Genomic DNA, 56268 nt, shown 5'->3' with positions numbered 1-56268 from the left:
ATCGTCGACCACCGGCGTGGATACCAGGCCGTACTGCCGGAACAGGTAGGCGACCTCCTCCTGGTCCATGGTGAACGGGATCGGGCGGACGTCGGTCTCCATCACCTCGGCGATCGTGACCGCGCGCTTGGCCCGCAGCACGCGGGAGATCGGCACGGTGCCCTGGCACTTGTGCTTGGGGTCGACGACGAACAGGTCGTAGAAGTCGTCCGGAAGGTTCTGCGCGGAGCGCATGAAGTCGATCGTCTGGCCGACCGTCCAGCTGGCCGGCACGACCACCACCTCGCGCTGCATCAGGCGCCCGGCGGACGCCTCGGGGAAGGCCAGGCCCTCCTCCAGCACCAGCCGGTAGCCGACCGGCAGCTGGGTCAGGATGCGCTGCTGGAAGTCGTCGTCGAGGTCCTCGAAGATCTCGACCGCGTCGTCGGATTCCAGCTCCGACAGCGCGCTGGCGAGGCCCTTCGGCCCGATGTGCTCGATCACGTCCTGGCGCACCGCGGGCACCAGGTAGGACAGCGCCTCCGGGTCCAGCGCGCCGCCCAGGGTATCCAGCACGATCACCCGCTCGTCGGTCGTCAGCTCCTCGATCAGGTCGGCGAGGTCGGCGGCGTGGAGCGACTGCGCGATCTCCTCGAGCTGGGTGATGTCGCCCTGCTGGATCGCCTCGTGCGCCTGCTCGATCTGGGCGTCGCTCAGGCCGTACTCCTCCGCGCTGGCCGGGGCGGTCTCGGGCTGACCAGTGTCCTGCTCGGGCGGGGTGATCGACATGGAGGTCCTTGGCAGCAGGGGATGATGGGCAGGGGTCGCGGTGCAGGGGCGTCCGGCAGCGCAGCGCCTGGGATCGCGGTCGGGGCGCCGGCGCGGTTCAGCCGTCGGCGGTCGCCGCGGCCCGGCGGGCGGCGGCCTGGCGTTGGGCGTCGAGAACGGCGACGGCGGTCATGTTCACCACCCCGCGCGAGGTGACCGAGGGGGTGAGGATGTGCGCCGGCAGCGCGCTGCCCAGCAGCATCGGCCCGACCGGCAGCCCTTCGCCCAGGATCTTGAGCGCGTTCATGGTGATGTTGGCGGCGTCCAGGGTCGGCATCACCAGCAGGTTGGCGCTGCCCTTCAGCTTTGAATTGGGGAAGACGCGCTGCCGGATGTCCTCGTTCACGGCGGCGTCGGCGTGCATCTCGCCCTCGACCTCCAGGTCGGGGTGGTCGCGCTGCAGGGTCGCCACCGCCGCGCGCATCTTGCGCGCGCTCGCGCTGTCGGCGTTGCCGAAGTCGGAGTGGCTCAACAGCGCGATCTTGGGCTCGATCCCGAAGGCGCGCACGCCTTCCGCCGCCATCGTCGTCATCTCGACGATCTCCTCGGCGCTGGGATCGTCGGTGACGTAGGTGTCGGTCAGGAAGTAGCTGCCCTGCGGCAGGATCAAGAGCGACATCGCGGAATGGTCGTGCACGTTCGGCCGCTGACCGATCACATCGCGGATGTGCGCCAGGTGCCATTTGTAGACGCCCTCGACCCCGCACAGCATGGCGTCGGCATCGCCCAGGTAGACCGCGAGCGCCGCGATCACGGTCGGATTGGTGCGCACGATCGTGCGCGCGGCGGCCGGCTGCACGCCCTTGCGTTCCATCAGCCGGTGATAGGTCTGCCAGTAGGTGTTGTAGCGCGGGTCGGACTGCGGGTTGATCACGTCGACGTGCTGGCCGGTGACGAACCGCAGGCCGAGCCGCTCGACCCGGCTGTGGATGACGTCCGGCCGGCCGATCAGGATCGGCTGCGCCAGGCCTTCGTCGAGCGCCACCTGGGCGGCGCGCAGCACCCGCTCGTCCTCGCCGTCGGCGTAGATCACCCGCATCGGGCGCCGGCGGGCGCGCTCGAACACCGGCTTCATCACCAGCCCCGAGCGGAACACGAACTCCGAGAGCTGCTGCTTGTAGACGTCGAAGTCCTGGATCGGCCGCGCGGCCACCCCGCTGTCCATCGCCGATTTGGCGACCGCCGGCGCCAGTTCCAGCATCAGCCGCGGATCGAACGGGCGCGGGATCAGATAGTCCGGGCCAAAGCCGCTGGCATCGCCGCCGTAGGCCTTCTGCACCACTTCCGACGGCTCGGCCATCGCGAGGTCGGCCAGCGCTTTCACGCAGGCGGTCTTCATCTCCTCGTTGATCGTGCTGGCGCCGACGTCGAGCGCGCCGCGGAAGATGAACGGGAAGCACAGGACGTTGTTGACCTGGTTCGGATAGTCGCTGCGTCCGGTCGCGATGATCGCGTCCGGCGCCACCTCCCGGGCGTCCTCCGGCCAGATTTCCGGGGTCGGGTTGGCGAGCGCCATGATGATCGGCGGGTCGGTCATCGTGCGCACCATCTCCTGGCTCAGCACGCCCGGCGCGGACAGGCCGAGGAAGATGTCCGCCGCTTCGATCACGTCCGCCAGGGTGCGCGCGTCGGTGTCCTGGGCGTAGGCCGCTTTCCAGCGGTCCATCGCCTGCTCGCGGCCCCGGTAGACCACGCCGTGGATGTCGGTGACCCAGATGTTCTCGCGCTTCAGGCCCAGGGTCTGCAGCAGGTCGAGGCAGGCCAGCGCCGCCGCGCCGGCACCGGAGCAGACCAGCTTGACCTCCTCGAACTTCTGCGCGCGCAGGCGGAGCGCGTTGTAGATCGCCGCGGCGACGATGATCGCGGTGCCGTGCTGGTCGTCGTGGAACACCGGGATGTCCATGCGCTGGCGCAGCGCGGCCTCGACCTCGAAGCACTCCGGGGCCTTGATGTCTTCCAGGTTGATCCCGCCGAAGGTCGGCTCCAGCGCGGCGATCGCCTCGATCAGCTTGTCGGGATCGTCCTGCTTCAGCTCGATGTCGAACACGTCGATCCCGGCGAACTTCTTGAACAGGACGCCCTTGCCTTCCATCACCGGCTTGGAGGCGAGCGGGCCGATGTTGCCCAGTCCGAGCACGGCGGAGCCGTTGGTGACCACGCCCACCAGGTTGCCGCGCGCGGTCAGGCCGGCGGCTTCCTTCGGGTCGGCCACGATCGCGTCGCACGCCGCGGCGACGCCGGGGGAGTAGGCGAGCGCCAGGTCGCGCTGGTTGCCGAGCGGCTTGGTCGGCGTGACCTCGATCTTGCCGGGGGTCGGCTCGCGGTGGTAGTGCAGCGCGGCTTCGCCCAGGTCGCCGTGCTTGCCGGTACTTGTCCGGCCCTGCGGTTCGGCCGATTTGACGGGCTGGGCCGGTGGGCGCCCGGTCGCGGGGGTGCGGGGATCTTGGGCCATGGGCGTGTTCTGCCTCCCTCTCGCGGATCGACCGGTGCGCCCCGATGGCGCTAAGCTCGGCCGATGCCGGGCACGGGCATGAAAACGCCCGCGCGGCGCGCTGGAACCGCACGGGCGTCGAAGTGCGCGGCCGCGCACCCCGGCGTGGACGGCCGCAAAGCCGAAAAATCGCGCGCTGTCACGACCTTGGCGGGAGATAGCAGATTGCCCCTACGCGAGCAAGCCGAGGCCCCCGAAGCCCCGCAGCCCGCCGCGGCGCCGCAGCCGCAGTGGGCGGTCAGTGACCGGCTGGTCGCCTATCCGGACGCGCTCGCGTTGATGGAAGCGCGGGTCGCCGAGATCCGGGCGGGACGCGCGGCCGAGCTGATCTGGCTGCTGCAGCATCCGCCCCTCTACACCGCCGGGACCAGCGCCGACCCGGGCGACCTGGTCGACGCCGGCGGCTTCCCGGTCTATCAGACCGGGCGCGGCGGGCAGTACACCTACCACGGCCCCGGCCAGCGGGTGGCCTACACAATGCTCGATCTGAAGGCGCGCGATCTAGACGTGCGCCGGTTCGTCTGGTCGCTGGAGGAGTGGGTGATCCGGGCGCTCGCCCAGTTCAACGTGCGCGGCGAGCGGCGCGACGGGCGCGTGGGTATCTGGGTGCCATTGGACGGCGGGCGCGAGGCCAAGATCGCCGCGATCGGCGTGCGGGTGCGCCGCTGGGTGTCGTTCCACGGCATCGCGCTCAACGTCGACCCGGAGCTGAGCCATTTCGCCGGCATCGTCCCCTGCGGCATCCGCGAGCACGGGGTGACCTCGCTCGCCCAGCTCGGCTATCCGGTCGGCCTGGAGGATGTCGATGTCGCGCTGCAAGCCGCGTTCACCGAGGTGTTCGAATAGGGGAGTTAGGCACGCCGTGACGCCCAACTGATCCCCCTCCTCCCACGGGAGGAGAGGGGACCAGCCGGTGGTGGAGGGGACCAGTCGGTCGAGGAGTGTGACGAACCCCGCGCCCGTCACACGCTCGCCGCCTGGTGGAAGCCGGTCTCGACCGGCGCCTCGGCCTCGCTCACGTCGACCTTGCTGACGCGTGCGGCGGGCGGGCCCTCGTGGCAGCGCTCGACCATCTCGTCGACCTTGGCGTCGTCGCCGGCGAAGACGGCCTCGACCGTGCCGTCGTGGACGTTGCGGACCCAGCCGTGCAGGCCGCGCTGGCTCGCCGCGTCGACCGTCCAGCCGCGGAACCAGACCCCCTGAACCTGGCCGTGGATGCGCACGTGCACGCGCTTCATGTCGTTCGTTCCCCCTCTTCTGCCCGTTCGATCGGGTGCCCGGTCGATCGGGTGGTGGGCGCTCAGCGTTTGCTGCTTCCGGATATGTCGTCCGGGCCCAGGCCGTTCCAGGATTCCGGGTCCCACTCCGCGGTCTCGGCCCCGTCGTCGATATGATCCTTGGCGGTGTCCTCGGCGTCGGCGCGTTCGGACGAGTCGCCGGGATAGAGCGCCGCAATCGCGGTCGCGACCGCGCGCCGGGCGTCGCGTTCCCAAGCGCGGCGGTTGGTCCACTGGTCCTCGATCGTGATCGCGGGCTCCCGCGGATCCTCGTGGACCAGTGCGTTGCGGGTCAGGCGCAGCCAGGCGAGTTCCGCCTGCAGGTCCGGATCGGGCCGGCGGAAGCGGCCCTGGCTGTCCACGATCGTCGCCGCCAGGATCACGGTGGTCGCCCAGGCCCCGGCGCAGAAGGTCGCCTGCAGGTCGACCATCAGCGCGCACGCTTGCTCCGACAGCCGGCTCGCCGCGCCGCCCTGCGCGCGCTCAGCCTCCAGCGCCTCGAACCAGCGCCGGCGCTCCTCCCAGGTCGCGAGATCGGGATACTCGAGCTGTTCCATCGTGGCGACGACTGTGGCGCCCAAGCTCGGCGCTGTCACGCGTTGGGTTGGGCTTGTGCACCCTACGCGGCGCGGGGGTGAAACGACCGCCTCGGCGGGTCCCTCGCCCCTCAAGGGAGAGGGGAAGGAGGTGCGCCGTCACATTTGGAGAAAAACGCCGCCGCTAGACCCGGGCGAAGTCGCCCGCCAGCAGCACGGCGTCCTCGGCGTTGCGGGCGGTGCCGTCGGCGCCGATCCATTTGGCGAGCGACGGCGACACGTGGAACGGGTAGCCGCCGACCAGGACCTTGACCCCAGCCGTCTGCGGGTCGGCGCGCAACTCGGCGATCACGTCGGCCAGGCGCCAGGCGAGGTAGGGCGTGGTCACCGACAGCGCCAGCACGTCCGGCTGGACCCGGCGCACCGCCTGGTGGATCGCCGCCTTGGGCGTGTTGGCGCCGAGGTAGTGGCTGTTCCAGCCGCCCATTTGCAGCAGCGTGTTGACCACACGCAGGCCGGTGTCGTGCAGCTCGCCCTCGACACAGGCGGCCACCAGCGTGCCGGTCTCGCCGTTGGGTGCCAGCGAGCCGGTCAGCTCGGTCATCAGCTCCTGGCTGACCGAGGTTGCGAAGTGCTCCTGCCCGACGTCGATCCGGTTGACCTGCCAAAGCCGGCCAATTTCGACCTGAGCGGGTTCGATCACATGCAGCAAGATATCCGGGAGCCGGGTCCCGGCGGCGACCTTGTCGCGGATCAGCTTGCGGGCGGCCGCACCGTCGCCCGCGACCAGCGCGTTGGTATAGGCGCGCGCGGTCTCGACGTGCAGGCCAGGTTGGCTTAGCCGGCCCGCCGGCTCCTCGGTGCGGGTGTCGAGGCGCTGGATCGCATCCTCGATCAAGGTGATCGCGCTCGCATAGACGGCCGGGGACAGGTCTTCGTCCAGCACCTCCGCGATCAGCTCCAGCGTGCGCTTGAGATCGGCACGCTTCAGCCCGCGCGCCGTCATCATCGACTTCGCCCAGGCGATGTGGTCGTGGAACAGGATCGGGTCGGTCAGGGCGATCGCCTGCGAGAGGTGCTCCAGCAGCCAGCCGACATCGCGCTCGACGTAGTACTGCGTGGCCTCGCCGGCCTTGCGGGTGAGCGCGGGCGTCTCGGCGAGCAGCCGCTGGGCGACGCGCTCGGCGATCTTGGTGCGCCGAAGATGCAGCTGCCCGGCAACGCTCCAGGTCCAGCTCTGGACCAGTTGGGCGGGATCACCGTGGGTGGCGGGCATGAAACAAACCTTTCGCCCGGAAATGTCCGAGTGTCTCAGAATACGCGCTGGAACGTAGCTGTAAAGCCCAACATTTTGAATGCCACAATTTCGCCTGTGCCACCTGCCATGCGTCTATTGCGACCCCGACGTTGGTGCCGGACCCCGAGGCTATTATCTTATCCGTCGATCAAGTTCAACCAATCGATCGATGGAACCGGTCAATGCCGCAGGATATCGATACCGCGCTGCTGCGGACTTTCCTGGCGCTGGCGGAGACGCGCAACTTCTCCCGCACCGGTGAGCGGGTCGGGCGCTCGCAATCCGCCGTCAGCGCGCAAGTGCAGAAGCTCGAGGAGCTGCTGGGCCAGCGGCTGTTCGACCGCGACAAGCGCAACGTCCACCTGACCCATGCCGGCGAGCAGCTGCGGGGCTATGCCCGGCAGATGCTGCAGATGACCGACGCGATGCTGGAGCGCTTCACCAGCCCCGACGTGTCCGGCTCGGTCCGGTTCGCCTCGCCGGAGGACTTCGCCACCAACTACCTGCCGAGCGTGCTGGGCGCATTCTCGGAGGCGCACCCGGGCGTGCTGCTGAACGTCAGCTGCGATCTGACCCTGCGCCTGATCGCGGGGCTGGAGGCGGACGACTACGACCTGATCGTGATCAAGCAGAACCCGGACGCGCTGACCCCGGGCAGCCGCCCGCTGTGGCGCGAGCACCTGGTCTGGGTCGCCGGGCCCAGGTTCGAGGACGTGCAGCCGGTCGGCGGTCAGCTGTTCGCCGGGCCGCCGGACGCGCCGCGGCCAGGGCAGGGCAGCGCCCGGGCGACGCTGCCGTCGCCGCTGCCGCTGGTGTTGTCGCCGCCGCCCTGTGTCTACCGCTCGCGCGCCATGACCGCGCTGGACGACGCGGGCATCCCCTGGAAGGTCAGCTACACCAGCCCCTCGTTCGCCGGCACGGTGGCAGCGGTGCGCGCGGGCCTTGGGGTGACCGCGCTGCCGCGCGCGATGGTGCCGGACGGCCTGGTGCAGCTGGGCCCCGCGCAAGGCTGGCCGGCGCTGCTGGACGCCGAGATGTGCCTGCTGGCCGGGGAGCGCCCAAGCCCGGCGACCGCGGCCCTGGCGGAGTTCATCGAACAGCACGCGGGCCCGCACGCCGCGGCCACTTATCTGTAGGAACGATCAGACTGTCCGGAACAATTCGTTTCACTAATGTTTTGGCATCTGCGAAATGATCGCCCGCTTGATGGTCTCGCGCAATTCGTTCAGGGGTCTTCGGTTCGCATGCCCGTTTTCGTCACCGCGCTGGTGTGGATCGCCTGCGCGTTCGCGCTGGCCGGGGTCACACTGGGCCTTCGCGGCGCGCCATTGGAGCTCGCCGGTCTGCGCATCGACGCGCTGAGCCTGACGCTGGCGGTCGCCGCGACGCTGGTGAGCGGCATCGTGCACCTGTTCGCCCTGCGCTACATGGCGGGCGAGCGCGGCCAGGCCCGCTTCTTCGGCCGGCTCGGCCTGCTCACCCTGGTCGTGCTGCTGTTGCTGGCCGCCGACCACGTCGTCCTGTTCGCCGCCGCCTGGATCGCCATGGGCCTGCTGCTGGCAAGCCTGATCGGCCACATCCGCGACTGGCCGCAGGCGCGTGCCGCCGCCGGGCGGGCGCGGGCGCTGTTCCTGCTGGGCGGGGCAGCGCTCAGCCTCGGCCTGGTCGTGCTGGCGCGCGCCGCGGGCACCGGCTCGATCCACGGCATCCTGGGGAACGCGGGCGCGATCCCGGCCGGCACGCTCTGGTTCGCGGTCGCGTGCTTCGCGTTGGCGGCGATGATCCAGTGCGGGTTGGTGCCGTTCCACAGCTGGCTGATGGCGTCGATGACCGCGCCAACGCCGGTGTCGGCGTTCATGCACGCCGGCTTGGTCAACGCGGGCGGCATCCTGCTGGCGCGCTTTGCCCCGGTGTTCGACGCGCTGCCGACGGCGATGACGCTGGTGTTCGCGATTGGGGCGGTGAGCGTCCTGCTCGCCGCCCTGGCGCAGCTGGTGCAGAGCGATGTCAAGCGCGGCCTGGCGGCCTCTACGGTCGCGCAGATGGGCTTCATGCTGGTGCAGTGCGGCCTCGGCTTCTTCGCCGCCGCGATGGCGCACCTTGCCCTGCACGGCCTGTACAAGGCGAGCCTGTTCTTGGGAGCCGGCAGCGCGGTCGTGACCCCGCTGAAGTGCCGGGCGCCGCGGGTGTCGACCGGCGCGGCCGGCGTCGCCGCGGTCGCGGCCGGCGGGGCCGGCGGCGGGGCGTTCGCCCTGGTCAGCGGCAAGCTGGATTACGGCCTGTTCACGACCGGCGCGGTGCTGGTGATCTTCGCCGGCGTCGCGGCGGCACAGGCCGCGCTCGCTTTCGCCCGGACGGCGAGCGCGCCGGCGCTCGCGGCGACGCCGCCCGTGCTGGCCGGTGTCGGCGCCCTCTACGGCCTGCTGGTCGTGGGCGCGGAGGCGCTGCTGGCCCCGGTGCCGGGCCTGAGCCAGCCGCAGCCGCTGACCGCGGTGCACCTGCTGGCGCTGCTCGCGATCCTGGGGGCCTGGGGCGCCGTCGCGGCCGGCCTGCATACCCGAAGTCGTTGGCTGTACGCCCGCCTGCTGACCTGGTCGCAGCCCCCGGCGGCGACCGTGAGCGACCGCAAGAGCCTCAACGCCGGGAGCGTGACCCATGCCTGACCGCGCCAGGCTTTCCGCGCTGATCGCCAACGCGAGCGAAACCCTCGCCCCCTACTGGCCGCTGCGCTCGTTCATCGCCGTCAATCCGCTGCAGGGCCTGGAACACCTGCCGTTCGAGCAGGCGGTCGCGGAGGGCGCGGCCCGGTTCGGCGGGCGCGGCTATCCAAGCGACCGGCTCGCTGCCCAGGCCCTCGCCCAGGGCCGGATCGACCGCGCCGTCCTGGCGGAGGTGGCGCGCGGCCTGGGTCGCCCGGACCTGGCCGAAGGCCCGCCGCCCGCCGCGGCCCCGCAAACGCCCGCGCAGCCGGCTGCCCAGGCCGCCAGGCCGTCGCCGGTCGACCGGGAGCTGATCAAGGCGCTCGCGGCCTTCCTGGACGACGGGCAGGCGGTTTGGCCGATGCCCGACCGGCACCTGGGCTTCTTCGCGGCATGGCGGCGGATCGCCCGGCACGACCCGGCGCTGCCGGGCCGGGCGTTCATCCAGACGCTGCCCGCCGATCCGGTGATGGCGCTGCTGCAATTGCTGGACGGCGTGCCCGCCGCGCAGATCGAGGACCGGCTGGCCGCCCATCTGCTGGCGCTGCCGGGCTGGTCCAGCTACGTCAAATGGCGGGCCGACAATCCGGTGCCGGAGGCGCCGATCATGCTGGCCGACCTGCTGGCGGTGCGCCTGACCCTGGCCCACCTGTTCGCGGCGGCGCCGCCCAAGCTGCCGGCGGCGGCGGCGAACGCCGTGCCGGACGGCCGGGTTTGGCTGGAGGCTTGGGAGGAGACCTACCGCCGCGACCTGACCGCCATACTGGCCGCGCGGGCGGAGCGCGCGGGCGATACCGACCGCGCGGCCGCGCCGGCGCCGGAGGCGCAGCTGGTGTTCTGCATCGACGTCCGCTCGGAAGTGCTGCGCCGGCATCTGGAGGCCCAGGGGCCATACGAAACGCTGGGGTTCGCGGGTTTCTTCGGCGCGCCGGTCGCGTTCGCCCCGTTCGACGAGGCGGCGCCGCACGCCTCCTGCCCGGTGCTGCTGACCCCGCGGCACACGATCCCGGAGGTGCCGGCGGTCGACGCCGGCGAGCTGGCGGAACGGGCGCGCGCGGGCATGGTGTTCAAGCGCGGCCTCAAGCAGACCGCCCAGGCGCTGAAGGCGAGCGTCGCCGGGGCGTTCGCGTTCGTCGAGGCGACCGGGGCGGTCTACGGCGCGGCGATGGCCGGCCGGACGATCGCGCCGCGCGGCTTTCAGGCGCTCGCCGACGCCGTTTCCCGGGCGATCCAGCCGCCCGCCCCGACCGAGACCAAGGTCGACCTCAGCCCGTGCGGCGACGGCCACACCGCCGAAGATGCGGAGTACGCGACCGGTCTCAGCCCGTCGGAACAGGCCTTCTTCGCCGAGACGGCGCTGACCGTGATGGGCCTGACGGACGGTTTCGCCCCGCTCGTGGTGCTGTGCGGCCACGGCGGGGAGACCCGGAACAACCCGTTCGCCGCCGGGCTCGACTGCGGGGCGTGCGGCGGCCACGCCGGGGGGCCGAACGCCCGGATCATGGCGGCGATCCTGAACAAGCCCGAGATCCGCGAAAAGCTTGCCAACCGCGGCATCCGGATTCCGGAGCCCACGCTGTTCCTCGCCGCCGAGCACAACACCACGACCGACGCGGTCGCGCTGTTCGACACCGCCGCGGCCCAGGCGCGGCACGCCGACAAGCTGGCCCGGCTGCTGAGCGCTCTGGCGGCGGCGGGCCGCGGGGCGGCGCACGAGCGGGCGCGCCACCTGCCGGGCGACGCGCCGTCGAGCCGGGCAGCGGACTGGGCGCAGGTGCGCCCCGAATGGGCCCTGGCCCGCAACGCCGGCTTCATCGTCGGCCACCGCGACCTGACCCGCGCGCTCAACCTGGACGGGCGGTGCTTCCTGCACTCCTACGACTGGCGGAACGACGGCGAGGGCAAGGCGCTGGAGGTGATCCTGACCGCGCCGATGGTGGTCGCGCAGTGGATCAACAGCCAGTACTACTTCTCCACCCTCGATCCCGTGGCCTACGGCGCCGGGTCCAAGGTCACGCACAATGTCGTCGGCGGGGTCGGCGTGATGCAGGGCAACGCGTCCGATCTGATGACCGGGCTGCCGCTGCAGTCGACCTGGCAGGACGCCGAGACCCCGCAGCACGAGCCGCTGCGGCTGCTGACGGCCGTGCACGCCCCGGTCGAGCGGATCGAGGCGGTGATCCAGCGCAACGACGTCCTGAAGACGCTGTTCGGCAACGGCTGGGTCGCGCTGCTCGCGCTCGATCCGGAACGCGGCAGCAGCCTGCGCCGCACGCGGGCGGGCGACTGGATCCCGGCCGACCCGCCGCGTTCCGCCGCCGGCGACGGCGACAACCCGGCCGAGCCGGCGGTCCTGGAGACGACCTGAGCGCACGCGCGTACACTTTCGGCCGTGGCCCCGGCCGCCGGAATATCACGTCTGGGAGAGACCATCATGAACGAGATCCAGCACGACGACGCCGACCTGGTGTTCCACACCCTCAAGAAGATCGAGATCGTGGTGAAGGGCCAGCAGGAGAAGTTCGTCTGCGACCTGCTGCAGTCCTGCGGGGTGACCGGCTACACCCTGATCCGCGACGTCGCCGGCATGGGCCACCACGGCTTCCACGAGGGCCGGCTGCTGTTCAACGACCAGGCCAGCCTGGTGATGACGATGGCGGTGGCGCCCGAGGCGACGATCCGCGCGGTGGCCTCCGGGCTGAAGCCGCTGTTGGAAAAGCACTCCGGGGTGATGTTCGTCACCGACACTCAGGTGCTTCGCCTGGAGCACTTCCTGCGCAAGGAAGAGGCGGAGGCAGGCGCGTAGGGGCGCCAGGCCCGGGCCGTTATCGTTCCCTCTCCTCCACTGGGAGGGCCAGGGAGAGGAGGTTGCCCGCGTCGTAAGCATCCGTGGTCCCTCCTCCCCTAGCCCCTCCTCCCACTGAAGGAGGGGGAACAGAGATCATGGGCGAAGGGGCACGTAAAACCCTTCCCTAGAGCAAAATCGATAAAGGTCGAGTCGACCTTCACCGTGAATTTTGCTCTAACGGCTTGAAGGAAGAGCAAGATGCTGAAAGGTGGCTTCACCTTTCAGCATCTTGCTCTAGGTCCCGGAACAGTCGGTCCAGCGTGTCGTAGAGCCGCTGCAGGTCGCGCTCGGTGGACAGGCGGTGGTCGGCGTCCTTGACCAGGGTCGCCTCGACGTCGTCGCTGGCGAGCGCGTGCTGCAGCTTGACCGCCCAGTCGGCCGGCACCTCCGCGTCCGCCGTGCCCTGCAGCAGGCGGACCGGGCAGGCGATCTGGATCGGTCTGCCCAGCAGCTTGTGCTTGCGGCCCTCCTGGAACAACTGGTGGCTGAGCGGCACCGGGTCGCCGTAGTCCGAAGGCATCTGCCAGACGCCGTTGTCCTCGACCTCGCGCTGCTGCTGGGCGGTCAGGCGCTGCCACAGCAGCGCGTCGGTGAAGTCCGGTGCGGCGGCGATCCCGACCAGGCCGGCGACCCGCTCCGGCCGGGCGAGGGCGGCCAGCAGCATGATCCAGCCGCCCATCGAGGAGCCGACCAGCACCTGCGGCCCCTCGGTCAGCTGGTCGAGGACGCTGAGCGCGTCGTCGCGCCATTGCCCGATCGTGCCGTCGGCGAACCGTCCGGACGATTGGCCGTGCCCCTGGTAATCGAAGCGCAGGAAGGCGCGGCCGTGCTGCCGGGCGTAGGCTTCCAGCGCCAGCGCCTTGGTGCCGTCCATGTCGGAGGCGAAGCCGCCCAGGAACATGAGCCCGGGCGACGCGCCCGGCGTGCGGTGGTAGGCGATGCGCGCGCCGTCCGCGCGCGTCAGGACCTGCGCGGCCGGGGAGTCGCTGTCGTTCATGCCTGTCCTCATGGGGCCGGTGCCCGTGCCGGAGGTTGCGGCCAGAAAGCGTTTCGACATGGCGGACGGATCGGCTATCACGGCGCACGCGCGCGACCGCCGCTTCGAGCCTTCCGACCCTAGGCCGGCCCGATTCTAGACCAGCCGGGCGCGCGGAGCAGGGAGCCGACCCGAAGCTTTGATGCAGCCTAGCAATCCCCCATCGAGCGCGGAAGATGTCGCCCACGGCCGGCCGCCCACGATCCTGCAGGTGCTGCCGGCGCTGGAGACCGGCGGGGTCGAGCAAGGCACGGTCGACGTCGCGGTCGCGACCGCGCAGGCCGGCTGGCGCGCGCTGGTGGCGAGCGCGGGCGGCTCCAAGGTGTACGCCATCGAGCGCGCCGGCGGCACCCACGTCACCCTGCCGCTGGAGACCAAGAACCCGCTGAAGATCTGGCGCAACGCCAAACGCCTGGCGGCGGTGATCGCGCACGAACAGGTCGATATCGTCCACGCCCGCTCCCGCGCGCCGGCGTGGAGCGCCTATCTCGCGGCGCGACGTACGGGCGTACGCTTCCTGACCACCTTCCACGGCACGTACAACTTCACGGGCGGGCTCAAGCGCCGCTACAACGCCGTGATGGCGAAGGGGGAGCGGGTGATCGCGATCAGCCGGTTCATCGCCGAGCATCTGACGCGCCACTACGGCGTGCCCGACAGCCGGATCCGGGTGGTCCAGCGCGGCATCGACCTGCGCCATTTCGACCCCGACGGCGTGGCCGCGGAACGGATGATCCGGCTGGCGCACGACTGGCAGCTGCCGGACGGCGTGCCGGTGGTGATGCTGCCCGGCCGCCTGACCCGCTGGAAGGGGCAGCTGGTGCTGATCGACGCGCTGGCGCGGATCGTCGAGCGCGACTTCATCTGCCTGCTGGTCGGCTCCGACCAGGGCCGCACCGGCTATCGCGAGGAACTGACCGCACGGGTGCGCGACCGCGGCCTGGACTCGCGGGTGTTCATCCGCGACGACTGCGCCGACATGCCGGCCTGCTACATGCTGGCCGACGTGGTCGTCTCGGCATCGACCGATCCCGAGGCGTTCGGCCGGATCGCGGCGGAAGCCCAGGCGATGGGGCGGCCGTTGGTCGCAAGCGCCCACGGCGGCGTCCCCGAACAGGTGATCGACGGCGAGACCGCGTTCCTGGTCGCCCCCGGCGACGACGCTGCGCTCGCCGAGGGTGTGGCGCGGGCGCTCGATCTGGACGCCGGCGGCCGGGCGGCGCTGGCCCGCGCGGCGCGGACGCAGGCGCAGCGGTTCTCCAAGGAGCGCATGTGCGCCGACACGCTGGCGGTCTACGAGGAACTGCTCTAGCGGATCAGCAACGGCACCTCGGCCGGGTCCCAGGTCCAGCCGTCCGGCGTCCGGCGCATCTCCGGGAAGTGGCCGGGCACCACGCGGTCGGGCTCGAGATCGAGTAGCCGGGCGATCGAGGCGCTGCCGCGTGCGGCCGTGTCGAACGCGAGGTCGCAGCGCCGCTCCAGTGCTTCCCTGGCGGTCTTGATCGCATCGCTCGCCAGCACCACCCGGCCGTGCGGCGTCGCCTCCAGCACCAGCGCGATCAGCCCCGGCGTGTGGCCCGGCGCCGCCAGCCAGCGCACGCCCGGCCACAGCTCGCCCTCGCGCGCCAGGGTGTACGTCTCCAGTTCCGCCAGCTGGCCCAGCAGATGTCCGGGCACGTACAGGTCGTCCGGGTGCGGGTCGCGGGCGTACGCCTGTTCCGCCGCCGACAGGTACACCTGGGCGTCCGGGAACATTTCCAGGTTGTTGGCGTGGTCGAAGTGCAGGTGCGACAGCACCACGGCGCGAATCTCGCGCGGCGCCAGCCCGTGGCGGGCGAGGCCGTTCAAGAGCCGGCGCTTGGTCGCGTGATGGCCGGTGTCGAACAGCACCGGGCCGGCGTCGGTGTGCAGCAGCACCACGCTGGACAGGCCCAGGAAGCCGTCGGCCAGCGCCAGGCTGTTGCCCTGGACCAGGATGTCATAGCGCAGGGGCATCGCCGTTTCGCCCTCCAAAGCCGCGGAAATCTGGGGTGGCGACGCGGCTGGATAACTGCGTTAGGGTTGCCCGCGACGCGCCCCGGCCGGGCTCAGGCTCGCCCGGGCGCGTCCCAAAAGCAACGGGCGCGCCCCGGGATCGTGCGTACGCCGGGCAGCGAGCAACGCGCCGTCCTTTCCAACACCGCCTGACGTGTGAACCGCAGGCAAAATAACAGGGAGGAGCGACACTATGAGTCGTATCCGCGATCTGAGCCTGGCGGCGGTGGCCGCCGCGGGTCTGTCGGTCGGCGCCCAGGGCGCCGGCGCGGCCGAGTGGAACATGCCCACGCCCTATCCGGCGGGCAACTTCCACACCCAGAACATCCAGCAGTTCGCCGACGACGTGAAGCAGATGACCGACGGCGAGCTGACGATCACGGTCCATCCGGCCGGCTCGCTGTTCAAGCACCCGGAGATCAAGAACGCGGTGCGGAGCCGGCAGGTGCAGATCGGCGAGTTCCTGTTGAGCCGGCTGGCCAACGAGGATGCCGTCTTCCAGGTCGATTCGGTGCCGTTCCTGGCGAGCGATTACACCCAGGCGCGCCAGCTCTGGCAGGCGTCCAAGCCGGTGATCGAGCAGAAGCTCGCCAAGCAGAACCTGCAGGTGCTGTTCACCGTGCCGTGGCCGCCGCAGGGCCTCTACACCAAGGCCAAGATCGAGGACATGTCCGACCTCAAGGGCATCTCGTTCCGGGCCTACAACAGCGCGACCGAACGCCTGGCCCAGCTGGCCGGCATGGTGCCGACCCAGGTCGAGGTGCCGAACGTGGCGCAGGCGTTCGCCACCGGGCGCGTCGACGCGATGATGACCTCGCCCTCGACCGGCGTGAACACCAAGGCCTGGGACTTCACCAACCACTTCTACCATCTGCAGGCCTGGCTGCCGAAGAACATCGTGGTGGTGAACGAGCGCGCGCTGCAGAGCCTGGACGCGGAAACGCGGCAGGCCGTGCTGGACGCCGCGGACAAGGCGATGGACCGCGGCTGGCAGATGTCCAAGGAGGAAACCAACACCCAGTTGGACGCGCTCGCGGAAAACGGCATGACCGTTCACCGCGAGCCGCCGAAGGCCCTGACCCAGGGCTTCAAGCAGATCGGCCAGACGATGGCCAAGGAGTGGCGCCAGGACGCCGGCAAGGACGGCGCCCGGATCCTGGAGCGCTACCGCAAGATGAACTAATGTTGGCGGCCTGATAGCCGGCGCAATCGCGGCCCCGTACACCTTGCGGTACGGGGCCGTTTTTGTGTCCGCTGCCTGCAGGTTCCGTGTTAGCGTTGAGGGCGTAATACGTAATACCCGTTGTATGTCGGAGCCGGGAGGCGGCATGTCGCACGCGCCACACAATATTTCACGGGTCACCAGTAAAGGTCAGGCGACGATCCCAAGCGCGGTCCGCAAGCGGCTCGGGCTGAAGCCGGGCGACCGTGTCGTTTACGAAATTGAGGGTGACAGCGTGGTCATACGCAAAGCCGCACCAGAGGAGAATGCGTTCTACCGGCTGCAGGATACGGCATTCAGTGAGTGGTCGAGCCCGGCCGACGAAGCGGCCTATGGCGGCCTATAGGCCCGGCGACATCGTCGTGGTGCCGTTCCCGTTCGCCGATTACCCCGACACGGTGAAGCGCCGGCCGGCCGTGGTTATTTCCCGAACCAGTTTGGCGGACAAGACTGGCCTGTATTGGATCGTGATGATTACAAGCGCCGAGAACGCGGGATGGCCGGACGATGTCCACGTGCCCGATGACCCCTCGACTGGTCTGCCTGCGCCATCGGTGGTGCGACCGGCGAAGCTCGCGACAGTTGAGCGACCTAGGCTCGTTCGACGGCTTGGCGTGTTGCCCGCGCACACATGGAGCGAAGTGGCCGCCTACGTACGAGATAACCTGGCGTCGAATTGAACATTCGCCACCCGCCCGGCTTTACCCCAGGCCGTAGCCGATGAACGGCGGGTTTTCGAAGCCGGGCTTGCCGTAGGCGAGGCGGGTGCCGTTGGCGTCTGTTACCCGGCCGCCGGCGGCGGCGAGGACGGCGTGGCCGGCGGCGGTGTCCCATTCCATGGTCCGGCCGAAACGCGGGTAGAGGTCGGCCTGGCCGCTGGCGACCAGGCAGAACTTGATCGAACTGCCGGCGTCGCGCTGTTCGGCGATCGTGTAGCCGCCCAGGAAGCGTTTCATCGCTTGCGGATCGCCGTGGCGGCGGCTGGCGACCACGGTCGCGCCGGCCTTGGGGATGTGCCGGCAGGCGATCGGCTTGCCCGGCTGGTTGACCTCCGCGAAGGTCGCCTTCGACGTGCCGTCGTTCTGGATCGCGCCGGCCCAGGTCATGCCGAGCGCCGGCGCGTGGACCACTCCGGCGACCGGCTGGCCGTGCTCGATCAGCGCGATGTTGACCGTGAACTCGCCGTTGCCGGAGATGAACTCCTTGGTGCCGTCGAGCGGGTCGACCAGCCAGAACCGCTCGGCCACCTCTGGCACGTCGCCCTGGTCGACGCCCTCCTCCGAGACGATCGGGATGTCCGGGACCCGCTCCGCCAGCGCCTGACGGATCACCCGGTCGGCGGCGAGGTCGGCCTGGGTCAGGGGGCTGTCGTCGTCCTTGGCGGTGACCTCCAGACCGCCGTCCTGCTGGTAGAACATCAGGGTCGCCTGGCCGGCGCGCTCGGCGATGCCGCGCAGCACCACCAAGAGGTCGTCCAGGTTGCCGCCGCCGTTGCCGCCGGTCTCGCGGTCCAGGGTCATCTCGGGCGTCGCCTTCTCGCTTGCAGGCGCCCGGGCCGCGGTTACTCCGCCGCCGCCTTGGGCGCGTTCGCCTGCAGGATCTGCCAGATCCGCTCGGTCGTCGCGGGCATGTCGACGTGCAGCACCCCATAGGGCTCGAGCGCGTCGACCAGGGCGTTGATCACCGCCGGCGGGGCGCCGATCGCCCCGGCCTCGCCCGCGCCCTTGATGCCGAACGGGTTGGTCTTGCAGGGCACGTTGATGAATTCGATCTCGATGTCGGGCAGGTCGTCGGCCCGCGGCATCGTGTAGTCCTGATAGGTCGCCGTGACAAGCTGACCGGACCCGGCCTCGTAGACCGTCTGCTCCAGCAGCGCCTGGCCGATCCCCTGGGCGACGCCGCCGTGGATCTGACCCATCACCAGCATCGGGTTGAGCACCATGCCGAAGTCGTCGACCACGACGTAGCGGGCGATCTCCAGTTCCGCCGTGTCGCGGTCGACCTCGATCTCGCAGACGTGGACGCCGTTCGGGAAGGTTTCCGCGTCCGGCGAATCGTAATGCCCGGTCTCCGCCAGCGGTCCCTTCAGGTCGGCCGGCAGGTCGTCGCGCTCGACGGCCGCGCGCGCCACTTCGGCGAGCGTGGTCCGCCGGTCGGTGCCGGCGATCGTGAAGGTGCCTTCCCCGAACTCCAGGTCGTCGGGGGACACCTCCAGGGTGTGGCCGGCGATCTTCTTGGCGCGCTCGATCACCTGGTCGGCGGCCTGGTCGGTCGCGCCGCCGCCGACCAGGAGCGAGCGCGAGCCCATGGTGCCGCCGCCGGTCGCCGCGACATCGGTGTCGCCCTGGTGAAAGCGAATCTGCTCCGGATCCAGGCCCAGCTTATCGGCCAGCAGCTGGGCATAGGCGGTGTGGTGGCCCTGGCCGTTGGTCTGCGTGCCGACCACCAGGCTGGCGCCGCCGTCGGGATCGATCGTCAGGCGCGCGTCCTCGCTGCCGACCGAGCCGCAGGCCTCGACGTAGGTCGCCAGCCCGAAGCCCAGCAGCTTGCCCCGGCGCGCGGCGGCCTGCTTGCGCTCCCCGAGGTGCGCGTAGTCGGCCTGCTCCAGCGCCCGGTCCATCAGCCGCGCGAACTCGCCGCTGTCGTAGGTCGCGCCGGCGGGCGTGGTCCAGGGCATCTGATCCGGCTGGATGAAGTTCTTCCGCCGCAGCTCCGCCGGGTCCAGACCCAGCTCGCGCGCGGCCGCGTCGACCGTGCGCTCGACGAAGTAGGCCGCTTCCGGCCGGCCGGCGCCGCGGTAGGCGTCGACCGGCACGGTGTTGGTGAACACGCACTTCACGTTCGCCGACATCGCCGGGATGCGGTACAGGCCGCACAGCATCTTGCCCAGCGACTGCGTCGGCACGTAGGTCGAGGCGTTCGACAGGTAGCCGCCGACGTTGGCGAGCGAGGTCAGGCGGATCGCCGTCATCCGGTGCTCGGCGTCGAGCGCGAGTTCCATCGTCGCGGTGTGGTCGCGCCCCTGCGCGTCGGACTGGAAGGATTCGCGCCGCTCGCCGATCCACTTGACCGGCCGCCCGAGCGCTTGGGCCGCGTGCAGCACCAGCACCTGTTCGCCGTACAGGAAGATCTTGGTGCCGAACCCGCCGCCGACGTCGGGCGTCACCACGCGCAGGCGTTCGGGATCGATGTTCAGCACCTTCTCCGCGATCTGCTTGCGCAGGCCGTGCGAGCCCTGCGAGGAGGTGTAGAGCTCGAACCGGTCGGCCTGGGGATCGAAGTTGCCGATCGCCCCGCGCGGCTCCATCGAATTCGCCACGACCCGGTTGTTCACCATGTCGACGCGGGTGACGTGCGCGGCCTCGCGGAACGCCTTCTCGACCGCGTCGTCGTCGCCGGTGCCCCAGTCCAGCGCGACGTTGCCGGGCGCGATCTCGTGCAGCGTGGGGGCATCCGGCGCGAGCGCGTCGGCCGCGTCGACCACGTGGGCCCGCGGGGCGTAGTCGACCTCGACCAGCTCGCTCGCGTCCTTCGCCTGCTGCGGGGTTTCCGCGATCACCGCGGCGACCGGATCGCCGACGTGCCGGACCCGGCCGCGCGCCAGCACCGGGTGGCCCGGCATGCGCGGCGGCCTGCCGTCGACGCCCGGGATCGGCGCCATGCAGGGGATGTCCTGGATGCCGGTGGCGTCCAGGTCTTGAATCGTGTAGACGGCGTGCACGCCAGGCGCTTGGCGCGCGTCCTCGGCATCGATCGCCTTGATCTCGGCGTGCGCGTGCGGGCTGCGCACCAGCGCCATGTAGAGCTGGCCGTCCAGCTGGATGTCGTCGGTGTAGCGGCCCTGGCCGGTCAACAGCCGGGCGTCCTCGACGCGGCGAACGGCTTGACCCACTCCGAACTGACCCATGGTCGACGGCTCCCTCGTGTGCGTGCTCGGGTGCGTGAGCTGGATGCGGCGCACGGTTTGTGCGCTGCGGCAGGTGCCCGAAAGGTGGGGCGGGCCGGAGCCTCAGCCAAGCCCGCCGGGCGGCGAAACCGCCGGCGCTGTCCTGGCGCCGGCCGTGTGCTAGGCTTCCCGTGCGATTCAGCGTGTGCGAGGCGAAGGCAGAGATGTGCGGCCGCTATTCGATCACCAGCCCGACCGAGGCGATCCAGCGCGTCTTCCAGGTGCCGGAGCGACCCAACCTGCCGGCGCGCTACAACGTGGCGCCGACCCAGGACGTGCCCGTGGTACGCGTGCGCGGCGACGCGGAAGGGCCGGAAGCCGACGGCGGCCGGCACCTCGTGCAGCTGCGCTGGGGCTTGGTGCCGTTCTGGGCCGAGGATCCCGGGATCGGGGCGAAGATGATCAACGCCCGGGCGGAGAGCGCGGCCGACAAGCCGGCGTTCCGCGCCGCCTTCCGGAGGCGGCGGTGCCTGGTGGTCGCGGACGGCTTCTACGAGTGGAAGGCGCCGGCGGAGGAGGGGCGGCGCAAGCAGCCCTACCGGATCGAGCTGGCCGACCGCCGGCCATTCGGTTTCGCGGGCTTGTGGGAGCGCTGGACCGATCCGAAGGACCAGAGCGTGCTCGAGACCTGCACGATCCTGACCACGCAGGCGAACGCCGATCTGAAGCACATCCACCCGCGGATGCCGGTGATGCTGTCGCCGGACGCGTTCGACGCCTGGCTCGACCCGGCCGCGGATGTCGAGACGGCGCAGGGCCTGCTGACGCCCTATCCCGACGGCGCGCTCACCGCCTATCCGGTTTCAACCCGGGTCAACGCGGTCAAGCACGACGACCCGTCGATCCTGGAACCGCTGCAGGCGGCGGAACCTTCGGAGGGTGACGGCGGGGCGTCTGGCGGCGGGACGCAAGGCGGCGGGGCGTCCGGCGGCGGCGACCGCCAGCAAAGCCTGTTCTGAGCGCGCCGGTCAGCGCCCGGAAAGCAAGACGCCCCGCCCCCGGGGGTGACGGGGACGGGGCGCGCCTGCAGCCCGGGATCGGGGGATGGGCTGCCGGCCGGGGGTCGGAAGCCGGATCGGGGGGAACCGCTTCCGGGAAGAACTATCGCCCAGCGCCCAAAGCCCGGCAAAGGGACCATGCGGGTACATCGTCCGCGCAAAAGGACACACGAAGGTCTTAGGGCGCCGGCTGGTAGACGCGCGACTTTCCCGTAGCTTGGCGAGACTGGCCCGTGCAATCGCGAGGTCCGCCTGGGCGCGTGCGCGGCGGGCCCGCGCGCCGGCCAGCTGTGCCTCGACCTGGGCGAGGTCGGTCGCACTCCCGGAGCCCGCGGCCCGGCGCGCGCGGATTGGGTCACGCAGGACTTGGAGGCGCGCGACATGGCGGTCGATCTGGGCTAAATGCCGGTCGGCCGCCGCGGGACGACACGCACCCGACTGCTCCGCGCGCGGTTGCCTTGCCGGGTCCTGCGGGTCCCGCGGGATCGGCTCCAGCCCGCCGGTCGGCGTGCAGGCAGCCAACGCGCCGTTCATCCCGAGGATCAGCAAGGCCGATCTCAAACGCATGGTCAGAGGTGGTCCAGGTTATCCGCCCACGCCAACGCCAACGCCGGCACGGCCTCGGAAGAAGGCGATGTAAACGAACGTCGATTGAAGCAAGACGGGGATCGAATGGTGGGCGTGCCTGGGTTTGAACCAGGGACCTCCTCGGTGTGAACGAGGCGCTCTCCCGCTGAGCTACACGCCCATCGCGCCAGCGCGCGTCGAACGGATACCGGACGCGCGTGGCTGAAGGCTGCGACGGCAGGCGTTAGGTCACCGCCAACCGACGCGCGTCTGCTGATAGGGCAGGGGCGGCCGGGGTGTCAAGCGCGCAGCGGCGCCGGCGGACTTGTTGCGACGGGCGGCCTTTTTTCGGCCCGAAGCGGGCGTATCTTATGGAAGCGGTCGGCCGTGCGCCGGGGCGCATGCGCCGGCCGTATCACCGAGCTCCGACAGGCCGGCGCAACAAGCGGAAAGGGACGTCGATGAGCACAGGGGTGGAGGCGATCCGGCAGGCAGCTGGCGGACGGCGGGCTAGCGAACGGCGGGCTCGCGGACGGCGGGTTGGCGGCCGGCGCGCCGGCGGCCGGGTGGCCGGCGTGCTGCTGGCGGGCGGTCTGACGCTCGGCTGGGCGGCCTCGGGCCAGGCGGCGCCGGCCGAGACGACCGTGGCGCCGCCGCTCGGGCTCGCCTACAAGCTCTACGTCGGCGGGCTGAATGCGCTGACGTTCGAAACCCGCGTGGCGCTCGGCCCGGACAGCTACGACATCCGCCTGCAGGCGCGCACCTCGGGGTGGATCGGCAGCCTGTGGCCGTTCGTGCTGGAAGGCCGCGCCGACGGGGCCCGCACCGCCGCCGGCATGCTGCGGCCCGAGCGGTTCGCCACCGCCAACTTGTGGGGCGACAATGGCAAGCGCTGGGTGCGCATGGACTACCCCGCGCACGACGGGCCACCCACCGTGACGGCCGAGCCGGCGCCGTCGAACGACGACCGCTCGGTCGTGCCGGCGGAAGCCCGCACCGGCACGCGCGACCCGATCAGCGCGATCTACGGTCTGATCCTGGGCCAGGGCGAGGTCTGTTCCGGCACCCATCAGATCTTCGACGGCCGCCGGCGCTACGACGTCGCCGCCGAGAACCTGGGCGCGGCGCAGGTGCCGGAGTCGTCCTACGCCGTCTACAGCGGCCAGGCGACCAAGTGCCGGATCACGATCGAGAAGGTGACCGGCTTCTGGGAGAAGTACGAGTCCAAGCGCCGCTATCCGGACACGGTGGACGTGTGGCTCGCGCGCGTCGGCGAGGATCTGCCGCCGCTGCCGGTCCGGATCGAGACGGACACGCTGGTGGGCGCGCTGCGCGTGCACCTGACGGAGGTGACGCGCGGGCCAGAGGCCGCGCTGCCCGACGCCGGCCTGTTCCCGCTTAAGCGCGCGTCCGTGGAGTAGGCGGTTGGTTCCCTCTCCTCCAACCGTGGTTCGCTCTACCGGAGACTTTTGCACGCGGGCATGCGCAGGCGTGTGGCGTGCTTCGACACGCCAGCCTGCGGCTGGCTACTCAGCATGATGAAGACAGATGTAAATCTCTGACAAACCCACAGCTTCATCCTGAGTAGGAGGCCGTAGGCGTCCGTGTCGAAGGACCTCACACGGTGGTCAGGCGAGCTTTGCAACGGTTTCCTTGAAAGGAGAGGGTTAGGGAGAGGAGGTTAGCGGGACATCTGAGAGGGTGCGGCGACCTCCTCCCCTTGCCCCTCCTCCCAGTGGAGGAGGGGATCAGTTGGGCGGGGAGAAGAGGCGGCGGCTGTTATCCCACGAACGCCTTTTCGATCGCGTAGCCGCCGGCTTCGCCGCGGTCGCCGGGGTCGAAGCCGCGGGACTTCAGCTCGTCGACCAGCGTCTCCAGCATGTCCGGGCCGCCGCAGACCATGGCGCGGTCCTGCTCCGGGTCCAGCTTGTCCAGACCCAACTCGCCCCACAGGCTGCCGTCTTCCAGGTGGCCGGTGACGCGACCGGTGCGGTAATAGTCCTCGCGGGTCACGGTCGGGTAGTAGAGCAACTGCGCGGCCGCTTCCTCGCCGACCAGCGGGTGCTCGTGGATGCCCGCGCGCAGGTACTGGTCGTAGACCAGCTCGGCCTGCAGGCGGCAGGTGTGGTTGAGCACGATCCGCTCATAGCGGTTATAGATCTCCGGCTCCTGGATCAGGCTCATGAACGGCGCGATCCCGGTGCCGGTGGAGAACAGGTAGAGGTTGCGCCCCGGCGCCACCGCGTCGATCGTCAGGGTCCCGGTCGGCTTCTTGCCGACCAGCAGCTCCTGGCCCGCCTCGACGTATTGCAGGCGCGAGGTGAACGCGCCGTCCTGCACCTTGATCGACAGGAAGCTCAGTTCCTCGTCGTAGGTGGCGTTGGTCATCGAGTAGGCGCGCTGGATCACCTCCTGCCCGGTATCCAGGCCGAGCATGGTGAACTCGCCCGCCTCGAAGCGGAAGGTGCCCGGACGCGTGGTACGCAGGGTGAACAGCCGGTCGGTGTAGTGCTGCACGTCGGTCACTTCGACCGGAAACAGCTTCTCGCGGATCTTGTCGCGTGCGGTACTCATGCTCGTCTCGTTCTCCCTTCCGCCGCGGGGCGGGATGCCGGCCCGGTGCGCACTATCCTCTCGAAGCCAGAGCTGGCCGTCCCCGGGGTCGCATCGCCAACTCGCCGCGCGTGCACGCTGGCTGCCTCGCCGCCGGCGCCGTCCGCCCCAAGCGCTGTCTGCCCCACGCGAAAGCTAGCCAGGGGCGGCGGCGCGGACCAGGGCTTTACGTGCGGCCCTGCTATGCCGCGCCGCGATATCCCCGTCAAGCTTTGCGGAAAATTAATATTTCTACACTTGAGAGTGTTGTTTTCGCCGCGGGTTGGCGATTTTGCCCAGAAAGCGGCTCACGACCTTGTCTTCGGGCACCAGGCCCTGCGGGCGGAACAGCACGATCCCGGCGAGCAGGATCGCCACCAGCATCCAGCGCAGGTAGCTGCTGCGGTCGGGCAGGCTGGGATGAATCGCCGCAAGTGTGGGCTCCAGCAGGCCGGTCAGGAACGCCGTGCCGGACCAGACGCCCCAGATGATGAACGCGCCCAGCATCGCGCCCTTGTTGTTGCCGCTGCCGCCCAGCATCAGCATCACCCAGATGATGAAGGTGGAGAACAGCGGCTTGAAGTGGCTGTAGTCGATCGTGACGGTGTAATGGGCATAGAGCGCGCCGCCCAGGCCCATCACCACCGAACCGACGACGAACGACTGGATGCGCAGGCTCGTCAGGTTCTTGCCGTTCATCGCGGCGGACGCCTCTTCGTCGCGCACCGCCCGCAGCGTCCGGCCCCAGGGCGAGCGCAGGGCCGTTTCCAGGGCGACGTAGATCAGCGCCAAGGCCAGCGTGACGATGACGACGTAGATGAAGGTGTAGTCGCGCGCCTCCAGCGGCCCGAACAGCCAGGCCAGCCAGCCGGGCGCGCAGCCCTGGTCCTGGACCAGGCAGTCCAGTGGCCGCGGGATGCCGCGCAGCGGCTGCGGGCCGTTGGCGAGCCAGCGCTCGTTCTGGAAGATCAGGCGGATGATCTCCGCGATCCCGATGGTGGAGATCGCCAGGAAGTCCATCCGCAGCCGGAGCACCGGGATCGCGATCAGGAAGGCGATGATCCCGGAGACCACGCCGCCCGCCAGCACGCCGACCAGGAACGGCGCCTCCAGCCCGAAGGCTTGCTTCGTGTAGTTGGCCATCACCCCCGTTGGCTCGGCGGTGGTGAACAGCGCGGTGGTGAACGCGCCGATGGCGAAGAATCCGGCGATGCCGAAGTTGAGGTGGCCGTTGAAGCCCCACTGCGTATTCAGGCCCAGCGCCAGGATGGCGTAGATACTGGCCATGGTGGTGAAGCTGACCAGGTAGCTCATGCCGCCGGACGGCATCGCCGCGACGATCGCGATCCCCAGCACGACGCCGGCAGCGATCGCGGCCGGCAGGCGCAACGCGGCCTTCAGCGGGATCAGCTTGAGGCCCAGCAGGGTCAGCGGCACCGCGATGAAGATGCCTTTCGAGAGGGTTGCGGCGTCCATGGCTTAGCTCCTCTCGCCAAACAGGCCTTGCGGGCGGATCAGCAGTGTCAGCACCAGCAGCACGAACGCCACGCCCGGTCCGTAGGCCGGGCTGATCGCCGCGCTGGAGACCTGCTGCGCCACGCCGATGATCACCGCCCCCGCGAGCGCGCCGCGCGGGTTGCCGATCGAGCCCATGATCACCGCGGCGAACATCGGCAGCAGCAGCCAGAAGCCCATTTCCGGGCGCAGCTGCGACGCCAGGCCGTACATCACCCCGCCGGCCGCCGCGAGCGCGCCCGACAGCATCCAGGTGTAGGCGATCACCTTCTCGGTGTTGATGCCGCGCACCTGCGCCAGTTCCGGGTTGTTGGCGGTGGCGCGCATCGCCTTGCCCATCTTGGTCTTTTCCAGCAGCAGGTAGACCAGCGTGACCAGCACGACGGCGAGCAGCAGGATGAAGATCTGATCCGCCTGCACCCGAAGGCCCAGCGGCAGGTCGAGCGCGGGGTTCGCCCGGCCCTGGTAATAGAACCGGAAGTCGGACCCCCAGATCAGGTAGATCACCGAGCGCAGGAAGAACGCCATGGCGAGCGAGGCCATCGCGAACAGCACCAGGGAACTGCGCTGGACGCGCAGGCGTCGGTACATCACCCGGTCGACGCCGATCGCGACCAGGCCGACCAGCGGCATCGCGATCACCAGGCCCGCGACCAATTCCCAGCCGAACGAGAACGGGCCGATCGGCTCGCTCTTGGGCAGATAGGCGACGGTGGAAAAGGCGATGTAGGCGCCCAGCGTGGCCAGCGCGCCGTGCGAGAAGTTGGGGAACTTGAGCACGCCGTAGACCAGCGTCAGCCCGATCCCGCCCAGGCCGATCACGCCGCCCAGCATGACCCCCCAGACGAACAGCGACAGGATACGCCCGGCCGACGCGTCCTGCACCAGTCCGGCGGCGATCAGGAGCACGAAGAACAGGGCGATCACCGAGGCCAGGGCCGAGCGCGTCTGCAGCGCGGCCTTCAGCCGTTCGCCCGGGCGCGGCCCAAACGCGGCCCGGACGCCTTCGCCAGCTTGGGTCATTGGAACTCTAGCCTCCCAGATACAGGCGGGCGACGTCGGGGTCGTTCAGCAGTTCCGTGCCGGTGCCCTCGACCCGGTTCTCGCCGCTCGCCATGACGTAGCCGCGGTGAGCCATCTGCAGCGACTGCTTGGCGTTCTGCTCGACCATCATCACCGCGATGTTGAAGCTGCGGTTGACGTGCACGATCCGCTCGAAGATGTGGTCGACCATCTTGGGCGCGAGCCCGGCCGACGGCTCGTCTAGCAGGATCAGCTTGGGGTCCAGCATGAGCGCGCTGCCCATGGCGACCATCTGCCGCTCGCCGCCGGACATCTTGCCGGCCTTCTGGCGGCGGCGTTCGTAGAGCCGCGGAAACAGGTCGAAGATCTGCTGCTTGCGGTCGCCCACCTGGTCGTCGGAGCGCACGAACGCGCCCATGTCCAGGTTCTCGTCCACCGTCAGTTCGGTGAACACGTTGGCGACCTGCGGCACGTAGCACATGCCGGTTTCGACGATCTGGTAGGGCTCGTGGCGGGAGATATCCACGCCGTCGAACTCGATGCGCCCGGACCAGGGGTGCAGCAGGCCGAACACCGCCTTCATGACGGTCGACTTGCCGGCCCCGTTGGGCCCGATGATCGAGACGACTTCGCCGCGCTTCACCTCGATCGAGACGTCCGTGAGCACCTGCATGTCGCCGTAGCCGCAGGTGACCTTCTCAACCTTCAGCAGCGGCATACTGACCACCCAGATAAGCTTCCAGAACCTTCGGATCGTTGCGCACCTCGTCGGGCGCGCCCTGCATCAGCTTGGTGCCCTCGCTCATCACGATGACCGGGTCGCAGACGTTCATGACCAGGTCCATGTCGTGCTCGATCAGCAGGAAGGTGATGCCGCGCTCGCGCTGCAGGTACTGGATGTTGTCGGTCAGACGCTGCATCAGCGTCCGGTTCACGCCGGCGCCCGGCTCGTCCAGCAGGACAAGTTCCGGCTCGGCCATCAGGATGCGGCCCAGTTCGAGCAGCTTCTTCTGGCCGCCGGACAGGCGGCCGGCGAGCTCGCCGCGCAGGTGGCCGAGGTCGATGAAGTCCAGCACCTCGTCCGCCTGGGCGCGAATCCGCTCCTCTTCCGCGCGGACGGCGCTGGGACGCAGCCAGACGTTCCAGAACCGTTCGCCGATCTGGTGCGACGGCACCAGCATCAGGTTCTCGAGCACGGTCATGCTCTGGTGCTCGCGCGGGATCTGGAAGGTCCGGCACAGCCTGTGCTCGAAGATCCTGTGGGCGGGCAGGCCGGTGATGTCGTGGCCGCGGAAGGTGACCCGGCCGCTGTCCGGCTGGATCGCGCCGGTGATCAGGTTGAACAGCGAGGTCTTGCCGGCGCCGTTCGGCCCGATCAGGCCGGTGATCGTACCGCGCCGGACCTGCAGGCTGGCGTGGTCGACCGCGCGCAGGCCGCCGAAGCTCTTGGTCAGGCCCTGCACATCCAACAGGACCTCGCCCGCTCCGGCGCCGGCGCCTTGGACTGGCGTCTCAGACACCTTGTGCGCTCCCTGGTCAAAGGCGCACGGGCGGCATGCTGCTCGGAATCGGGAACGGCTGCCCGTCACGTGGGACCGCTTCCCGCGCCCGTGGCTGTTCGGTTGGCCCGTGTTCGCGCGGCCCCGTCGGAGCCGCCGGGCCTGGTTTGGTGTGTCGCGCCCGCTGGTGGGACGGCTGCTTTTATGCCAGCCGATACCCGGTTAACGAAACGGGGCCGCGATTGTTTTCTGGGGGTCCAGGGCTTTTCCGGCTTCCGGGCACCGATCCAGCCGCGTATCCCCCGGCTGCCGGGCGGCGCGCGACGTGCACCCGTCGCCACAGCCGGCCCGATGCTTTAGGCTCAACGCGACCACGACCGGGCGGAATTGAACGGCGGACCGGCCCCAGCGGATGACCCAGGCTTTCCAGTACGACATCGAGCAGTCGGGCGCGGACACGCTGCGCCTGCACCTGCGCGGGCGCTGGCGGATCGACGCCGGGCTGCCGGACGCGGCCGCGGCGGAACGCGCGCTGGGCCAGGGCGGCGTGCGCCGGGTCGAGGTCGCCGACGCCGGCATGGACACCTGGGACAGCGCGCTGATCACTTTCCTGCTGCGCCTGCACGCCGCCGGACGGGAGCGGCAGGTCGAGCTGGACCTGAGCGGCCTGCCGGAGGGCGCGCGTCGGCTGCTGTCGCTGTCGCAGGCCGTGCCGGCGCGCACCGACAGCGCCCAGGCCAAACCTCGGGAGGCGCTGCTGAACCGGCTCGGCCACGCCGGCGTGCGCGAGGCCCGGGCGGTTGGCGAGACGCTGAACTTCATCGGCGAGGCGACCCTATCGTTCGTGCGCCTGCTGCGCGCCCGGCCGGCGTTCCGGCGCGGCGATTTCTTCCTGCTGATCCAGCAGACCGGGGCCGAGGCGCTGCCGATCGTTTCCATTATCTCGCTGCTGGTGGGCCTGATCCTGGCGTTCGTCGGCGCCGTCCAGCTGCGCTGGTTCGGCGCGGAAATCTACGTCGCCGACCTGGTCGGCATCGCGATGACCCGCGAGATGGCGCCGATCATGACCGGCATCGTGCTGGCCGGGCGGACCGGCGCGTCGTTCGCCGCCAACATCGGGACGATGCAGGGCAACGAGGAGATCGACGCGCTGTCGACCCTGGGCATCTCGCCGATGGACTTCCTGGTGCTGCCGCGCCTGCTGGCGATGCTGTTGATGATGCCGCTCCTGGTGCTCTACGCCGATTTCGTGGGCATCTTCGGCGGCTGGCTGGTCGGGGTCGGGATGCTGGATCTGACCAGCGCCGCCTACGTCTCGCAGACGCTGGCCAAGGTGACCGCCGACCACTTCCTGATCGGCCTGACCAAAAGCCTGTTCTTCGGCCTGATCGTGGCCACAGCGGGCTGCATGCGCGGCCTGCAGGCGGGCCGCAGCGCCGCCGCCGTGGGCAACGCCGCGACCAGCGCCGTGGTGACCGGCATCGTCTACATCATCGTGGTCGACGCCATCTTCGCCGTGATCTGCAACATCGTGGGGATCTGACCGGTTGATGACGCCCGATACCGCCCAGCCCCGGGACGCCGCCCGCGCCGGCACCGGGACCCAGCCGCCGGCGTGCATCGGGGTGCGCGGCCTGACGATGGCGTTCGGCGGCTTTACCGTGCAGCGCGACCTGACGTTCGAGATCTCGCATGGCGAAATCTTCGTGATCATGGGCGGCAGCGGCTGCGGCAAGTCGACGCTGCTACGCCACATGATCGGGCTCTTGCCGCCGGCCGAAGGCGACATCCTGTACGACGGGGTTAGTTTCTGGGCCAAGGGCGACGCCGCCTCCCGCCGGGAGATCAGCCAGCGCTTCGGCGTGCTGTTCCAGTCGGGGGCGCTGTTTTCCTCGATGACCCTGGCGGAGAACGTCGCCCTGCCGCTGCAGCACCACGCCGGGCTGCAGCCAAGGGAGGTCGACGAGATCGTGCGCTTCAAGCTGGCGCTGGTCGGGCTGGGCGGTTTCGAGGACTACCTGCCGGCGGAGATCTCGGGCGGCATGCGCAAGCGCGCCGGGCTGGCGCGCGCGATCGCCATGGACCCCGACCTGCTGTTCCTGGACGAGCCGTCGGCCGGCCTGGACCCGCCGACCGCGCGCCGGCTCGACGATCTGATCCTGGAACTGCGCGCGAGCATGCGCGCGACCGTGGTGGTGGTGACCCACGAACTGGACAGCATCTTCACGATCGCCGACGACAGCGTCTATCTGGACGCCGAAAGCCGGACCATGATCGCCCACGGATCGCCGCGGGACTTGGTTCACAACGCCGAAAACGCCAAGGTGCGAACCTTCCTGCAGCGCGGCGAGGCCCGACCCGGCGTCGCCGCCGACACCGGCTGAGCCGCCGGCGCGCCGGCCGTCAGGCAACACCGCAGAGCGACCCGAGCCCGATGCGATACCGGCCCAACCCCAAGCTGATCGGCGCGTTCGTCCTGGGCGCGATCTTCCTGGCCGTGGTCGCGGTCGCGGTGCTGGGCGGCAACCGCCTGTTCCAGACCACCCGCACCGCCGTCGCCTACTTCGATCAGTCGGTCGCCGGCCTGTCGACCGGTGCGCCCGTGACCTTTCGCGGTGTTCGCGTGGGTCAGGTCAAGGATATCAATCTGCGCGTCGAGACCGACGAGCTGAGCGCCCGAATCCCGGTGATCATGGAGTTCCAGCTCGACCGGATCGAGTGGGCCGGCGAAAAGGGCTTCACCCAGGAGCAGTTGAACCGCCTGATCGAGCGCGGCCTGCGGGCGAAACTGGTGTCGCAGTCGTTCGTCACCGGCCAGCTCGCGGTCGAGCTCGGGTTCGAACCGGATGTGCCGGTGCGGATGGTGGGCGCGCGCGAGGATATCCCGGAGATTCCGACCGCGCCCGGCGGTCTCGCGCAGCTGAAGAGCTCGCTGGAGAGCCTGCCGCTGAAGGAAATCCTGACCCGGACCATGTCGACGATGGACCGGATCAACAACCTGCTCGCCCAGCCGGCGGTGCAGCAGTTGGCGCCACAGGCGCTGAGCGTTCTGCAGGAATACCGCGGCCTTGCGGAGGACCTGCGCGGCGAGGTCGGGCCGCTGGCCGAGCAGGTTAGCCAGAGCGCGAGAACCGCCAACCAGACCTTAGCCCAGACCAACCAGGCGGTGCAGAGGATCGAGCGGGAGCTGACCCGAACCCTGCGATCCGTCCGCCAGGTCACCGAAACCGTGGACGCGCGGCTCGGCCCGCTCGCCGATAAGATCGAACGCACCATCGACGCGGCCACCAGCGCGATGCGGCAGACCGAACAGACCATGGCGACCGCGAACGCCGTGATCGAGCCGGGCTCTGCAACCCAGCGCGATCTGCGCCGGGCGCTCGACGAGTTCGCGCGGGCGGCGCGCTCGGTCCGCGAACTGGCCGAGCTGCTGGAGCGCAATCCGAACGCGCTGATCACCGGGAAGGGGCGCTGATGACCGTGAAGTCTGCCGTGCGGACCGTGGCCGCGATCGGTATCGCCGTCGTAACGCTGGGCGCGTGCGGTCTGCCCGGCGAGTCCGCGCCGACCTTCTATTACCTGCTGGACCCGATCGACCCGGCCGCCGAGCGGCAGGCGGGCGGCGCGGTCAGCCTGGCGTTGGAGCCGGTCGAGATTCCCGCCTATCTGGACCGCCAGGCGCTGGTCACCCGCAGCGACGACAACGAACTGGAGGTGGCGAGTTTCCACCAGTGGGCGGAGCCGCTGTACGCCAACGTGACCCGCGTGCTGGCGGAGAACCTGCGGCTGCTGCTGGATCAGACCGACGTCGTCCGGCTGCCGAGTCGGAACAGCGGGTTCAACGCAGAGCTACAGGTCGAGCTGATGCGCTTCGAGCGGGCCGCGGACGGACCGGTGACCCTGGTGGCCCGCTGGCGGGTGCTGGACGGTCGGGGGCAGCGGGAACTGGCGAGCCGGCGGGCGGTGGTGCAGGAGCCGCTCGACGGCGCCGGGCCGGAGGCCACCGTGGCGGCGATGGACCGGGCGCTCGCCGAGCTGTCGCGGCGGATCGCCGAGCATCTGCGCGAGGCCGGCGCGGCGATCTGACGCCGGCCGGCGTCAGGTCTGAGGCCGCAGATTAAGGTTAATCGCCAAGACGATGCTTTTCCCGAATCTTAACAACTGGCACGCCACGCTCACGTAGGTAACCGCCGCCGAGTCGGTCGGGCGACGGGACGACGGGAAGGATGCCGGTTGTGGTCGGGCGCTACCGCACGTCGAACGCGTTTCGTGCCGGGGCACGCGCGCCCCTGGCGGGGCTGGCGGCCGTGCTGTGCATTGCGGGCGTTGGGGTCGCGATGCCGGTCGGGGCCGCGGACCTTCGCCTAGCGGATGATCACCTGTCGATGCGGGTTGCCCCTCGGGTCGCCCGGCAGGCGCCGTTCGGCGGTTCGAGCCCGGCGGAAGTCGGGCTGGAGAGCATGCTGCGCGCGCAGGCCGCGACCCCGGGCCCGGACATGGCGGTCGAGGTCGGCCACTACGGCGCGGCGCGCCACGGCGACCGGCCGGAACAGTTCGACCAGCGGCTCGGCGTGCGCGGCCAGCTGTCGAACGTCTTGACGCTGCCGTCCGGCCGGCTCGCGGCCGACCTTTCCGGCGGCTACCAGGTGGGCGACATGGCCGCCTTCGACACCGGCACGCTGCAGACGACTTTCACGCTGCGCGCCAGTCCGCTCGACCGGCTGTCGACGCGGACCGAGATTGGCTGGTGGGGGCAACGTCCGGCCGAAGATGGTACCTGGGTGCAGGGCGGTCACGGCCGGCTGGGTCTGAGCTACGCGCTCCCGGACTTCGGCACGATCGGCGCGTTCGAGCGGCTCGGCGTCAGCGGCCCGCGCGGCCAGCGGCGGCACTACGAAACCGGCGTTCAGCTGGACTTCGGCGCGCACAGCCTCAGCGTCAGCCAGCGGCTGGAGACACTCGGCCGGGTGTCGGTCGGACCGCCCGCGACCGCCGCCGCCTACGGCTGGCAGGTCGGCCCGCTCGGCCTGGCGATGGGCGCCGATTACACCGCCGCAAGCGAGACCGCCCCGGCAGCCGGCTTCGCGGGCCTGGCGGTCACCCTCGGTCTTGCCGGGCCTGGCCCGGGTGCCTTGCTCGACGCGCTGCGGTGAGGGCGGAACGACAGCCTGACCGGTAATCGGCAGAGGGTTACGCCGCCGCCGCGGCCGGCCGGGCGGCCTGGACGGTCTCGAAGATCCGCTGCGGGGTCGCCGGCATGTCGATGTGGGTGACCCCATAGGGCTGCAGCGCATCGACCAGGGCGTTGATCACCGCCGGCGGGGCGCCGATCGCGCCGGCCTCGCCGGCGCCCTTGATGCCCATCGGGTTGGTTCTGCAGGGGATGTCCTCGACGAAACTGACGTCGAAGGCGGGCAGGTCGTCCGCCCGCGGCATGGTGTAGTCCTGGAAGCTGGCGGTGATCAGCTGACCCGACTGGGCGTCGTAGGCGGTGTTCTCCAACAGTGCCTGGCCGATCCCCTGCGCCGTGCCGCCGTGCACCTGCCCGCGCAGCATCAGCGGGTTCACGATCGTCCCGGCATCGTCGACGATGGTGTAGGCGACGATCTCGACCTCAAAGGTCTGCTCGTCGATTTCGACCTCGCAGACGTGGCATCCGTTGGGGTAGGTCAGCGGCGGCGCCTGATAGCGCGCGGTTTCCGCGACGCCGCCGGCGAGCTGCTCCGGCAGGTCGGGGCGCTGGGCGGCCTCGGCGACCGCCTGCAGGCCGATCCGCCGGTCGGTCCCGGCGATCGTGAAGGTGCCGGCCTCGAACTCGACGTCGCCGGGGGCGCATTCCATCAGCCAGGCGGCCAGCTGCTTGGCCTTCTCGACCGCCTTGTCGGCGGCTGCCGTGGTCGCCCCGCCGCCCATCAGCAGCGAGCGTGAGCCGCCGGTGCCGCGGCCGAATTGGAGTTCCGCCGTGTCGCCCTGCCGGACCCGGATCTGCTCGGGCGTCAGGCCCAGCCGGTCGGCGATCAGCTGGGCGTAGGCGGTGGCGTGTCCCTGGCCGTTGGTCTGGGTGCCCACCCACAGGGTGACGCCGCCGTCGGGATCCAGGCGCAGCCTGGCTTCCTCCTCGCCGATCCCAGCGCAGCATTCGATGTAGCTGGCGTGACCCAGGCCGCGCAGCTTGCCGCGCTCGCGCGCGTCCGCCTTGCGCGCCGCGAGGCCGCGCGCGTCCGCGCGGTCCAGGGCGATTTGCTGGATGCGCGCGAAGTCGCCGCTGTCGTAGGTCATGCCGGTGGCCGTAGTGTGCGGCAACGCCTCGGGCTTGATGAAGTTGCGCGCCCGCAGTTCCGCCGGGCACAGGCCCAGCTCGCGGGCGGCCACGTCGATCGTGCGCTCGATCAGATAGGCCGCCTCCGGCCGGCCGGCGCCGCGGTAGGCGTCGACCGGCACGGTGTTGGTGAAGACCGCCTGGGTGCGCCCGAACAGCGCCGGGATGTTATAGACGCCAGGATACATGCGCGCGCCGGCGCTGGTCGCGACGTACGGCCCGAAGTTGGACAGGTAAGCGCCCAGGTTGGCGATCGTGTCGATCCGCACGCCGACGATCCGCGCGTCCGCGTCGAAGCCGATCCTGACCTCGCTGACGTGGTCGCGGCCGTGCACGTCGGACAGGAAGCTCTCGGTCCGCTGGCCCGACCAGCGTACCGGCCGGCCCAGCTGCTTGGCGGCGTGCAGGGCGACCACCTGTTCGCCGTAGAGGAAGATCTTCATGCCGAACCCGCCGCCGACGTCGGGCGTGGTGACGCGCACACGCTCGGGATCGACCTTCAGGACGTGCTGCGCCAGCTGGTTGCGCAGCCCGTGCACGCCCTGGCTGCCGGTGGTGAGCACGTAGGTGCCGGTCTCGGCGTCGTACTCGCCGAGCGCCGCGCGCGGCTCCAGCGAGGCGACCACGACGCGGTTGTTGACCAGCTTCAGGTGGGTGACGTGGTGCGCCCCGGCCAAGGCGGCGTCGGCCGCGGCTTGGTCGCCGATCCCGAAGTCGAGGCACAGGTTGTTCGGGGCCTGCTCCCAGATCCGCGGCGCGCCGTCGGCCAGCGTCGCCTCCAAGCCGGTCACGTGGTCCAGCTCGCGGTAATCGACCTCGACCAGGTCGGCGGCGTCGGCGGCCTGCTGCGCGGTCTCCGCGACCACGACCGCGACCGGATCGCCGACGTGGCGCACCCGGCCGCGCGCCAGCACCGGGTGACCGGGCATCACCGGCGGGTTGCCGTCGCGGCCCGGGATCGGGGTCATACAGGGAATGTCGGCGATACCGGCGGCGTCCAGGTCGGCGATCGTGTAGACGGCGTGCACGCCATCGGCGGCGCGCGCGTCGGCGGTGTCGATCCGCGCGATCTCGGCATGGGCGTGCGGGCTGCGCACCACCGCCATCTGCAGGGCGTCGGGGCGTTTCAGGTCGTCGGTGTAGCTGCCGTGACCGGTCAGCAGGCGGTGATCCTCGATCCGCGTGATTCCCTGGCCGACGCCGAACTGACCCATCGCTTCCCGCTCCCTGTCGTCGGTTGATCGCGCGCTTGCGAATGGCCCGCAACCTAGCTGACCGCGCACGCTCGGGCGAGCGGCGGGATAGCTCGGCATTGCGGCTGGCAGGCCCGCTTGAACGCGACCGCACCGCCCCCCAAGTATAGCAATGCGGGGGCGCCGCCAAGGCGGGCCCTTGCGCCACCGGTCGCCGAGCATAGTCGGGGCCGTCGATGGCGGACAATGTGGAAAAGCCTTGCTCCCCGGCGAGGAGGCCTGCGCCAGATGTCGCGTGTATCCGTCTTCAACTCCCCGCTTCTGCTGGGCTTCGACCACTTCGAGCGGGCGTTGGACCGCGTGTCGAAGACGGCAAGCGATGGGTACCCCCCGTACAACGTGGAACAGGTCGACGAGGACCACCTGCGGATCACGCTGGCGGTCGCCGGATTCCGCCCGGACGACCTGGAGGTCCGGGTGGAGGACACGCAGCTGACCATCCATGGCCGGCAGACCGACGACGAGAGCGATCGGGTCTATCTGCACCGCGGCATCGCCTCGCGCCAGTTCAAGCGCTCGTTCGTGCTCTCCGAGGGGATCGAAGTTCAAGGCGCGAGCCTGGACAACGGCCTGCTGCACATCGATCTGGCCCGAGTGCGGCCGGAACCCCAGGTCCGCACGGTCGAGATCAAGACCGGTCAGCAGTCGCGCGAGGAACTGGCACCCCGCCGGAGTGACACCGGCCGGGCGAACGGCGGCGGCCGGTGCGGAGCCGACACCGGCGCCGAGGGCCGTCAGCGCGGCCGCCGTACCTCGCAAGATCAGGGCTGATCCACGCCAACCAGGTCACCCTCATCGGGATATCGACAGGGTGGCCCTTCACTCCGTCCCTCGCGATCGCCACATCAGAACAGGTGGGAAACGCGAGACAGCTGCCTTCGAAAGGAGCGATCCCAGATGCACAAGCACACACACCAGGAACAGGTCAGCCAGCAGGATCTGGCGTCGTGGGGCCTGAACCACATGGCGTACGTCAAGCCGACCACCCACGAAGGCGAAGGGGTCTATGCGATCCACGCCGCCGACGGCACACAGATGGCTCTCGTGAACGACCGCGACGTGGCATTCGCGGCGGTACGCCAGCACGACCTGGAACCCGTCAGCGTGCACTAAGCGACGGCGGTCTGGGGCGATTGCGTCCTGGGCCCGCGAGCCGTCGTCTGTCCTGCTGGGAAAATCCATAATCGATGCGCGCCGGCGTTCGAAAAGGACGCCGGCGCGCATCGTATGTGCCGGCGGACGAACCGCGTTGTGCGAGGGCTCAGGCGGCGCGGCTGGCCGCGGATTCCGTCAGAATCGCGTAGACCGCGTCCGCGCTGTCGCTGCCGCGCAGCTTTTCGCAGACGTTGCGGTCGCGCAGCAGGCGGGAGATTCGGGCGAGCGCCTTCAGGTGGTCGGCGCCCGCGCTTTCCGGCGCCAGTAGGACGCAGATCAGATCGACCGGCTGTTCGTCGATCGCCTCGAAGTCGATCGGCGTCTCCAGGCGTGCGAACATCGCCCGCAGGTCGGTCAGTTCGGACAGCTTGCCGTGCGGGATCGCGATCCCGTTGCCCACCCCCGTGGTGCCCAGGCGCTCGCGCTCCACCAACACGTCGAAGATGCGCCGCTCGGGCACGCCGATCAGATCGGACGCGCGCCGCGACAGCTCCTGCAGGGCCTGTTTCTTGCTGGTGACCCGAAGGTTTGGGACCACCGCATGCGGCCGGATCAGATCCGTGACTTCCATCCTCGGATCACCCTGAAAGACGGCTGTGGGAGGGGCGGCGGGACCCGCGGATCACCCGCGGCTGTCCTGCGTGTTCGGTGTCGTGGGCGCGTTCGGTGTCGTGGGCGCGTTCGGCCCGGCCGGCTGGTCGGCGACAGCGGCATCCGTATTGCCTTCCGGATCGACCCAACCGACGTTGCCGTCGCCGCGGCGGTAAATCATGTTTAGACCGCCGTGCGCGGCGTTGCGAAACATCATCGCCGGTACATCCGCCAGATCCAGACGCATAACGGCCTCGCTTACCGTCAGGCTCGGGATGTCGTAACTCATTTCGGCGACCACCGCCGGCTGCGTATCTTCACCGTCGCCGGCGGTCTCAAGCTCGTCGGCGTCCGGCGCCTGGTCATCCACGTCGCCCGGCGCCTCGCCGCTCGACAGCACGTAATGCCGGCCTTCCACCACGTCCAGGGGGGACTGCTGGTGTTTTTTCTCGTCGCGCAGCCGGCGCTTGTAGCGGCGCAGCCGCTTGGCGAGCCGCTCCGCCGCGGCATCGAACGCGGCATACACGCGGTCGGCTTCGGCCTCGGCGGCCAGGTGGATGCCGCGGCCGACGTGCACGTTCACCTGCGCATGGTACAGGTGGCTGGTCTGCGACATCGTCACCCGCGCATCGATCGCATCGCCAAAGTACTTTGCGAAGATGGTCGTCAGGCTGTCCTCGATATGGCTGCGCAGGGCGTCGCCGATGTCGAGATGCCTGCCGTTCACCGACAGTTGCATGACCTTATTTCCTGGATCCGTCCGTACCCTGGCGCAGGCCGTCCCCCGTGGGCCCGCCGGCCGGAGGACGCGAACCTATGGAGGGGCGAACGCGGTGTCAACTCGCACGCCAACCCGTGCTCCCCTCAGGCTACGCCCTCCATGTGCGGGTTCAAGTGCATTCTCCCGCGGGCCGCCGCGACCCCCGTCTTGGGACCCCCGTCTTGCGACCACGTCTTCTGGGGATTAACGCGCTGGCCGGCTTGCGGTTCTACGACATCCGCGCGTCCGTCGGCGTCAGGCGATCGCCGCCTTCTCCCGGCGGCGCTGGGTGGAGGAGGGGATGCGCAGGGCATCCCGGTACTTCGCGACCGTGCGCCGCGCGATGTCGACCCCCTCGCCGCGCAGGATGGCGACGATCCGGTCGTCCGACAGGACCGCGTCCGGCGTCTCCTGGTCGATCAGCGTCTTGATCCGCTGGCGCACCGCCTCGGCCGAGTGGCTGCCGCCGTCGGCACCCTGGATCGTGGCGGTAAAGAAATACTTGAGTTCGTAGGTGCCGCGCGGGGTCGCGATGTACTTGTTCGCGGTCACCCGGCTGACGGTGGATTCGTGCATTTCGATCGTCTCGGCGACCTCGCGCAGGGTCAGCGGCCGCAGGTGCTCCACCCCGTGCTGGAAGAATCCCGCCTGGTGGGTGACGATCGCCTCCGCGACCTTGAGGATCGTGTTGGCCCGCTGCTCCAGGGCGCGCACCAGCCAATTCGCCGACTGCAGGCGGTCGTTCAGGAAGCTGCGCGCCGCCTTGTCGCGCCCGGCGGCGGCCCCGACCTCGCGGGCATAGCGCTGGTTGACCAGCACGCGCGGCAGCGTGTCCGGGTTGAGCTCCAGGTGCCAGCCGCCGTTGCGGCCCGCGCGCATCAGAATGTCCGGAACCAGCGGCTGCACCGGCGTGCCCTCGAACGCCAGCGCCGGGCGCGGGTCGAGGGCGCGCAGCTCGGCCAGCATGTCGCTGAGGTCCTCGCTATCGACGTTGCACCGCCGCTTCAGCCGTGCCCAATCCCGCTGTCCGACCAGTTCCAGGTTGGCGACCAGCGTGTGCATCGCGGGATCCAGCCGGTCCCGTTCGCGCAGCTGGATCGCCAGGCACTCCGCCAGGTCGCGCGCGAATACCCCGGCCGGGTCGAAGCCGTGCAGCCGGGTCAGCACCGGTTCGATCCGCCCGGCCTCGACGCCCAGCATGTCCGCCAATTCGTCAAGCGAGACGGCGAGGTAGCCGGCGGCATCCAGGCTGTCGACCAGCGCCTCCGCGATCGCGCGGTCGGTCGCGTCCGCGATGCTCAGGTGCACCTGCTCCAGCAGGTGGTCGCGCAGACTGACCGTGGTCGCGGCGCGCTGGTCGATGCCCGACAGGCTGTCGTCCATGCCGCCGCCGGCGCCGCCCGCAGCCCCGGGGACGGCGGCCCAGTCGGTGCCCATGTCGTCGGCAAAGCTGTCCGGGGCGGCGTCCCAGTCGCGCTCGCCGCTGCGGTCGTCCAGATCGTCCTCGTCGCCGCGGCGACTTTCCGCCTGGCTGGCGTCGGCATCCGGGCGGTCGCGCTCGTCGCGCTCGAGCAGCGGGTTCTGCTCCAGCTCCTGGTCGATGTAGGTCGCCAGTTCGAGGTTGTTCAGCTGCAGCAGCTTGATGGCCTGCTGCAGCTGCGGCGTCATCACCAGGGACTGGCTGGTGCGGAGCTCTAAACGCTGGGACAGCGCCATCGTCGATTAACCGTCCACCGTTCCTGCAAGGGCTGCCGCATAAGGCTGCATCAACGTTAACGAACTTACCTCAAGAACCTTGCGCGCGATTTAAGACGATCCCGAAAGGCGCGCCTAGGGCAAGATGCCGGAAGGTGGTAATACCTTCCCGGGCAATCCGGTTCGCTCGGACGGCGCGGCATTCGCGACCCGGGCCGACCCTTCCCCGGAGCCGTCCTGCGCCGCATTGGCGCGGCGCACCCCGCGGCCCTTTGGTCTTTCCCGGGGACCGGTTTATAGCGAAAACGTCTCGCCAAGGTAAACGCGGCGGACCTCTTCGTGCGCGACGATCTCCGCCGGCTTGCCCTCCATCAGCACCGCGCCCTCGTGGATGATGTAGGCGCGGTCGACGATCTCCAGCGTTTCGCGGACGTTGTGGTCGGTGATCAGCACGCCGATGCCGCGGTGCTTCAGATGCCCCACCAGATCGCGGATGTCGCCCACCGCGATCGGGTCGATGCCGGCCAACGGCTCGTCGAGCAGGATGAACGACGGATTGGAGGCGAGCGCGCGGGCGATCTCGACGCGCCGGCGTTCGCCGCCGGACAGGGCGGGCGCCGGCGTGCGGCGCAGGTGGGAGATGCCGAATTCGCCCAGCAGGTCTTCGAGCCGCGCCTGCCGGCGCTTGCGGTTGGGCTCCACGGCTTCGAGGATTGCGTAGATGTTCTGCTCGACCGTCAGCCCGCGGAAGATCGAGGCTTCCTGCGGCAGGTAGCCGACGCCCAGGCGGGCCCGGCGGTACATCGGCAGATCGGTGACGTCCGCCCCGTCCAGCGTGACCCAGCCGTAGTCCGGCCCGATCAGGCCGGTGATCATGTAGAAGCAGGTCGTCTTGCCGGCCCCGTTCGGGCCCAGCAGGCCGACCGCTTCGCCGCGCTGAACCGACAGCGTGACCGACCGCACCACCGGGCGCTTCTTGAACGCCTTGCCAAGGTTGATCGCGGCCAGCCCGCCGGTACGCGCGATCGCGCGCGGATCGTTGCGGCCCTGCTCCTGCTCCTGCTGGGCCAGCGCGGCCGGGTTCTGCCCGCCGCTGCCGCCGGCCGGTCGCGTGGTCCGCTCGGTTCGCAGGGGCGTGACGTTGGTCTGGGGCCTGGACGGGCCGTCGCCGCCGTCGCCTGGCTCGTCGGTCATTCGGTCCGTCCCTCGCTCGCCCCGGCGTCCGGGCCGGCCGACCCGCCGGCGCCCTGGTCGCCAGCACCTTGGCCCGGAGCCCCTTGGGCCGTGGGCCCTTGGGCGGTGTCCTGCGCCTCCGACTGGGCGGTCTCGGACGGGCTGACGTCCTGGGCGGAATCCGGTTGCAGCAGCGCCCGGACCCGGCTGTCGCCGGCGGCGTCCGGCGGGGCGCCGCGCAGCCGGCTGACCCCGGTGCGCAGGTTGACCTGTCCCCAGCCGCCGTTCAACTGGTTCCCGTCCCGGGTGATCCGGACGTTGCCGATCAAGGTCGCGATCTCGGTGCGGGTGTTGTAGACGCCGCGGTCGCCGCGGGCGAACTCGCTTGGGGTGGAAATGCGCACGTTGTTGAACGCCTCGATCCGCTCGATCTCCTGCCGCGCCGCCGGATCGTCGCCGCTGCCGGTCTGGCTGGCTTCGCTGCTCCCATTCTGCGCGGGCGCGAAGCGGGCAGCGAGCACTTCGGCGCGGATCACCCGGTCCCCGCGCACCGCCTTGGCGTCGCCGCGCGCGACCGCCAGGTCGCGGGCCTGCCAGTACTCCAGCGAGTCCTCGGCGGTGATGGTTTCCTGCTCGGTCTTGAACCGCAGGTTGTCGCCAGTGAGCACCACGACTTGCTGGTCCAGGTCGTAGACGGCCTTGTCGCCCCGGCTGGTGGAGCGGTCGTCGACGATCCGGACGTTGCCGACCGCCTCGACGCGGTAGATCTCCGTGCTTCCGGTGGACAGGCCGACGCCGCTGCCGCCGTTGCCGCCGTCCCCGGTTCCCTCGCCGCGACCGGCGTCGCTGGTGCCTTGCTTGTCTTCGGTTTCCCGGTAGTGCGCGATCAGACGGTCGCCGTAGACGGTGACGCCGCCGCGGCTGGCGCTCGCATTGCCGCGGGCGATGTAGACTTGCTCGTCGCGCCGCCACTCGATCCCTTTGCTCGCGTTGATCTCGAGCGGCCCCTCGCCGGAGCCGCCGACCAGACCTTGCCCGGCGGCCGGCACAGCCGCGGCCGACAGCCCGAACGCAAGCGCGAGCACGGCGACGAGGCGGCGCGGGCTGGTCTGCACGCGTTCGGCGAAACGGATCACTGGGTCCCCTCCAGGGCGCTCTCGCGGATCGTCATCTGGCTCTTGCCGGTCAAGATGATGCGTGCGCCCTTGTCCAGGATACGAAAGCCCTGCGCATCGATCTGGCCTTCCGGGCCGTGGCCGGTCACCGGGGTGTTGGAGTGCGCCGTGCCCGCCTGGAGGTCGACGTCCGCCTTTCGGGTCTGGAACTGAAAGCCGCGGTCGTGGAACAGATGCACGTCCTTGCGCAGTTCCAGATATTCGCGCTTCCGGTGGTAGAGGCCGCGGTCGGCGGAGACGGTCACCCAGCTGCCGTCCTGCAGCGTCATGTCGGCCTGCGGCGCGAACAACTTCACTTCGCTGGCACCGCTGGATTCTTGCAGCGCGCGGTCGGCGACCACCGTGAACGGGCGGTTCTCCTCGTCGCGGCTGCGGTAGCGCGGGTTTACCATGGTCAGGTTGTCGACCTCTTCGGAAGCGAGGTCGGAGACCGACAGGCGGAAGTCGCGCTTATCCGGTACCAGCTGTGGCCAGGCGATCAGCACCAGGACGATCGCCGCGGCCAGCGCCGGCAACATCACCTTCAGCGTGCCGACCAGGAGACTGTGCCGGTCGCGCAACGACAGGCGAGGCGGTCGCTTGGCCTGGAGGGATTGGGAACTGTCGCGCAGCGCGGCCATGGTCGGGTCGGTCGGCGTCCTGTCGGTGGGCATGCGGGTCGAGGGGCATGCGGGCCGGACTGTCCGGCCGCGCGTTCCGGGTCCGCGCGTGTTCCGCCGCCGGTCGGATCACGGGGAGCGCGGGATGCGCCCAGGAAGATGCATTTTTACATTTGGTTTCCCGCCGCAACCAGACAATAGCAGACCGCCGACCGTTCGGCGACAGCGCCGGGCGACGCGGGGCCTGTACAATGTTCGACGCCTGGTAATAAGGCAGCGCGCTTTACGAGTGCGCGAAGATGTCGACCTCGGACCACCCCAGCAGGTCCAGGCGCGCCCGCACCGGCAGGAAGTCGAAGATCTGTCGGGCCAGCTGGGCGCGCTCCTCGCGCGCGAGCAGCCGGTCGAGGATATCCTTCAGCTGGTGCAGGTAGAGCACGTCTGCGGCGGCGTAGTTCATTTGCTCGGCCGTCAGCTCGCCCGCGCCCCAGTCGCTCGACTGCTGCTGCTTGGACATGTCGACGCCAAGCAGGTCCTTGCACAGGTCCTTCAGGCCGTGCCGGTCGGTATAGGTGCGCACCAGCTTGCTGGCCGTCTTGGTGCAATACACCGGGCCTGTCGGCTCGCCGAAGTGCGCCTCGAACATCGCCAGGTCGAAGCGGGCGTAGTGGAAGATCTTGGTGACCTCAGGGTCCCGCAGCAGGGCGCGCAGATTGGGCGCGCTGTAGTCGCGGTCGGCGAACTGCACCAGGTGGACGTTGCCGTCGCCGGCCGACAGCTGGACCAGGCACAGACGGTCGCGGACCAGGTTGAGGCCCATCGTCTCGCTGTCGACGGCCACGGTCGCGCCCAGGTCGAGGTCGGCGGGCAGGTCGTTGCGGTGCAGCTGGATCGCCACGGCGAATGCCCCATGTCTCGTGTAACGGCAGGCTGTGCGCGCGGTTCACGGCGCGCCGAATGCGGCGGACCATAGCCGCGCACATCCGGGTGTCAACGTCCCCGGCGGGGATGCTATACCCCGTCCCCGTGCGTCCGGTGCCGGCCCGCCGGCGGACCTGCATGCGCGCACCACGCGGCGGCAACGATCAACGACCAGGAAGCGGGATAACGACAATGGCGAAGGTTGCGACGGTATTCGGCGGCTCCGGCTTCGTCGGGCGCTACATCGTCAAGCGCCTGGCCAAGGAAGGCTGGGTGGTGCGCGTGGCGGTGCGCGACACCGAGAAGGCGCACTTCCTGCAGCCCTACGGCAACGTCGGGCAGATCGTGCGGATGCCGGTGCCGATCCAGGACGAGACGGCGGTGCGCGAGGCGGTCGACGGCGCGGACGCGGTGTTCAACGCGATCGGCCTGCTGTTCGAGCCGGGCGGCGCGCAGACCTTCGACGAGGTGCACGTCAACGGCCCGGAGCGGATCGCGCGGCTGGCCGCCGAAACCGGCGTCAAGCGCCTGATCCACGTCTCCGCGATCGGCGCGGACAAGGAATCCGACTCGGTCTACGCCCGGACCAAGGCCGAGGGCGAGACGGCGATCCTGAAGCAGTTCCCGCAGGCGACCATCCTGCGCCCGTCGATCGTGATCGGGCCGGAGGACGGCTTCCTCAACTTCTTCGCCCAGATGGCCCGGATTTCGCCGGCGCTGCCGCTGATCGGCGGCGGCAAGACCCGCTTCCAGCCGGTCTACGTCGGCGACGTCGCCGATGCGGCGATGGCGGCGGTTCACGAGAGCAAGACCAAGGGCAAGACCTACGAACTGGGCGGCCCCAAGGTCTACACCTTCAAGCAGCTGATGGAGCTGCTGTTGAAGGAGATCCGGCGCAAGCGCCTGCTGCTGCCGATCCCGTTCGGCGTGGCGCAGCTGCAGGCCGGCGCGGCGGAACTGCTGCCCAAGCCGCTGTTGACCCGCGACCAGGTGACCCTGCTCAAGCAGGACAACGTCGTCCAGAAGGGCGCGCTGTCGTTCAAGACCCTGGGCCTGGAGCCGCAGGCGATCGAGGCGATCCTACCCACCTACCTGGTCCGCTACCGCCCCGGCGGCCGGTTTTCCAAGCACCACCTGCCGAGCGACGCGCGCTAAATCGGTCGCTGTCCGAGCGTTCGTCGAAGCGCTGAATCCCCTCTCCCCTCAAGGGAGAGGGGACCCGCCGAGGCGCCGTGCTGGCGCGCGGCGAACCCGCCCTACAGCACGCCCGTATAGATCAGCACCAGCAACAGCCCGCCGAGCACGATCCGATACACCACGAACGGCGTGAAGCTGGCGACCGCCAGCCAGCGCATCAAAAGCGCGATCGCGATCCAGGCGGCGACGAACGCCATCGCCGCGGCGATCAGGGCGTCCAGGCCCAGCGCCAGGTTGCCGCTCTCATAGACGTCTAGGCCAGCCAGCGTGCCCGCGCCGGCGATCGCCGGGATCGCCAGCAGCATGGAAAAGCGCGCGGCCTCCCGGCGGTCGTAGCCGAGCAGGCGGCCCGCGGTCATGGTGATGCCCGACCGGCTGGTCCCGGGCATCAGCGCCAGCACCTGCATCAGCCCGATCATCAGTGCATCCGCCCAGCGCATCTCGCTGACCCGGCGCAGCTGCGCGCCCGCCTTATCGGCGACGTACAGCAGCACCCCGAACACAAGCGTGGTCCAGGCGATCAGCTCGGCGCTGCGCAGCAGGTCGTCGACCATGTCCTTCAACAGAAAGCCTGCCGCGATCACCGGCAGGGTCGCCAGCACGACGAACATCGCCAGACGCGTGCCCGCGGTCGGCCGGCCGGCAAGGCCGGCGAAGACGCCCCGCACCATGTCCCGGATGTCGCGCCAGAAATAGCCGCAGACCGCGGCCAGCGTGCCGACGTGGACCGCGATGTCGAGGATCAGCTGGTCGTGGTCCGGCACGTCGGAGCCGAGCAAGCGCCAGGTCAGGACCAGATGGCCGGAGGAGGAGATCGGCAGAAACTCGGTGATCCCCTGGACCAGCGACAAGACGAACAGGTGAAGCAGGGGCAAAGCAGCGCAACCTCGAAGCAAGCCGGAGCGGGGCGCGCGGACCGGCGCCGTCCGTGGGGATGACGGCTGCGGGTTATACGTCGTTCCGGGCCGTACGCCAACGCGTCGCAAGTAGGTCCGATTTGTTTACGATCTGGGTGACCGAGACGCCCGCCCCGGCATGGCGTACGGGCTTTCGCGCGTTTGCGCCGGCTTTATGAGACAGCATAGCTGACCTATCGGGTTCTTTGCTCTGGTCTCCCGCAGGCACGCGCGGTATATAGAGATAACCGGCGTCCCGGTGTCCCGGCGGACGTGTGCCGCCGGGGTCCGGCCCAGGCACCGGCCCAGACACTGGAACAGATACCGGCCCAGACATTACGCAAGCGCGCCGGCCGGCGCGCGCGGTCCAGCGCGTCGGTGGGCACAGACCGCTTTTCAGGAGGCACGACACCACCATGCCGCGACAGACGCTCAAGTTCGTGAACGTCGCCAAGCAGATGCCCGAGAAGCGGGACCCGGACGCCCGGCGGCGCGACTTCGACGAGATCTACGAGAACTTCCAGCCGCAGGAGGCGCAGACCCAGGCCGGGCGCTGCTCGCAGTGCGGCGTGCCGTACTGTCAGGTCCACTGCCCGCTGCACAACAACATCCCCGACTGGCTGATGCTGACGGCGGAGGGCCGGCTGCAGGAGGCCTACGAGGTCTCCAGCGCCACCAACAACATGCCCGAGGTGTGCGGGCGGATCTGCCCGCAGGACCGGCTTTGCGAGGGCAACTGCGTGATCGAGCAGGCCGGCCACGGCACGGTCACGATCGGCGCGGTGGAAACCTACATCACCGAAACCGCCTGGGATCGGGGCTGGGTCGAGCCGGTCAAGCCGATCCGCGAGCGCGACGAGACGGTCGGCATCATCGGGGCCGGGCCGGGCGGCCTCGCCGCGGCCGAGCAACTCCGCCGCAAGGGCTATCAGGTGCACGTCTACGACCGCTACGACCGGATCGGCGGTCTGATGATCTACGGCATCCCGAACTTCAAGCTGGAAAAGTACGTCGTCGAGCGCCGCGCCCGGCTGCTCTACGACAGCGGCGTACACTTCCACCTGAGTTTCGAGGTCGGCCGCGACATGACGCTGCCGGAACTGCGCCAGCAGCACGATTCGGTGCTGATCGCGACCGGCGTCTACAAGGCGCGCGAGATCCAGGTCCCGGGCGTCGGCCTCAACGGTGTGGTCCGTGCGCTCGACTTCCTGACCGCGTCCAACCGGAAAGGCCTGGGCGACGAGGTGCCGGAGTTCGACAGCGGCCAGCTGAACGCCGAGGGCAAGAACGTCGTCGTGATCGGCGGCGGCGACACCGCGATGGATTGCGTGCGCACCGCGATGCGCCAGGGAGCCAAGAGCGTCAAGTGCCTCTACCGGCGCAACCGGCAGAACATGCCCGGCTCGCAGCGCGAGGTCGCCAACGCCGAGGAGGAGGGCGTGGAATTCGTCTGGCTGGCCGCCCCTAAGGCGTTCCTGGGCGACGAGCACGTCACCAAGGTGCGCGCGCAGCGCGTCCATCTGGGCGTCCCGGATGCCAGCGGCCGCCAGGCGCCGCGGATCGTCGAGGGCAGCGACTACGATCTGGACGCCGACATGGTGATCAAGGCGCTCGGCTTCGACGCCGAGGATCTGCCGACGCTGTTCGACTGCGCGGAACTGGAGACCACGCGCTGGGGCACGGTGAAGGTCGACTTCCGGACCCTGATGACCAGCCTGGACGGCGTGTTCGCCGCCGGCGACATCGCCCGCGGCGCCAGCCTGGTGGTATGGGCGATCCGCGACGGCCGCGACGCCGCCGAGCAGATCGACGGCTACATCAAGGGCAAGGCCCGCCAGAGCCCGGCCGGCGACCGTCCGGCCGAAGCGGTGGCCGCGGAGTAGGGGGCGCACGATGGCGCTGCCAACGGAACAGAGTGCGTATCGCACCGTCGTACAGCTGACCGGCACCAAGCGGCTCGACGAAGAACTCGGGGCGTTCGGTCGCGACGTTGGACCGCGATTCGATCGGCTGACCAGCCAAAGCCGGCTGCGCGCCCGTGGCGCCGAAGGCGAGGACTGGTGTCTGCGTCGCTTGTTGATCGCCTTGGTGGCGAGCGAGCGGTTGAGGATGCCGGCCAACCTGTGCGTGAGTGATCCGGAGGCGGCGCGCGCATTGCCCAACGCGGTGCTGGAGACGACCGATGGCGAGCAGGTCGGGGTCGAGGTCACGCAAGCGACGTCCCCGACCTATCAGCGCGACCTGAGCGCGGCCGACCGCGAGGCGTTCAGGCCGGATAGCGATCGGTTCGTTCTCGATCCCGGCGATGGCCAGGTCGGCGACGCGCCTGAGCGCCAAGCCGTCTATGAGATCATACAAGCTTACAATCGCAAGCTCGGGAAACTGCGCGCCGGCGATTATGCCGACAGCCAGACCGTGGATCTGCTGATCTACCTGAATTCCAGCGTGGATATATTCGTCGACCCCGCCGACATCGCGCAGCGGATCCGGAGCGCCGGCCTGTTGGACGGCGAAGCTGGGCAATTCCGGCAACTCCACGTTCTGATCGGCGACACGATGATCTTGGATGCGATCGGTAACGCCGGGTGCATCGTTTCGCTCCACGGGCGCTACGAACACGACTTCAACCAGTGGTGTTTGGATCAGGCGCAAGCCGCGCGCGACGGCGCCGTGGACCGCCTCGACATCGACAACATCGCAGAGGAGCTGTGGAGTTTGGGTGCGAGCGACCGGCGGGCGCTCGAGAGCCAGATCAAGCGCGTGCTGGAGCACCTTTTAAAGTGGACCTACCAGCCCGACAAACGCTCCTGGAGTTGGCTTACGAGCATGAACGACTCGCGCGACAAGATCGACTTGATCCTCGATGACAGTCCGAGCTTGGCGCGCGACGACGTGATCGAGAAACTGATCCGGTCGGGCTATTCCAAGGCGGTTAAAAGCGCTGCCCTGGAAACCGGTCTGAAACGTGAGAGGTTTCCGGAGGCGTGTCCGTTTACCGTCGAGCAGATTTTCGCGTCGGACTTTCCGCCCGAAGACGAATATCCGGAGCGCGATCAGTGACCTACCGCCTGTTCGCCGACCCGACTTCGGGCAACTGCTACAAGGTCGCGCTGATCCTGCATCTGACCGGGCGCGACACCCAGGTGGTGCGCACCAGCGTGGTCGAGGGACACACGCAGGACCCGCGCTTCCGCGCGCTCAACCCGGACGGGCGGGTGCCGTTCCTGCAGTTTCCAGACGGCCGGGGCATGGGCGAATCCAACGCCCTGCTGCTGGCGCTCGCGCGCGGCACGGCGTACCGCCCGGACGCGCCCGCGGACGAGGACGAGGTGCTCGAATGGCTGTTCTTCGAGCAGTACAGCTTTGAGCCCAACATCGCGGTCGCCCGGGTCTGGCGCCATTTCACCGGCGTGCCCGAGGGCCAGGAAGAGGGGCTGCGCGCCAAGATGGCGAACGGCGCGCACGCGCTGAAGGTGCTCGACCAAGCGCTGGAGACCCGGCAGTTCCTGGCCGGAAGACGATTCACGGTCGCCGACATCGCGCTCTACGCCTACGCCCATCTGGCGGGCGAGGGCGGCTTCGACCTGAACGATGTGCCGGCCGTCCTTGCCTGGATGGACCGGGTGGCCGGCCAGCCGGGTTTCCTGGACATGCCGGCGCTGTTTTCGAACGCGCCGACGGTGAATTTCGACGACGCCCTCGCGGCGTAACCGGGGCGCACCCGGCGACGGGCGCGCCCGCAGAACCGAGAGAAGAGGAACGACGCCATGACCAGCGTTTGGGGCCAGGGCCAGGATGCCGCCATCCGTGCGTGGGAGGAAAATGCCCGCACGCTGAGCGAGACCGGTCTCTACGACCCGTCCGACGAGCACGACGCCTGCGGCGTCGGCCTGATCGCGTCGGTCGACGGCAGCCCGCGGCGCGATGTCGTGCAGGCCGGGATCGACGCCCTGAAGGCGGTCTGGCACCGCGGCGCGATCGACGCGGACGGCAAGACCGGCGACGGCGCCGGCATCCACGTCGAGATCCCGCAAGACTTCTTCCACGAGCACATCGCCGCCGCCGGCCACAAGCCGGGGCCGGAGCGCGTCGCCGTGGGCATGATGTTCCTGCCGCGCACCGACCTGGACGCCCAGGAGCGCTGCCGCGTCATCGTCGAGCGCGAGATCCTGAAGTACGGCTACACGATCTACGGCTGGCGCCAGGTGCCGGTGAACACCGGCGTGATCGGCGAGAAGGCGAACGCGACCCGCCCGGAGATCGAGCAGATCATGATCTCCAACGCCCGCGGGCGCTCGGCCAGCGACTTCGACCTCGACCTCTACGTGATCCGCCGGCGGATCGAGAAAGCGGTCGCCGAGGAGTCGATCAAGGACTTCTACTGCTGCTCCCTGTCCTGCCGGTCGATCATCTACAAGGGCATGTTCCTGGCGGAGCAGCTGACGAGCTTCTACCCGGATCTGGAGGATACGCGCTTCGTCTCCTCCTTCGCGATCTTCCACCAGCGCTACTCGACCAACACCTTCCCGACCTGGCCGCTGGCCCAGCCGTTCCGCGTGCTCGCCCACAACGGTGAGATCAACACGCTGCGCGGCAACGTGAACTGGATGAAGGCGCACGAGTGCCGGCTGGACCACCCGCGCTTCGGCGACCGGATCGAGGACGTGAAGCCCGTGGTGCAGGCCGGCTCGAGCGATTCGGCCGCGCTCGACGCCACCTTCGAGCTGCTGGTGCGCGCCGGGCGCAGCGTGCCGATGGCGAAGACGCTGCTGATTCCCGAATCCTTCTCCGCCGACCGGTCGATGCCGGAGGAACTGAAGAACCTCTACCGCTACTGCAACTCGGTGATGGAGCCGTGGGACGGCCCGGCGGCGATCTGCGCCTTCGGCGGCCGCTGGGTGCTGGGCGGCATGGACCGCAACGGCCTGCGCCCGCTGCGCTACACGGTGACCGACGACGGGCTGCTGTTCGTCGGCTCCGAGACCGGCATGGTGCGCCTGGACGAGCAGCACATCGTCGAGAAGGGCAAGATCGGCCCCGGCCAGATGATCGCCGTCGATCTGGAAGCCGGCACGCTCTACCACGACGAGGAAATCAAGCACGTGCTGGCCGGTCAGCAGCCCTACGGCGAGTGGGTCAAGCAGATCACCAAGATCGACGACATCGTCCGGCCCGAGCACGGCGAGCACGCGGAATACGACAAGCAGAACCTGCGCCGCCGGCAGCTCGCGTTCGGCCAGACGATGGAGGACATGGAGATGGTCCTCCACCCGATGGTCGAGGAGTCCAAGGAAGGCATCGGCTCGATGGGCGACGACACGCCCCTGGCGGTGCTGTCCGACCGCTACCGGCCGCTGCACCACTTCTTCCGGCAGAACTTCAGTCAGGTCACCAACCCGCCGATCGATTCGCTGCGGGAGAAGATGGTGATGACGCTGAAGACCCGCTTGGGCAACCTGGGCAACATCCTGGACGAGGACGCCAGCCAGTGCCGGCTGCTGCAGCTGGACAGCCCGGTGCTGACCAACGCCGAGTTCGAGTCCATGCGCGCCTACATGGGCGACACGGTGGCGGAGATCGACTGCACGTTCGATCCGGCCGGCGGCGAGGCCGCCATGCACGCCGCCCTGCTGCGGGTGCAGCAGGACGCCGAGGACGCGGTGCGCGGCGGCTGCGAGCACATCGTGCTGTCCGACAAGGCGCTGGGCCCGGACAAGGCACCGCTGCCGATGATCCTCGCGACCGGCGGGGTGCACACCTATCTGATGCGCCAGAAGCTGCGGACCTTCACCTCGCTCAACGTCCGCTCCGGCGAGTGCCTGGACGTGCACTACTTCGCCGTGCTGATCGGCGTCGGCGCGACCACGGTCAACGCCTACCTGGCGCAGGAGTCGATCGCCGACCGGCACGCCCGCGGCCTGTTCCCGGACATGAGCATCGAAGCGTGCCTGCAGCGCTTCAAGAAGGCGGTCGACGAGGGCCTGCTCAAGATCATGTCCAAGATGGGCATCTCGGTGCTGGCCTCCTACCGCGGCGCCTACAACTTCGAGGCCGTGGGCCTGTCGCGCACCCTGGTCGACGAGTTCTTCCCCGGCATGCCCTCGCGGATCTCCGGGATCGGGCTGTCCGGCATCCAGCAGAAGGTGCTGGAGCTGCACGAGCGCGCCTGGTCGGAAGACTTCATCGCCCTGCCGGTGGGCGGCTTCTACAAGTACCGCCGGCGCGGCGAGCGGCACTCGTGGGACGGCCAGCTGATCCACGTGATGCAGTCGGCCGTGGCGAGCGACAGCTATTCGACCTTCAAGAAATTCTCCGAGGGCATGCGCATCCTGCCGCCGACCACGCTGCGCGACCTGCTCGACTTCAACACCAAGAACGTGCGTCCAGTGTCCGTCGAGGAGGTCGAATCGATCACCGCGATCCGCAAGCGCTTCGTCACGCCGGGCATGTCGCTGGGCGCGATGAGCCCGGAAGCGCACAAGACGCTCAACATCGCGATGAACTCGATCGGCGCCAAGTCCGACAGCGGCGAGGGCGGCGAGGACCCGGCGCACTTCAAGCCGGACGACAAGGGCAACAACCCGAACTCCGCGATCAAGCAGGTCGCCTCGGGCCGGTTCGGCGTGACGGCGGAGTACCTGAACAACTGCCGGGAGATCGAGATCAAGGTCGCCCAGGGCGCCAAGCCCGGCGAGGGCGGGCAGCTGCCCGGCTTCAAGGTCACCGACATCATCGCCAAGCTGCGCCACGCCACCCCGGGCGTGCCGCTGATCAGCCCGCCGCCGCACCACGACATCTACTCGATCGAGGATCTGGCGCAGCTGATCTACGACCTGAAGCAGATCAATCCCGACGCCGAGGTCTGCGTCAAGCTGGTCGCGCGCTCGGGCATCGGCACGATCGCCGCCGGCGTGGCCAAGGCGAAGGCCGACGTGATCCTGATCGCCGGCCACTCGGGGGGCACCGGCGCCAGCCCGCTGACCTCGATCAAGTACGCCGGCATCCCCTGGGAGATGGGGCTGTCGGAGGTCCACCAGGTGCTCACCCTGAACCGGCTGCGCCACCGGGTGAAGCTGCGCACCGACGGCGGCCTCAAGACCGGCCGGGACATCGTCACCGCGGCGATCCTGGGGGCCGAGGAGTTCGGCGTGGGCACCGCCTCGCTGGTCAGCGTGGGCTGCATCATGGTCCGGCAGTGCCACTCCAACACCTGTCCGGTGGGCGTCTGCACCCAGGACCCCAAGCTGCGCGAGAAGTTCACCGGGACCCCGCAGAAGGTGGTCAACCTGTTCTCCTTCATCGCCGAGGAGGTTCGCGAGGTGCTGGCCTCGCTGGGCGCGCGCACGCTGAACGAGGTGATCGGCCGCACCGAGCTGCTGCATCAGGTCAACCGCGGGGCGCCCAACCTGGACGATCTCGACCTGAACCCGCTGCTGGCCCGCCCGGACCCGGGCGAGTATGCCACCTACTGCACCCGCAAGGGCCGCAACGAGGTGGACGAGACGCTCGACGCGCAGATGGTGGAAGACGCCCGCACGCTGTTCACGGACGGCGAGAAGATGCAGCTGCAGTACACCATCCGGAACACCCAGCGGGCGATCGGTACCCGCCTGTCCTCGCACATCGTGCGCAAGTTCGGCATGACCGGGCTGCGCCCGGGCCACGCGACCGTGCGCCTGCGCGGGTCCGCCGGCCAGTCGCTGGGCGCGTTCGCCGTGCAGGGCCTGAAACTGGAGGTGTTCGGCGACGCCAACGACTACGTCGGCAAGGGCCTGTCGGGCGGCACCATCGTCGTCCGGCCGACCACGGCCAGCCCGCTGGAGAGCCAGAAAAACTCGATCGTCGGCAACACGGTGCTGTACGGCGCCACCAGCGGCCGGCTGTTCGCCGCCGGCCAGGCCGGGGAGCGGTTCTGCGTGCGCAACTCCGATGCCGTCGCCGTGGTCGAGGGCTGCGGCGCCAACGGCTGCGAGTACATGACCGGCGGCACCGCGGTGATCCTCGGCAACGTCGGACCGAACTTCGGCGCCGGCATGACCGGCGGCATGGCCTACGTCTACGACCCCGACGGCGACTTCGAGCGGCGCGTGAACCCGGACCAGGTAACCTGGCAGCGGATCCAGACCGACTACTGGGAGAGCGTGCTGCGCGACCTGATCGCCGAGCACGTCCGCGAGACCCAGTCCCGCTTCGCCGAACGGCTGCTGATCGACTGGCAGGCCGAGCGCGAGCACTTCTGGCAGGTGGTGCCCAAGGAAATCATCGCCCACCTGGAACAGCCGCTCACCCACGAAGGCCGCGAGGCCCGCGCGGAGCCGGCGGAGTAGGGTAGACGCCGCATAGGCTATCGCTTAACGGATAAATGGACGCTTGCGATATATGACACACAAGAACTATGCTCCACAGGACACGGAAGTGGCATATCTTGGGGTAGAGCGGATAAAGATGACACCTTTTGATTCGGCGTGTTCGTCTCAGTGTGACAAACTAGCGGTCAGAAAAGGCAACGCGGAAAGCACGAGTAATGTCGTGAAAATCGGTGATACATATTTTTCCGCGGACGTGGAGACCGATGGTCCGATTCCTGGGCCATACTCAATGTTGTCCTTTGCGCTTGTCTATGCCGGGCAATATGACGGGCAGACTTTCGAGAAACCAAGTAAATATGACCAAATTTTCTACCGTGAAATCAAACCAATCTCTGAAAATTACGAAGTAGAAGCTTTAAATATAAATCAACTTGATAGAGAGAGGTTGCAACGTGAAGGGGCTTCTCCAAAAGATGCGATGAATGATGCATGGGATTGGGTGATGTCATTAGCAGGTGAGACCAAACCGGTCCTAGCTGCGTATCCGGTAAGCTTTGACTGGACTTGGCTGTATTGGTATTTCATTGCGTTTTCAGATAAAGGGTCGCCATTCGGTTATTCACGATGCTTCGATATTAAAACGGCTGTCTCCATAAAGGCTAATCTGCCATTCTCGAGCGCAGGGAGGTCTAAATTACCGGATTGGTTGCAACCTGAGCGTGAGCACACACATTTCGCAGTAGATGACGCAATTGAGCAGGCGGAAATTTTTGCGAAAATCGCTGAATGGAAGGCGTGATATGAACGAACTCACCCGGCGCCGTCAGGTGTCAAGCGAGAACATTAGACAAATTGTTGGAAAACTTGAGCGAGCTCGCGGATTATGTGACGGTAAAGCTTGTGTATATGCCACAGGTTCCTACGGTCGTTTAGAGGCTACAAATGAAAGTGACCTTGATTTATTCATCGTAGGACTCCCAAGCTTTGAGGGTCAAGACTCGGACAATTCCTCTGGTGGCCGTGAACCGCAGCGGTATTTAAATCGGCTTGATGAAATCGTGGTGAAAGCTGATTTAATTGAGGCCATTAAGTCATTGGGCCTTCCAGATTTTGATGGCGATGGCGAATACCTGCTGCATTATACTGGTTCGAAGCTTATCAAAAATCTTGGAACGCCCGAAGATGACGTTCAGAATACCCTGACAGCGCGCCTTCTGTTGTTACTAGAGAGCCAACCGCTCGTGGGGCAAGATGTTTATCAGACGGTTGTAGATGATGTTGTAGCGAAATATTGGCGCGATTATGAAGATCATCGCGACGAGTTTGTGCCAACATTTCTTGTGAATGACGTTATGCGGCTTTGGCGAACCTTTTGTGTAAATTACGAAGCGCGCACAAAGACTGAGCCCGAGAAGCAAAAAGTTAAGAGGCGTGTAAAGAATTACAAACTGAAACACAACAGAATGTTGACCTGCTTTTCAGCGATTTTAAGCTTACTGGTCAAATATAGAGGAGAAGGCACCGTTCATCCACAGGACTTCATCAATTTTGTCAATATGACACCTACTTATCGATTGGAGTGGGTGGCTGAAAATGTTCAGGAGCAAGAGGCGAAAGATAGTGTGTAGCTGCTCACCCCCGGGGGTGGGCCCGTGAGTTTCTAGCCTGCCGGATCAGTCCAGCAGCAGCTCGGGTCAGCTCTTTACGCCCGGACTCTGGTATGATTCCAGAATGGTATGAGTCGGCGGGAAGAGCTGAAGCAGCATTCCAAGGACGAACTGGTCGACTACATCGTGGCGCTGGAGGAGCGCTTGGCCAAGGTCGAGGCCAAGCTGAAC

General features: G+C 69.0%; 48 protein-coding genes and 1 tRNA gene (1 of these 49 only partly in view). 25 read left to right on the top strand and 24 right to left on the bottom strand.

Annotated elements, in window-relative coordinates; genetic code table 11:
- Together mgtE and CKO28_RS08070 are read right to left on the bottom strand one after the other, a co-directional pair.
- Positions 1–768 carry the 5' portion of a magnesium transporter gene (gene mgtE / locus CKO28_RS08075; RefSeq protein ID WP_200340124.1) on the bottom strand. Its footprint begins 636 nt before the window's first position, so only the first 768 of its 1404 coding nucleotides appear in the window; it begins with the start codon at positions 766–768; its stop codon lies off the left edge, out of view.
- 97 nt (positions 769–865) lie between these two features.
- On the bottom strand, positions 866–3259 hold the full coding sequence (locus CKO28_RS08070) for an NADP-dependent malic enzyme (protein WP_200340123.1): 2394 nt from the start codon (positions 3257–3259) through the stop codon (positions 866–868).
- A gap of 204 nt (positions 3260–3463) precedes the next feature.
- Between CKO28_RS08070 and lipB the strand changes: the two genes are divergently transcribed.
- The gene (gene lipB, locus CKO28_RS08065; RefSeq protein ID WP_242480419.1) at positions 3464–4144 is read left to right on the top strand and encodes a lipoyl(octanoyl) transferase LipB; all 681 of its coding nucleotides are present in this window, start codon (positions 3464–3466) and stop codon (positions 4142–4144) included.
- Between the two features lie 116 nt (positions 4145–4260).
- Here lipB and CKO28_RS08060 read toward each other — a convergent pair whose 3' ends face one another.
- The 3 genes from CKO28_RS08060 to CKO28_RS08050 all read right to left on the bottom strand — a co-directional run bounded on the left by CKO28_RS08060 (position 4261) and on the right by CKO28_RS08050 (position 6387).
- Positions 4261–4536, bottom strand: a complete 276-nt coding sequence (locus CKO28_RS08060; RefSeq protein ID WP_200340121.1) for an acylphosphatase — start codon at positions 4534–4536, stop codon at positions 4261–4263.
- Between the two features lie 62 nt (positions 4537–4598).
- Positions 4599–5156 carry a hypothetical protein gene (locus CKO28_RS08055; RefSeq protein ID WP_207168771.1) on the bottom strand — a complete coding sequence of 186 codons (558 nt, stop codon included), beginning with the start codon at positions 5154–5156 and terminating at the stop codon, positions 4599–4601.
- Between the two features lie 139 nt (positions 5157–5295).
- A complete protein-coding gene (locus CKO28_RS08050) occupies positions 5296–6387 on the bottom strand; it encodes a cobalamin B12-binding domain-containing protein (protein ID WP_200340119.1) in 1092 nt (363 codons plus the stop codon).
- A 203-nt stretch (positions 6388–6590) separates the two neighbouring features.
- On the opposite strand from CKO28_RS08050, the gene CKO28_RS08045 reads away from it, so the two are divergent.
- From CKO28_RS08045 to CKO28_RS08030, 4 genes are all read left to right on the top strand, one after another.
- Positions 6591–7544 (top strand): LysR family transcriptional regulator, encoded by a 954-nt coding sequence (locus tag CKO28_RS08045; protein ID WP_200340118.1) that lies wholly within the window; start codon positions 6591–6593, stop codon positions 7542–7544.
- 108 nt (positions 7545–7652) lie between these two features.
- Positions 7653–9071: a proton-conducting transporter transmembrane domain-containing protein gene (locus CKO28_RS08040; RefSeq protein WP_200340117.1), complete on the top strand. Its 1419-nt coding sequence runs from the start codon at positions 7653–7655 to the stop codon at positions 9069–9071.
- A complete protein-coding gene (locus CKO28_RS08035; protein ID WP_200340116.1) occupies positions 9064–11475 on the top strand; it encodes a DUF2309 domain-containing protein in 2412 nt (803 codons plus the stop codon). The genes CKO28_RS08040 and CKO28_RS08035 overlap by 8 nt, the downstream gene beginning before the upstream one ends.
- 66 nt (positions 11476–11541) lie before the next feature.
- The gene (locus CKO28_RS08030; RefSeq protein WP_200340115.1) at positions 11542–11913 is read left to right on the top strand and encodes a DUF190 domain-containing protein; all 372 of its coding nucleotides are present in this window, start codon (positions 11542–11544) and stop codon (positions 11911–11913) included.
- Between the two features lie 256 nt (positions 11914–12169).
- Here CKO28_RS08030 and CKO28_RS08025 read toward each other — a convergent pair whose 3' ends face one another.
- Positions 12170–12952: an alpha/beta fold hydrolase gene (locus CKO28_RS08025; protein WP_242480418.1), complete on the bottom strand. Its 783-nt coding sequence runs from the start codon at positions 12950–12952 to the stop codon at positions 12170–12172.
- Between the two features lie 181 nt (positions 12953–13133).
- Here CKO28_RS08025 and CKO28_RS08020 point away from each other — a divergent pair, with 181 nt between their 5' ends.
- Positions 13134–14303 carry a glycosyltransferase family 4 protein gene (locus CKO28_RS08020; protein WP_200340114.1) on the top strand — a complete coding sequence of 390 codons (1170 nt, stop codon included), beginning with the start codon at positions 13134–13136 and terminating at the stop codon, positions 14301–14303.
- Here the strand turns inward: CKO28_RS08020 and CKO28_RS08015 are convergent.
- Positions 14300–14986 carry an MBL fold metallo-hydrolase gene (locus tag CKO28_RS08015; protein WP_200340113.1) on the bottom strand — a complete coding sequence of 229 codons (687 nt, stop codon included), beginning with the start codon at positions 14984–14986 and terminating at the stop codon, positions 14300–14302. The genes CKO28_RS08020 and CKO28_RS08015 overlap by 4 nt on opposite strands.
- 232 nt (positions 14987–15218) lie before the next feature.
- Between CKO28_RS08015 and CKO28_RS08010 the strand changes: the two genes are divergently transcribed.
- The 3 genes from CKO28_RS08010 to CKO28_RS08000 all read left to right on the top strand — a co-directional run bounded on the left by CKO28_RS08010 (position 15219) and on the right by CKO28_RS08000 (position 16927).
- A complete protein-coding gene (locus CKO28_RS08010) occupies positions 15219–16208 on the top strand; it encodes a TRAP transporter substrate-binding protein (protein ID WP_200340112.1) in 990 nt (329 codons plus the stop codon).
- A 145-nt stretch (positions 16209–16353) separates the two neighbouring features.
- On the top strand, positions 16354–16593 hold the full coding sequence (locus CKO28_RS28840) for an AbrB/MazE/SpoVT family DNA-binding domain-containing protein (protein WP_200340111.1): 240 nt from the start codon (positions 16354–16356) through the stop codon (positions 16591–16593).
- Positions 16580–16927 (top strand): type II toxin-antitoxin system PemK/MazF family toxin, encoded by a 348-nt coding sequence (locus tag CKO28_RS08000; RefSeq protein WP_200340110.1) that lies wholly within the window; start codon positions 16580–16582, stop codon positions 16925–16927. The genes CKO28_RS28840 and CKO28_RS08000 overlap by 14 nt, the downstream gene beginning before the upstream one ends.
- Positions 16928–16948: 21 nt before the next feature.
- Here the strand turns inward: CKO28_RS08000 and cysQ are convergent, their stop codons facing one another.
- A complete protein-coding gene (gene cysQ, locus CKO28_RS07995) occupies positions 16949–17767 on the bottom strand; it encodes a 3'(2'),5'-bisphosphate nucleotidase CysQ (RefSeq protein WP_200340109.1) in 819 nt (272 codons plus the stop codon).
- Positions 17768–17808: 41 nt separating this feature from the next.
- A complete protein-coding gene (locus CKO28_RS07990; RefSeq protein ID WP_200340108.1) occupies positions 17809–20154 on the bottom strand; it encodes a xanthine dehydrogenase family protein molybdopterin-binding subunit in 2346 nt (781 codons plus the stop codon).
- A gap of 203 nt (positions 20155–20357) precedes the next feature.
- Between CKO28_RS07990 and CKO28_RS07985 the strand changes: the two genes are divergently transcribed.
- Positions 20358–21152, top strand: a complete 795-nt coding sequence (locus tag CKO28_RS07985) for an SOS response-associated peptidase (RefSeq protein WP_200340107.1) — start codon at positions 20358–20360, stop codon at positions 21150–21152.
- 712 nt (positions 21153–21864) lie between these two features.
- Here CKO28_RS07985 and CKO28_RS07975 read toward each other — a convergent pair.
- Positions 21865–21939: transfer RNA gene (locus CKO28_RS07975), tRNA-Val, on the bottom strand.
- A 280-nt stretch (positions 21940–22219) separates the two neighbouring features.
- Here CKO28_RS07975 and CKO28_RS07970 point away from each other — a divergent pair.
- Positions 22220–23179 carry a DUF3108 domain-containing protein gene (locus CKO28_RS07970; RefSeq protein WP_200340105.1) on the top strand — a complete coding sequence of 320 codons (960 nt, stop codon included), beginning with the start codon at positions 22220–22222 and terminating at the stop codon, positions 23177–23179.
- Positions 23180–23537: 358 nt separating this feature from the next.
- Here the strand turns inward: CKO28_RS07970 and CKO28_RS07965 are convergent, their stop codons facing one another.
- The 5 genes from CKO28_RS07965 to CKO28_RS07945 all read right to left on the bottom strand — a co-directional run bounded on the left by CKO28_RS07965 (position 23538) and on the right by CKO28_RS07945 (position 28408).
- A complete protein-coding gene (locus tag CKO28_RS07965; protein ID WP_200340104.1) occupies positions 23538–24332 on the bottom strand; it encodes a ferredoxin--NADP reductase in 795 nt (264 codons plus the stop codon).
- Positions 24333–24602: 270 nt separating this feature from the next.
- Positions 24603–25826: a branched-chain amino acid ABC transporter permease gene (locus CKO28_RS07960; protein ID WP_200340103.1), complete on the bottom strand. Its 1224-nt coding sequence runs from the start codon at positions 25824–25826 to the stop codon at positions 24603–24605.
- Between the two features lie 3 nt (positions 25827–25829).
- A complete protein-coding gene (locus CKO28_RS07955) occupies positions 25830–26888 on the bottom strand; it encodes a branched-chain amino acid ABC transporter permease (RefSeq protein ID WP_200340102.1) in 1059 nt (352 codons plus the stop codon).
- A 7-nt stretch (positions 26889–26895) separates the two neighbouring features.
- A complete protein-coding gene (locus tag CKO28_RS07950) occupies positions 26896–27606 on the bottom strand; it encodes an ABC transporter ATP-binding protein (RefSeq protein WP_200340101.1) in 711 nt (236 codons plus the stop codon).
- Complete coding sequence (locus tag CKO28_RS07945) at positions 27587–28408, bottom strand: ABC transporter ATP-binding protein (protein WP_338050076.1); 822 nt, start codon at positions 28406–28408, stop codon at positions 27587–27589. The genes CKO28_RS07950 and CKO28_RS07945 overlap by 20 nt, the downstream gene beginning before the upstream one ends.
- A 391-nt stretch (positions 28409–28799) precedes the next feature.
- On the opposite strand from CKO28_RS07945, the gene CKO28_RS07940 reads away from it, so the two are divergent.
- The 5 genes from CKO28_RS07940 (at position 28800) to CKO28_RS07920 (ending at position 33540) form a co-directional block, all read left to right on the top strand.
- Entirely contained in the window at positions 28800–29930 is a 1131-nt protein-coding gene (locus CKO28_RS07940; protein ID WP_200340100.1) for an ABC transporter permease, read from the top strand.
- Positions 29931–29937: 7 nt separating this feature from the next.
- Positions 29938–30771, top strand: a complete 834-nt coding sequence (locus CKO28_RS07935; protein WP_200340099.1) for an ABC transporter ATP-binding protein — start codon at positions 29938–29940, stop codon at positions 30769–30771.
- Positions 30772–30821: 50 nt separating this feature from the next.
- Positions 30822–31862 carry an MlaD family protein gene (locus CKO28_RS07930; protein ID WP_200340098.1) on the top strand — a complete coding sequence of 347 codons (1041 nt, stop codon included), beginning with the start codon at positions 30822–30824 and terminating at the stop codon, positions 31860–31862.
- Entirely contained in the window at positions 31862–32473 is a 612-nt protein-coding gene (locus tag CKO28_RS07925) for a PqiC family protein (RefSeq protein WP_200340097.1), read from the top strand. Before CKO28_RS07930 ends, CKO28_RS07925 begins: the two co-directional genes overlap by 1 nt.
- A gap of 140 nt (positions 32474–32613) precedes the next feature.
- Complete coding sequence (locus tag CKO28_RS07920) at positions 32614–33540, top strand: hypothetical protein (protein ID WP_200340096.1); 927 nt, start codon at positions 32614–32616, stop codon at positions 33538–33540.
- A 37-nt stretch (positions 33541–33577) separates the two neighbouring features.
- On the opposite strand, the gene CKO28_RS07915 is transcribed toward CKO28_RS07920, so the two are convergent.
- Positions 33578–35920, bottom strand: coding sequence for a xanthine dehydrogenase family protein molybdopterin-binding subunit (locus CKO28_RS07915; protein ID WP_200340095.1), 2343 nt, complete (start codon positions 35918–35920; stop codon positions 33578–33580).
- A 267-nt stretch (positions 35921–36187) separates the two neighbouring features.
- Between CKO28_RS07915 and CKO28_RS07910 the strand changes: the two genes are divergently transcribed.
- Both CKO28_RS07910 and CKO28_RS07905 read left to right on the top strand, forming a co-directional pair.
- Positions 36188–36730, top strand: a complete 543-nt coding sequence (locus tag CKO28_RS07910; protein ID WP_200340094.1) for an Hsp20 family protein — start codon at positions 36188–36190, stop codon at positions 36728–36730.
- Between the two features lie 126 nt (positions 36731–36856).
- Complete coding sequence (locus tag CKO28_RS07905) at positions 36857–37072, top strand: DUF1150 family protein (RefSeq protein ID WP_200340093.1); 216 nt, start codon at positions 36857–36859, stop codon at positions 37070–37072.
- Between the two features lie 148 nt (positions 37073–37220).
- Here the strand turns inward: CKO28_RS07905 and ptsN are convergent, their stop codons facing one another.
- The 7 genes from ptsN to CKO28_RS07870 form a co-directional block, all read right to left on the bottom strand.
- A complete protein-coding gene (gene ptsN, locus CKO28_RS07900) occupies positions 37221–37685 on the bottom strand; it encodes a PTS IIA-like nitrogen regulatory protein PtsN (protein WP_200340092.1) in 465 nt (154 codons plus the stop codon).
- A 51-nt stretch (positions 37686–37736) separates the two neighbouring features.
- Positions 37737–38444 (bottom strand): ribosome hibernation-promoting factor, HPF/YfiA family, encoded by a 708-nt coding sequence (hpf, locus tag CKO28_RS07895; RefSeq protein WP_200340091.1) that lies wholly within the window; start codon positions 38442–38444, stop codon positions 37737–37739.
- A gap of 276 nt (positions 38445–38720) precedes the next feature.
- The gene (rpoN, locus tag CKO28_RS07890; RefSeq protein WP_200340090.1) at positions 38721–40181 is read right to left on the bottom strand and encodes an RNA polymerase factor sigma-54; all 1461 of its coding nucleotides are present in this window, start codon (positions 40179–40181) and stop codon (positions 38721–38723) included.
- A 273-nt stretch (positions 40182–40454) separates the two neighbouring features.
- Positions 40455–41354 (bottom strand): LPS export ABC transporter ATP-binding protein, encoded by a 900-nt coding sequence (gene lptB, locus CKO28_RS07885; protein WP_242480417.1) that lies wholly within the window; start codon positions 41352–41354, stop codon positions 40455–40457.
- Positions 41351–42469 carry an LptA/OstA family protein gene (locus tag CKO28_RS07880; RefSeq protein WP_200340089.1) on the bottom strand — a complete coding sequence of 373 codons (1119 nt, stop codon included), beginning with the start codon at positions 42467–42469 and terminating at the stop codon, positions 41351–41353. Before CKO28_RS07880 ends, lptB begins: the two co-directional genes overlap by 4 nt.
- Complete coding sequence (lptC, locus tag CKO28_RS07875) at positions 42466–43161, bottom strand: LPS export ABC transporter periplasmic protein LptC (protein ID WP_200340088.1); 696 nt, start codon at positions 43159–43161, stop codon at positions 42466–42468. The genes CKO28_RS07880 and lptC overlap by 4 nt, the downstream gene beginning before the upstream one ends.
- 229 nt (positions 43162–43390) lie before the next feature.
- Positions 43391–44005: a 3'-5' exonuclease family protein gene (locus CKO28_RS07870; RefSeq protein WP_200340087.1), complete on the bottom strand. Its 615-nt coding sequence runs from the start codon at positions 44003–44005 to the stop codon at positions 43391–43393.
- A gap of 215 nt (positions 44006–44220) precedes the next feature.
- Between CKO28_RS07870 and CKO28_RS07865 the strand changes: the two genes are divergently transcribed.
- Positions 44221–45183: a complex I NDUFA9 subunit family protein gene (locus tag CKO28_RS07865; protein ID WP_200340086.1), complete on the top strand. Its 963-nt coding sequence runs from the start codon at positions 44221–44223 to the stop codon at positions 45181–45183.
- A gap of 101 nt (positions 45184–45284) precedes the next feature.
- Here CKO28_RS07865 and CKO28_RS07860 read toward each other — a convergent pair whose 3' ends face one another.
- On the bottom strand, positions 45285–46100 hold the full coding sequence (locus tag CKO28_RS07860; protein ID WP_200340085.1) for an undecaprenyl-diphosphate phosphatase: 816 nt from the start codon (positions 46098–46100) through the stop codon (positions 45285–45287).
- Between the two features lie 437 nt (positions 46101–46537).
- Here CKO28_RS07860 and CKO28_RS07855 point away from each other — a divergent pair, with 437 nt between their 5' ends.
- The 6 genes from CKO28_RS07855 to CKO28_RS07830 are packed head-to-tail and all read left to right on the top strand — an operon-like array spanning position 46538 to position 56058.
- On the top strand, positions 46538–48004 hold the full coding sequence (locus CKO28_RS07855) for an NAD(P)-dependent oxidoreductase (RefSeq protein WP_200340084.1): 1467 nt from the start codon (positions 46538–46540) through the stop codon (positions 48002–48004).
- 10 nt (positions 48005–48014) lie between these two features.
- Complete coding sequence (locus tag CKO28_RS07850) at positions 48015–49181, top strand: DUF29 domain-containing protein (RefSeq protein WP_200340083.1); 1167 nt, start codon at positions 48015–48017, stop codon at positions 49179–49181.
- Positions 49178–49831, top strand: coding sequence for a glutathione S-transferase N-terminal domain-containing protein (locus tag CKO28_RS07845; RefSeq protein WP_200340082.1), 654 nt, complete (start codon positions 49178–49180; stop codon positions 49829–49831). The genes CKO28_RS07850 and CKO28_RS07845 overlap by 4 nt, the downstream gene beginning before the upstream one ends.
- A gap of 57 nt (positions 49832–49888) precedes the next feature.
- Positions 49889–54448 carry a glutamate synthase large subunit gene (gltB, locus tag CKO28_RS07840; protein WP_200340081.1) on the top strand — a complete coding sequence of 1520 codons (4560 nt, stop codon included), beginning with the start codon at positions 49889–49891 and terminating at the stop codon, positions 54446–54448.
- A gap of 52 nt (positions 54449–54500) precedes the next feature.
- On the top strand, positions 54501–55229 hold the full coding sequence (locus tag CKO28_RS07835; protein ID WP_200340080.1) for a 3'-5' exonuclease family protein: 729 nt from the start codon (positions 54501–54503) through the stop codon (positions 55227–55229).
- 1 nt (position 55230) lies between these two features.
- Complete coding sequence (locus CKO28_RS07830) at positions 55231–56058, top strand: nucleotidyltransferase domain-containing protein (protein ID WP_200340079.1); 828 nt, start codon at positions 55231–55233, stop codon at positions 56056–56058.
- The last annotated feature ends 210 nt before the right edge of the window (positions 56059–56268 follow it).

The organism is Rhodovibrio sodomensis (genome assembly GCF_016583645.1).
In the GTDB taxonomy this organism is placed as follows: Bacteria; Pseudomonadota; Alphaproteobacteria; order Kiloniellales; family Rhodovibrionaceae; genus Rhodovibrio; species Rhodovibrio sodomensis.
Note: the sequence above shows the minus strand (reverse complement) of the source record. Positions and strands in the feature narration are given on the sequence as shown.

Bases quoted from the DNA above. Each gene is read 5' to 3' on its own strand.
- hpf (WP_200340091.1), bottom strand. From the start codon at position 38,444: ATGCAACTGTCGGTGAACGGCAGGCATCTCGACATCGGCGACGCCCTG.
- CKO28_RS08030 (WP_200340115.1), top strand. From the start codon at position 11,542: ATGAACGAGATCCAGCACGACGACGCCGACCTGGTGTTCCACACCCTC.
- ptsN (WP_200340092.1), bottom strand. From the start codon at position 37,685: ATGGAAGTCACGGATCTGATCCGGCCGCATGCGGTGGTCCCAAACCTT.
- lptC (WP_200340088.1), bottom strand. From the start codon at position 43,161: ATGCCCACCGACAGGACGCCGACCGACCCGACCATGGCCGCGCTGCGC.
- CKO28_RS08045 (WP_200340118.1), top strand. From the start codon at position 6,591: ATGCCGCAGGATATCGATACCGCGCTGCTGCGGACTTTCCTGGCGCTG.
- CKO28_RS07930 (WP_200340098.1), top strand. From the start codon at position 30,822: ATGCGATACCGGCCCAACCCCAAGCTGATCGGCGCGTTCGTCCTGGGC.
- CKO28_RS07915 (WP_200340095.1), bottom strand. From the start codon at position 35,920: ATGGGTCAGTTCGGCGTCGGCCAGGGAATCACGCGGATCGAGGATCAC.
- CKO28_RS08000 (WP_200340110.1), top strand. From the start codon at position 16,580: ATGGCGGCCTATAGGCCCGGCGACATCGTCGTGGTGCCGTTCCCGTTC.
- CKO28_RS07835 (WP_200340080.1), top strand. From the start codon at position 54,501: ATGACACACAAGAACTATGCTCCACAGGACACGGAAGTGGCATATCTT.
- CKO28_RS08015 (WP_200340113.1), bottom strand. From the start codon at position 14,986: ATGCCCCTGCGCTATGACATCCTGGTCCAGGGCAACAGCCTGGCGCTG.
- CKO28_RS08035 (WP_200340116.1), top strand. From the start codon at position 9,064: ATGCCTGACCGCGCCAGGCTTTCCGCGCTGATCGCCAACGCGAGCGAA.
- CKO28_RS08010 (WP_200340112.1), top strand. From the start codon at position 15,219: ATGAGTCGTATCCGCGATCTGAGCCTGGCGGCGGTGGCCGCCGCGGGT.
- lptB (WP_242480417.1), bottom strand. From the start codon at position 41,354: ATGACCGACGAGCCAGGCGACGGCGGCGACGGCCCGTCCAGGCCCCAG.
- cysQ (WP_200340109.1), bottom strand. From the start codon at position 17,767: ATGACCCTGGACCGCGAGACCGGCGGCAACGGCGGCGGCAACCTGGAC.
- CKO28_RS07940 (WP_200340100.1), top strand. From the start codon at position 28,800: ATGACCCAGGCTTTCCAGTACGACATCGAGCAGTCGGGCGCGGACACG.
- CKO28_RS28840 (WP_200340111.1), top strand. From the start codon at position 16,354: ATGTCGCACGCGCCACACAATATTTCACGGGTCACCAGTAAAGGTCAG.
- CKO28_RS07910 (WP_200340094.1), top strand. From the start codon at position 36,188: ATGTCGCGTGTATCCGTCTTCAACTCCCCGCTTCTGCTGGGCTTCGAC.
- CKO28_RS07830 (WP_200340079.1), top strand. From the start codon at position 55,231: ATGAACGAACTCACCCGGCGCCGTCAGGTGTCAAGCGAGAACATTAGA.
- CKO28_RS07905 (WP_200340093.1), top strand. From the start codon at position 36,857: ATGCACAAGCACACACACCAGGAACAGGTCAGCCAGCAGGATCTGGCG.
- rpoN (WP_200340090.1), bottom strand. From the start codon at position 40,181: ATGGCGCTGTCCCAGCGTTTAGAGCTCCGCACCAGCCAGTCCCTGGTG.
- CKO28_RS08050 (WP_200340119.1), bottom strand. From the start codon at position 6,387: ATGCCCGCCACCCACGGTGATCCCGCCCAACTGGTCCAGAGCTGGACC.
- CKO28_RS08025 (WP_242480418.1), bottom strand. From the start codon at position 12,952: ATGAACGACAGCGACTCCCCGGCCGCGCAGGTCCTGACGCGCGCGGAC.
- CKO28_RS07965 (WP_200340104.1), bottom strand. From the start codon at position 24,332: ATGAGTACCGCACGCGACAAGATCCGCGAGAAGCTGTTTCCGGTCGAA.
- CKO28_RS07855 (WP_200340084.1), top strand. From the start codon at position 46,538: ATGCCGCGACAGACGCTCAAGTTCGTGAACGTCGCCAAGCAGATGCCC.
- CKO28_RS07850 (WP_200340083.1), top strand. From the start codon at position 48,015: ATGGCGCTGCCAACGGAACAGAGTGCGTATCGCACCGTCGTACAGCTG.
- CKO28_RS07925 (WP_200340097.1), top strand. From the start codon at position 31,862: ATGACCGTGAAGTCTGCCGTGCGGACCGTGGCCGCGATCGGTATCGCC.
- CKO28_RS08020 (WP_200340114.1), top strand. From the start codon at position 13,134: ATGCAGCCTAGCAATCCCCCATCGAGCGCGGAAGATGTCGCCCACGGC.
- CKO28_RS08040 (WP_200340117.1), top strand. From the start codon at position 7,653: ATGCCCGTTTTCGTCACCGCGCTGGTGTGGATCGCCTGCGCGTTCGCG.
- CKO28_RS08070 (WP_200340123.1), bottom strand. From the start codon at position 3,259: ATGGCCCAAGATCCCCGCACCCCCGCGACCGGGCGCCCACCGGCCCAG.
- gltB (WP_200340081.1), top strand. From the start codon at position 49,889: ATGACCAGCGTTTGGGGCCAGGGCCAGGATGCCGCCATCCGTGCGTGG.
- CKO28_RS07865 (WP_200340086.1), top strand. From the start codon at position 44,221: ATGGCGAAGGTTGCGACGGTATTCGGCGGCTCCGGCTTCGTCGGGCGC.
- CKO28_RS07950 (WP_200340101.1), bottom strand. From the start codon at position 27,606: ATGCCGCTGCTGAAGGTTGAGAAGGTCACCTGCGGCTACGGCGACATG.
- CKO28_RS07990 (WP_200340108.1), bottom strand. From the start codon at position 20,154: ATGGGTCAGTTCGGAGTGGGTCAAGCCGTTCGCCGCGTCGAGGACGCC.
- CKO28_RS07920 (WP_200340096.1), top strand. From the start codon at position 32,614: ATGCCGGTTGTGGTCGGGCGCTACCGCACGTCGAACGCGTTTCGTGCC.
- CKO28_RS07970 (WP_200340105.1), top strand. From the start codon at position 22,220: ATGAGCACAGGGGTGGAGGCGATCCGGCAGGCAGCTGGCGGACGGCGG.
- CKO28_RS07960 (WP_200340103.1), bottom strand. From the start codon at position 25,826: ATGGACGCCGCAACCCTCTCGAAAGGCATCTTCATCGCGGTGCCGCTG.
- CKO28_RS07955 (WP_200340102.1), bottom strand. From the start codon at position 26,888: ATGACCCAAGCTGGCGAAGGCGTCCGGGCCGCGTTTGGGCCGCGCCCG.
- CKO28_RS07935 (WP_200340099.1), top strand. From the start codon at position 29,938: ATGACGCCCGATACCGCCCAGCCCCGGGACGCCGCCCGCGCCGGCACC.
- CKO28_RS08060 (WP_200340121.1), bottom strand. From the start codon at position 4,536: ATGAAGCGCGTGCACGTGCGCATCCACGGCCAGGTTCAGGGGGTCTGG.
- CKO28_RS07985 (WP_200340107.1), top strand. From the start codon at position 20,358: ATGTGCGGCCGCTATTCGATCACCAGCCCGACCGAGGCGATCCAGCGC.